We start from the raw sequence: 54,746 nt of genomic DNA, 5'->3' as shown, positions 1-54,746 counted from the left end.
CCCCGGGGGGGCGGGCCTGGTGTTCGCCCTCCCCGCCGCCCCCCCCCACCCCCCCCACCCGGCCGGGGCCGCCCCCCCGGGGGGGGGGGGGGCGGGCGGGGGGGGGGGGGGGCCCCCCCCCCCCCACGTCCGCCTCGATCAGGAGCCGCTGCGCCACGACCTGCAGCCGCAGCACACCGAGGACGAGCACGCGCTGCTCGCCGAGCACATCGTCACCTTCCGGCTCGACGGGCCGCTGTTCTTCGCCGCCGCCCACCGCTTCCTGCGGGAGCTGTCGGACGTGACCGGCGTGTCCGTCGTGGTGCTACGCCTGCGCCGCGTCACCACCATCGACGCCAGCGGCGCCCGCGCCCTGGGCGACGCCATCGCGCGCCTGGAGAAACGCGGGATCCTCGTGTACGTCTCCGGCATCCCCGACGACGGCCACCAGCCGCTGGAAGCGCTCGGGGTGATCGCCCGGCTGGTCCAGGCCGGACAGGTGTTCGCCACCACGGGCGCGGCCATCGAAGCCGCCCGCGAACGGCTGCACACCTCCGGCATCGTCCCCCGCCTGGCCGGCTGACCGGCTCGCGCGGCGCCGCACCGTCCGCGCCGCGCGGGCCACTCCAAAGGGGGCTCAGAAGGGGGCTCAGAAGGGGCCGGTGAGCTCACCCAGCTTGTCGGTCAACTGCAGATTCGCGGAGTAGTCGACCGGCACCGCGACCACCGACACCACGTCATCGTCCAGCGCCTTACGCAACGTCGGCAGCAACTCGTCCGCGCTTGTGACCCGATACCCCCGAGCGCCGAAGCTTTCGGCGTACTTGACGAAGTCGGGGTTGCCGAAGGCCACCTGCGAATTGCGGCCGAGCTCCAGATCCATCTTCCACTCGATCAGCCCGTACGCGCCGTCCACCCACACCAGCACCACGAACGGGATCCGCTCGCGCACCGCCGTCTCCAGCTCCTGCGAGTTCATCAGGAACGCCCCGTCACCCGTCGCCGCCAGCACCTTGCGCCCGGGAAAGGCCAGCTTGGCGGCCAGCGCGCCCGGCACGGAGAACCCCATGGACGACAGCCCGTTGGAGACCAGCATCGTGTTGGGCTCGTAGGTGGGATACATGCGGGCCATCCACATCTTCACCGCGCCCGTGTCGGCCAGCACGATGTCCTCGCGCCCCATGGCCTCGCGGATGTCGGTCACCACCCGGCGCGGCGACAGCGGGAACCCGCCCTCCTCGCGCCCCTGCTCCAGCTCCTCCCGCAGCATGCGGCGGATCCGCTCCCCGGTCCCGTTCAGCTCGAAGCGCCGGTCCACGGCACCGGCCAGCGCGTCCAGCGAACGCGAGATGTCCCCCTGCACACCGACGGCGACCGGGTAATGGTCGTCCACCTCAGCCGGGAACTGATGCATATGAACGATCTTCTTGTCCCGCTTCGGGTTGATCTTGACCGGATCGAACTCCTGCAACTCGTACCCGACGGTGATGAGCACATCCGCCTCGTCGAACCCGAAGTTCACATAGTCGTGCCGCATGAACCCGACCGCGCCCAGCGCGTGCGGATGATCGTCCGGGAAGACGCCCTTGCCGTTGAACGTCGTCGCCACCGGCAGCCCGAGCCGCTCGGAGAAACGCACCAGCGCCTCGGAAGCCCCGGCCCGGCTGGCACCGTGCCCGGCCAGCACGATCGGCCGGCGAGCCCCCGCCAGCACCTCGGCCGCCCGAGCGATCTGCGAGGGAGACGGATCCTGCGGCCGCACCACGTTCACCGGCAGCGGCCGCAGCCCCTCCGGCAGCGGCGCCGACTCCACATCCTCCGGAATGGCCAGATAAACCGCGCCCGGCCGCTCGGTCTGCGCCGTCTTGAACGCCTTACGGATCAGCTCCGGCAACGCCTGCGCCGACGGCGCCAGCTCCGACCACTTCGTGATCGGCCGGAACAACGACACCAGATCCACCACCTGGTGCGACTCCTTGTAGATGCGATCGAGCCCGACCTGCGCCGTGATCGCCACGACCGGGGTGCTGTTGGTGGTGGCGTCGGCCACGCCCAACTGCAGATTGATCGCGCCAGGCCCGAGCGTGGCCGAGGCCACCCCCGCCTTACCGGTCAGCCTGCCGTACATCTCCGCCATGAACGCCGCGCCCTGCTCGTGACGTACGAGGACGTAGCGGATGGGGGAGTCGCTGAGCGCGTCGACGAAATGAATGTTCTCCTCGCCCGGGATGCCGAAGACGTACTCGACGCCTTCCGCCTCCAGAGCCTGCACGATGAGCCGGGCCGCACGGGCCTGCGCTGACATGCGAAACGCCTTCTTCCATGAACGACTGCTTCCCTGCAACCGCCGCGAGGTCGCCGTTCATTCCATAGTGCCACCGAGCTGCGGAAACCCTGTTGGCAGGCGTTGGCACTCATGTGCTGACGTCGGCTCTCAAACGGCCCACAGACGGCCCATGGATGGTCCGCGGACGGGGGCTCTCCCCTCCTGCGAGGGTTGTCGCACCAGCTGCACGAAGACATTGGAGGCACAGCAGAACGCCGCAGTGTGGCCGCTCTGTGGCCATTCCTTGACGAGGAGGTTGGCAACCTGGTCGAGTCGGCCTGGGGCGCGGTGTCGGAATTGCTCCCGGTCCGTTTCCCCAGACCGCTCGCCGAACCCGCCGTACCGATTTCTCGGTAACGGGCTCTCCACGGTGTCTGCCGTCAGGAGTGGCTGGGCAGTGTCCAGGGTGTGGGGATCTTGTTGCCTCGGTAGAGGTAGCGGGTGACCGGCACCGCTGCGAGGTTGAACAGTTCGATCCCGTGCGCTGAGGGCCGATGCCACCGGCCGGAGTGGTGGCGGGTGGTGTGGCTCGCGCGTGATGGCGGCAAGACTCCCATCCAGCTCCTTGGTGTCAGCGAGCAGGACATCACAGCCGCCGGCCTGCGAGTTATCGACTGGGATGTGCCGACACCGCTACCCAGGCTTACCGGACCCCGGCCGCGGCGTCGCCGACGGCCGTCGTAGCCCAAACTGCGCTGTCACTGCTCATCTCGTCCGTACCCGCTGACCGGCTCGGTCTCCCGGGACAGGAATGGCCATTGCTCCGTGCGGGGAGTCCTTGGTCTGCGTCCCAGACTGGTCAAGGCGGTATCCATGCGCTTCTGGCCTACCGCCCCTTTTCGTCTGTGCGGGAGAGGTAGGTCGTCTGCGGATCATGCGGCGGCGGTCCCGACGCAACGTGTGCTGCTCCTGATCACGCTCGGCCCCGACCGTGGGCTGCCCCGTTCCCGGACGGGCCGACTCTGCGCCGTCGTGCCCGGTCCTGGCAAGCCGGGCTTGCGGGAGGCGGTCCGGACCCGGCCCTGTTCCAGACGGCTGTAGTAGTCGGTGCTGATGCCGGCCAGGTGAGCCACTTCCTCGCGCCGCAGGCCGGCGACCCGGCGGAGATAGCCCGGTTCGGGCAGGCCATGGTCGGCGGCGGTGACCACCGCGCGCCGGGCGGTCAGGAAATCGGCCAGCGGCCCGCGCGGGGAGGAGATCGCACCACCGTCCATGTCAGCCCATGATGGCACTCCTGCGGCCACATTTCCTGGGAAAGATGTTCCCTGGAACGCCAGATCCTTCCAGGTCATCGCCTTCTCAGCGAGGGTGGGCGAAGAGGAAAGCCGGCTCCGCGGACACTGGAGGGGGCCGCGGGGCCAGCTTTCTTCTCCATTGACTCCGGTCCCGCTGCGCCATCGCATGGGTTCGAACCCCGCGGCCGTGCTGCAGGAGGCGGCCAGGAGGCGCATGCCCTTCCACGCGATGGGCGAACTGATGACCCTGCCCGACCGACGCGTGCAGGGCTTGTTCGGGAAGTTCAGAAATCAAGGCTCACCGGTTCCGGGATGGGCAGCCGGTCAAACCCGGCGCAGGCCGGTACGGCGTGCTGCTCATCGACCCGAAACAGGGCCGGTCGCCGGACCTATCTCGTCAACGTCCTGGAATACGACCTCGTCAACTCCTTTCACGTGCACGGCAACGTCTTCGACCGGTATCCCACCGGCACGTCGCTGCGGCCGGTCGAGCGCACCGACAGGGTGATGCTCTGCCAGGGCCGGCGCGGCATCCTGGAGCCGCGCTTCGGGCACCGGGGCCGCTTCATGTTCCACGCCCACCAGCCGGAGTTCACCGAGCTCGGCTGGATGGGCTTCTTCGAGGTCGGATGCGCCGGCTCAACGTGGGAGGAGCTGCGTCCCTGAGAGGTTGTCCGCGAGGATGCGATCGTAGGCGTCGCGTCGCTCACGGAACGACGCGGAACGGAAGCGCGCGGCCCAGGTGTCGCGTGCCGCCGCGAGGAACGCGGGGCTCGCTTCGGTGAGTTCTGCCGTCGTCGCGGCGAGCCGCGTCTCCATCTCCCCGTCGCCGACCACCTCGGTCACCAGGCCCAGCTCCTGCGCGTGGCGGGCGTCGAGGCGCTCCTCCGTGAGGCCGAGCCCGTGTGCGCGGCGCGCGGGCACGATCTCCTCAAGATAGGCGAGCACGCGGCTCGGGAAGATACCGATCGATCGCTCGGGCAACCACAGGGACGCCGACTCGCTCGCGATCACAACGGGGCTCAGCGCGATCAGGAGGAGGCCTCCCGCCAGAACCGGCCCCTCGACCGCCGTCACGACGTAGAGGCCGCTTCCGAGGAGCGCCTCCGCGACGACGAGTTCGGGCGAGCCCGCGTCCAGCCGGACCGGCTCGGTGAGATCGACGCCGGCGCAGAAGACCGGCCCCGCCGAACGCAGGATCGTGATACGGGCGCCCGCACCGGCCGCGCGGGCGAACGCGTCCGCGATCCGGGCGGCGAAAGCCGAGCCGATCGCATTTCGCCGCGCGGCACGCGCCAGGGTGATCGTGGCCACCGAGCCGCTCACCTCGAAGAGCACGTCGGCGTCGTCCATCGTGGTGCTCATCCCCGCCCTCCTGCCGTCAGGTCGAATCGCTCGATGAACTCGGCCCGGATCCGGCGGCGATCCACCTTCCCGCTGTCGAGCGTCGGCATCGCATCGACCACGAGCACGTGGCGGGGAACCTTGAACCCGGCGAGTCCGGCACGACAGCGCTCCGCGACCTGCTTCTCGGCGGCCGCGGGATCGAGCCCCGCCCGGTTCCGGAACCGCACCAAGGCGGCCGGCACCTCGCCAAGACGGTGGTCCGGCACTCCGACCACCACGACCTCCGCCACCGCCGGATCGCGCCGGATGAACTCCTCCACCTCGGCCGGGGACACGTTCTCGCCACCGGGCTTGAGCCGGTCGTCGGCGCGCCCCGCGTACCGCAGCACATCTCCATCGAAACTCACCAGGTCGCCGGTCCGGATGCCGTCCTCGCCGACCTGTTCGCCGCCCAGGTATCCGAGCATGATCATGGGCCCGGCGAGAGTGAGCTCTCCGACCTCACCGGGCGCGACCGGCTCGCCCGACAGCGGATCGAGCACGCGCACCCGCGTTCCCGGCGTCGGGTGACCGAGAGTCCCGAGCCGTATCTCGGCGGAATCGCTCGCGAGTGTGCACGCGATCGTCCCGGCCTCGCTGGATCCGAACATGTTGACCAGTCCCGTCACACCCAGCTCGTGCCGCAGTTCGGCGAGGAAGGCGGCGTCGCCGCTGGCCCAGCCGGTCCGCAGACGGGGAAGGGGCCGCGGGTTTTCGCGGTGGGTGTCGAGCAGGATCCGCCACAGAGCCCCGTGGCCCTGGAAGGCCGTGCATCCGCCCGCGAGCGCCGTCAGCGCGTCGGCCGGGTCGAACCGCCGCGGGATCACCATCGTGCATCCGCTCGTCACCGCGGCGAGAGCGGTCGAGACGGTCCCGCCGATATGGAAGAACGGCAGCGGGGAGTACATGCGGTCGCCCGGCCTTATGGACAGGCATTCAGCGCCGTAGTGTGCCGCGGCGACCGATCCCGACTGGGTGATGAGCACGCCCTTGGGTGCCGCGGTGCTCCCGGAGGTGAACTGCACGAGGGCGGGCTCCCTATGGTGCACCGCCCCCTCGTGGGGACCGGACGCCGCATCGGCCGGGCCCGGCACCCGCAGGCCGCCGAGTTCGGAGCCGACCGGGGCCGTGACGATACGGTGGCGCCGGGCGGGGCCCGCCGCCTCCGCGACCAGGCTCGCACTGTCGATGCGGAGAAACCCCGTGGCCACGAGGACGACGGCCGGATCGAGCAGGCCGAGCACCTGGCTCAGCTCCTCGGCACGGTAGCGCGTATTGAGGCCGCACACGCGCACGCCGAGGCTTGCCGCGCCGAACATCGCGACCGGCCACACCGGGGCGGGAGGTGACCAGATCGCGATCGAGTCGCCCCGTCCCAGGCCCCGGGCCCGGAGCCCGGCCGCGAAAAGATCCGACAGCTCCCGCAGCCGGCCGACGGTGAGCGAGGCGTTCTCGTCGGGGAACTCGGCCAGCACATGGTCCTCGCCGAACCGGAGCTCGGCGAGCGCGAGCACCTGCGGGTAGGAGAGCCGTGGCAGCGGTCGCAGACCCAGCGCGGCCGCCTGCTCCGGCTCACCCTCGGCGAACTCGGGCCGGACGCCGAGCTTCGCCAGGGCGGGCTCGATCGCCGTGTCCGGAGGCGGGCTCGCCGCGGTCGCATTCGACGGGCCGCACATCAGCGCCCCCGGAAGCGCGGCTCGCGCTTTTCCTGCCACGCCGCGATTCCCTCTTTCGCGTCCTCGCTGTCCTGCAGTAGCCGCACCATGATGTCCTCCAGGCGCACGCCGTCCGCGATGGAAGTGTCGTATGCCCGAAGCGCGAGCTCCTTCGTGGACTGCGTGGCAAGGGGAGCCCGGGCGGCGATGCGCCTGGCGTACGCCTCGGCCTCCGTTCGGGCATCCCCTTCCACCAGGTGCGAGACGAGGCCGTACCTGTGAGCGGCCTCGGCGTCGAGCACCTCGCCGCCGAGGAGCATGGACATGGCCACCGCGTGCGGGATCTGCCGGATCAGCCGCTGGGTGCCGCCGTAGCAGGCGAGCACGCCCCAGCCGGTCTCCGGGGTCGCGAAGCGCGAGCGGACGGACGCGAAGCGGATGTCGGCGGCGAGCAGCAGGGTGAGGCCGCCGCCGTAGCAGACGCCGTCCACCGCTGCGACGACGGGTTTGCGCAGCTCCAGGCCGCGATCTGGGCGCAGATCCGCGTACGGCGACAGAAGCCGCCCAACGGGCACAGGCGCAGAGAGGTAGTCGTCGATATCCGCGCCGGCGCAGAACGCGCGACCTTCCCCCGTGAAGACCACGACTCGGACGTCCTCGTCTTCCGAGGCGTGGCGCCAGGCCCGTTCGAGACCGTCCAGCAGCTCGAATGTCAGAGCGTTGAGCCGCTCCGGCCTGTTGAGCGTGATCGTTGCGACATGCTCGCGGACGTCCATGCGGACGGTGAGCGTGCCCAGGTCGATCTTGCGTGATGCCGTTTTCACCTCGACATGTGTCATGCCTCTACACTCGGATGCCCCCGGCTGAGGTCGCAACTGGCATTAGTGCCAGCCCGGCGCGTCAGTGCTCGGCGATCGGCAGGCGCACGATCACCATCGTGCCGCCCTCGCCGGTGCCGACCCGGATCTCGCCGCCGACGTCGGTCACTCGTCGCCGCAGCGAACGCAGGCCGTGTCCCCCGGTGGGTGTCCCAGGGTCGGCGCCAGGCAGGCCGACGCCGTCATCGGCGATCACGAGCTCGGCCGCCTCGCCGTCCTCGTCGATCCGCAGGCGGAGTTCGACGCGGGTTGCGCGCGCGTGCTTGGCGGCGTTCGCGACGCATTCGCGGGCGGCGCGCAGCAGCTCGCGGGCCGCCTGCGGCGAGACCGCGTCGTCAAGGCCGGGTCCCAGGTCGAGGAGCACGTCCAGCGACCACTGCCCATGGACGTCCCGCACCAGCCGCGCGAGCTCCATGGAGAGCGGGACGGGCGGGGACTCCAGCACGAAGATCGCGTCCCGCAGCGCGGCCTCCGCCTGGCGGATGAGCCTGCTCACCCGTCCGACGTCGGGCGTCGGCGCGGTGAGCGCGAGCTGGGCGGCGAAAAGGAGCTGCGAGACGTCGTCGTGCAGGTCGTCGGCGATGCGTTGCCGTTCCCGGTGCTGCACGAGCTCCTCCTCCTGGTGCCTCACGCGGCGGAGTGCCTCGGACTCGCGTACCACCCGAGCCAGCTCCGTCAGGAGCTCCGTTTCGGTGTTCCCGAACGGACGCGCGGCCCGGGCCGCCTCCAGCGTCATCGGATGCCCCTTCTCGGTGCCGCAGGGCAGCACGACGGCGCCCGGGGCCGGAGCGCCGGATCCGCTTCCGCGCCGTAGTATCACGTGGTCGGCGGCCGTCAGCTCCCTCGTCCGTTCGAGCACCTCCCTTGCCGCCGCGTCACCGAGACGGCCGCCGATCAGTGCCATCCGCAGCTCGGCCGCCAGCCGCTCCGCCTCGTACGCGAACCGGCGCCGCTGGGCGAGGCGGGTGAGCTCCACCGCGATCGAGATGCGCGGCAGCGCGGGCGTCACCGCGGCGAGATCGGCTGAGGCGAAACCGCCGGGTTTGTTCACGATCATCAGTACACCGATCGACCGGTCGGCGATGACAAGCGGCAGCGCCATCATGGTCCGGATGCCGAACGCCCGCGGGTAGCTCTGGATGATCGCCGGATCGCCGATCACGCGGTTGCTGGTGAACGGCTGGCGCAGTTCGAACACCCGGGCGGCGTTGCTGTGCAGGTCGTCGGGGTCGATCCAGTACCGGCGGGTCACGGAGGGCGGCAACCCGAACGATCCGTCCGCCGTCAGGAGCAGCCTTGTGTCGTCGTCGAAGACGGACAGCCCGGCCCCCACCGGGCCGAACCGTCGTGACACCACGTGGCCGATCGCCGCGATCAGCTCGGCGAAGGAGTCCGTCGACAGCGCCAGCGCGTCAAGCTCGGTGGGCTCGGGAGGCTCTGGTGGCCTGCGTTCATACTCGATGGCCGACTCGCACACCCGGGCGAGCGCGGTCAGGAGCCCGGCGTCGGGCCGGGCGTGACCTTTGCCGAGCACCAGCAGCAGGCCGATCACCCGTCCCTCACGGGTGATCGGCACTCGGGCGGACGAGGCGAAGCTCAGTTCGGCGAGCCGCGCTTTGAAGGAGCTCTCCGCGCCGTCTCGCGGTCGCGCCCGGCTCATCGGCTCGGCATCGATCTCGGGGCTGACGAGGCCGGCCAGCATCCGTCCGTGATCGGCGGACAGTCCCCGGGTTCCGACCCCGCACGCGGGGCCCTCCCATACGGTGAGCAGGACGGCATCGCAGCCTGTCACGACGGAGACCGTGCGGCAGAGCTCGTCGAGCTGGGCCGCCCGCTCCCCGTCCGGTGTCCGTCGCGACGCGGGCGCGTCAGGTGCGCCGGTCACAGCCGCCCTGGGGGGATGAGCTCCAGGCGGATCGCCTCGGCGATGACCTGCGTCTTCGAGCGTACGCCAAGGAGGTCCTTCACCCGTTGCAGGTGGAAGCGGGCCGTCGACTCCGTGATGTGGAGTGCCGCCGCGATCTCCTTGTCGGTCGCCCCGCCCGCGGCGAGCAAGAGCACGCGTTCCTGCTGCGCGCTCAGACGCGGACGGGGCTCGTCGTCCCCACGTAGCCGGCGCACGAGTGCCGCCGGCGTCTCCGACCTCGACTCGCCGGCCAGCACGCGGTCGAGGGCTCCGCGCAGTTCGTCGGTTCCGGCGGACTTCGCGACATAGGCGTCCGCGCCCGCCTCGTATGCGGCGCGCACGCTCTGCTCGCTCAGATAGGTGCTCAGTACCACGATGCGCAGGGCGGGATCGAGTTCGCGCAGCCGGGCGATGAGCTCGTTGCCCGGCACGCCCGGCAGGCGCAGGTCGACGACCGCGACGGCCGGCCGCTCGCTCCGGACGAGCTCGGTGGCCGCTCCGGCCTCGGCGGCGCCCACGACCCGGCGGTCCGGAGCGGAGAGCGTGGCGATCAGGCCGTCCCGCACGACCTCGTGGTCGTCGACGATCAGAATGACGATCGGCTCTGCTGCCTCCATGGACTCCACTCCATCATCGATAGGCGGTCCCCGGTTCCGCGGGGCCGGGGGCGCGGTAGGGCACCACCTCTTCGGCAGCCCCCCAGATCGCCATCGCGCTCGGGTGACGGGCCTCGTCCCAGAGGTGCCCGACGAGCCCGGCTGTCCGCGCCACGAGCGCGATACCGCGCAGGATACGCCACGGTATGCCGATCTCGGAGAGTAGCGCCGCGCTCGCACCGTCGACGTTGATCGGGAGGACGCGCCCGGATGCGGCCTCCGCCGCTCCGCGCAGGGCGTCGAGCCGGTCGCGCATGACAGTGGGCAGAGCGTGGGCGTCGGCGACGGCGTAAAGCGCGGACGTGCGGGGGTCGCCCTGGGTGTGGGTCGGATGCCCGAGCCCCGGCATTCTTCTTCCTGCCGCTCTCTCCCGGGCGGCCACGGCTCTCGCGTGCTCGGCGGTGCTGACATCGGCGGGCCACTCCTGCAGGATGTGGCCGCAGCCGTCCAGCGCGCCCAGGAATCGATCGCCGGCCCCCAGCAGACCGGCCGCGACCGCGCCCTGGAGGGCGCCCGGCGCGCCGAGGTCGGTGAGCCGGGCGACGACCGCCGTCGGCGTGAGGCCGTGTTCGGCGAGCGCGACCAGCACGGCGTCCAGAATGGCACGCTCGCGATCGTTGGGCAGGCGCGCACTCAGCTCCAGGGCGATCATCTCGGTGAACCCGATCCGCCCGATCAGCTCCGTGCTCAAATCGCGTCCGCGCACGGTCACTGAGTCGCGGTCGGGGCGCCCCATGGTCTGGTAGGCGCTCATGTGGTCATCTCCTCTGCGGGTGGTCGCTGTGGGTCGTGGGGCATCGTGCGCGGCGTGCGCCGGGGACGCACCCAGTCCGGTGCGTCGTCGAGGTCGCGGAGCTGGGCTTTGCGGATCCGCGCGGTGTGCGTCTTCGGCAGTGAGGGAAGAAGGGCGATGCATGCCGGTCGCATGTACCGGGGTAGGCGGTCGTCGAGGTCGGTGGCAAGCTCCGCGACGTCGAGACCGGGCTCGCCGACGACGAAGAGCTTGACGTCGCGGTCCCCGTGCGCGTTCGGCACGCCTACGGCGGCGGACTCGCGCACAAGCGGGTGCTCGTTGACGAGCGCCTCCAGCTCCACGGACGAGATGTTCTCGCCGCCGCGCCGGATCGTGTCCTTGAGCCGGTCGAGGAAGTAGAACCAGCCGTCGGCGTCGCGCCGCACAGCGTCGCCGGTGTGGAACCAGAGATCACGCCAGGCCTCGACGGTCGCCTCCGGTGCGCGCCAGTACCCGGTCATGATCTCGTGCGGGACCGTCATCCGCAGCACGAGTTCACCCGCCTCGCCGTCCGCGACGTCATCGCCGTTTTCATCGACTACGCGTGCCTCCACACCCTCTCGGGCCCGGCCGCAGCTTCCGGTGGGGGCGTCCGACCAGCCCGTCACGATCGGGGAGGCGACCTCGGTCATGTTGTAGAGCGTGGACAGCCTGACCCCGAAGCGCTGCTCGAAGGAGTCAGTGTCCTCGGGCAGGGGCGCCGCGCAGACGTTCCGCAACGTGTGATCACGGTCGGACGGATCCGCAGGTCGGTTTGTCAGGTAGGCGACAGTGGAAGCGACGATCATGGTCGAGGTGACCCCGAAGCGGCGGACGTCGTCCCAGAAGCTTGACGCGCTGAAGCCGTCACGCAGGACGAGCTGGCCGTCGAGCAGAGCGCTCGAGTACAGACCGACCTTCCCGGACACGTGGAACATCGCCCACGGGCCGTACCAGACGTCACCGACGCGGCCGTCGAGAGGCATCAGCCAGCGGGCGGTCGCGTACTGCTGAGCCCAAGGGACCACGACGCCCTTCGACCGTCCGCTGGTACCGGACGTGTACACGATCGTCGCGGCTTCATAAGGGCGCGGGTCGTGGTCGATCGCGGGCTCGTCCGCGTTGAAGTCCGGCGCGCGCAGGTCGAACCCCTCGCCGGATGGCGGGGCCTGCACCGGCACGCCCGCGGCGAGCAGGACGGGAGGCACCTGCTTCCCGCGTGAGGCGAGCTCTCGCAGCGGGCCGACAAGCCCGGGCGCCGCGACCACGCAGCGGGGCTCGGCGTCGCCCAGGACGTATGACAGGAGCGACCCGCGCAGGGCCGTGTTCAGCGGCGTCTCCACCGCGGCGAGGCGCGCGGCGGCCATCCACACGGCGACGGCGTCGAAGGAGGGGGGCAGGAGGGTCGCGACGCGATCGCCCGGCCGCACTCCCGCGGCCGCAAGGGCCCGCATCCATCCTCGCACGCGCCGCTCCAGCCCGGCGTAGTCGAGGTCGTCGCCGTCCACCTGCCGCAGGAACACGGCGTGCGGCTTCTCCGCCGCGCGTCGGCGCAGCAGCGCAGGCAGGGCCAGCATCCCTTCCAAGTCCAGGCTGTGCGGCAGCTCCGCGACCGTCATCTAGGTCGTCCTTTCGTCGGCAGGGCGTCGAGGGAACGGCGGTGCGTGACCCGGCCGGGTCCCGCCCCACTGGATCCGATCTCAGCCATTCGTCGCGCCCGGTGCCGGCGGCGTCAGTTGCTCGCGCACGGGCGCGGGTTCGCGCATCACGAGGCCCGTGATCAGGGTGATCAAGCAGGCGCCGATCACGTAGAGCGACACGGGCCAGGACTCGCCACCCGCTGCGCTGACCAGGCTCGCCGCGACGAACGGCGTGGCGCCGGCGAATACGATCGCGCCGATTTCCCGACTGACCGAGAAGCCGGTGAAGCGGTTGCGGGTCGAGAACAGCTCCGTGAGGAGGACACCCTGCACGCCGAGGATGGTGGGCACACCGATCCCGATGCCGCCGATCATGGCGAGGATGATGAGCGTGCTCTCGCCGGTGTTGAGGAGCATGAAAAAGGGGAAAGCGAACAGCGCGGAGATCGCCGATCCGGCGATGAGCACGGGACGCCGGCCGATCCGATCCGAGAGCGCACCCATCAGCGGCACCATGAGCATCGCGACGAAGGCCGCGATCGCGATGGCGAGCGTGCCGATCGACGAGGTGATGCCGAGGTTGTTCTTCATGTACGACAGCGAGTAGGTCTGATAGGCGTAGGTCGCGGTGAACGCGCCCGCGACGATCCCGATCACCAGGAGAAAGCTCCGCCACTCGTGACGGAAGACTGAGACGAGCGGCACCCTGGCCACGTCGTCGCGCCTCTCGACCTGCTTGAACTCGGGGGTTTCTTCGAGTTGCAGACGGATGTAGATGCCCACGCCGACCACGATGATGCTCACCAGGAAGGGGACCCGCCAGCCCCAGGCGAGAAAGGCATCCGCTGGCATGAGCGCGAACAGCGCGAAGATCACCGAGGAGAGCACGGTGCCGGAATAGGTGCCGATTGTCGCGATCGAACCGAAGAGTCCGCGCCGGTGCGGGGGAGAGAACTCCGCAGCGAAGATCGTCGCACCGGCGAGCTCGGCGCCGGCGCCGAGCCCCTGTGCGAGACGCAGGAGCACGAGTAGCAGGGGCGCGACAACGCCGATCGTGTCATACCCGGGGACCAGGCCGATGAGCGTGGTGCTGACGCCCATCAGGAGCAGCGTCGCGACCAGGGCGGGCTTGCGGCCGGCCCGGTCACCGATGGCACCGAAGATGATCGACCCGATCGGGCGGGCGGCGAAGCCGACGCCGAACGTCGCAAACGAGAGCAGTGTGCTCACGACGGGGTCAGCCGTGGGGAAGAAAACCTGCCCGAGCACAAGTGCAGAGGCGGTGGCGTAGAGGAAGAAGTCGTACCACTCGAGAGTGGACCCGATCACGGACGCGCCCGCGACACGGCGAAGCGTGGCCCTGGTGCCGGCCGGAGCGGAATCGGCCGACGGTACATCGCCAGGGTGACTGGGTTTCACCACAGAAGCCTCCTTGGGCGGTGCTCGCAAGCACGCAGGCGGTTGGACGAAACCACTGTGACCGACAAAAGACGCTGCGCGAACTGGCGAAACTTACAGTTCTGGCGGCCGTGGCCTCGGGAGAACCAAGGCGGCACGGCGCGCGACGGCGAGGAACATCACCCCGGCCGTCATGATCAGCATCGCGGCCTGGCCGGTCGCCCCTGCCGCCGCGGGCCATCTCCAGGACTATGCGTCCGCGGCGGAAGCGGCGCTGACCCAGCTCAGCTCGTCCCGGATCGTGCGATGTCGTCGATGAGGGAGGCCAGGCGGCGCGGCTGGGACAAGAACGGAGAGTGGCCGCCGGCAAGCCGGCGAGTCTCGTTGGCCTGGACTGCCATCCGCTCCTGCAAGGTGGGGGGATGGCCTGGTCCTGCTCGGTGATGATGTAGACGGAGGGGATGTCGTGCCAGGCGGCCGTCTCGACCTTCTCGGTCGCTGTCGTCGCGCTGCCGTGAGTCCGGGTGCCGCCTGGTGGGTGACAGCGCTTCACCAGGCGGAGCGGCTGAGCCAGGAGCTGACGCGGCCGGCCACATCACGCCATCGCGGCTCGAGGACCAGGCTGTGGGCACGGTCGGCGAAGAAGAGGTAATCGGCGCCGAAGTGTGCGGCGTGCTTCCGCACCAGGTGCGCGGGAGACACGACATCCTCACCGCCGGCGATCATCAGCAGGGGACCACTCACTCTGGTGCGGTCGAGCTCGATGGCCGCTCCGCGCTGCGCGGCTTCCCACACGGCCTTCGGAGACTCGTCGGGCATCAGCCCGTGGTAGCGGCGGGCGTCGTGCTCTGCGCACCCGGCGAAGAACCACTCCACCGCCATCTCGTACGGCATGGGCGGGAACGGCACCGACAAGTCCACCGGCAGCGCTATCGCCTCTCCGCTGCTCCTTGTGCAGGGCACAGGCGCGAGGAGCACCTGGGCCAGGACCGGGTGGTCCTCGGAGTACTTCTGTGCCACCGCCGTGCCCATGCTGTGCGCCACGAGCACCGGAGCGTCGCCGATGTGGGAGATGACGATGTCCAGTTCCTGCGTCGCGTCCAGCATGCTCCGCTGGACGAACTCCTCGGTCGGGAGCTGCCGCGAACCGGTGTGGTTGAACCAGCTGAAGGCGTAACAGTGCCGGCCCAGGCCGGCGAAGTAGGGCAGCCAGTCTTCCCACAGCCAGCTGCCGTGACTGCCGCCGTGCACGAACACGATGGGCGGTTGCGTGGTCGTGCCATCGGGCGCGGCGTGTTCCACGAATACCCCGTTGACCACATATCGTTCTATCTTCACATCACACCTCTGGTTGGATTCTGTGTCGCCCCAGGTCATGGAGTCGTAGGGCGACACGGGGGGCGGTCGTCCACGTCGAGCAAGGCCTTGCCGTAGACCTCCACGCCGACGGCGGGGACCAGGCCGGCATGGCGGGGCGCGGTGTCGGCGTCCCGCCGGATGTGCTGCAAGGGGCCGGCCTCGGCGATCTGCGTCTGGAAGCCGACGGAGTCCGAGTGTCGGCCATGGATGGTGAACGACAGCGGTGTGGAAGCAGCGTGCCAGGTGTCCTGCACGGTGAGGCCGGCGGCTGGGATCAGCGCCAGGGACTGGTCAGCGACCTCACCGCGTTCGTCTTTGAGCAGAGCGCCGACTGCCGCCCCAGGTCGCGTACGGCGCACCGGAGTTGGACGACCAACGGCCGCTCACCTGCCGTCCGCCGGGGACCCGCTCTCCGTTGCCAGGGACACGCCTCAAGCCGGAGCCGCATCGTGGGCGAAGAGGCGCGGGAGCGCCTGTTCGCCCACGTGTCGCGACGATGGGATCTCTCGTCAGGCGGCGGTCAGGCCACCGTCGATCGCGAGGGCGGCTCCGGTGATGAACCTGGCCTCGTCGCTCAGCAGGAACGCCACGAACGCCGCGATCTCGTCCGGCTGGGCGATCCGCCCGAGCGGGTGCATGGCCGCGGCCGTGCGCAGGGCCTCCTCCGGCTGCGGGCCCAGGTTGGCCCGCAGCAGCGGGGTGTCCACGCCACCGGTGATCAGGGCGTTGATTCGTACGCCGGCCGCGGCCGTGTCGAGCGCCGCCGATCGGGTGAGCCCGACCACGCCGTGCTTGGCGGCGCTGTAGGAGGCCATGCCCGCCGCCCCGGTGACACCGAGATTGGAGGCGTTGTTCACGATCGCGCCGCCGCCGGCCGCGTGCAGCGCGGGGATCTGGTGCTTCAGGGCGAAGAAGACGCTGCCGAGGTTGAGCGCCAGGTCGGCATGCCAGGCGTCGCTGTCGATGCCGGTCACCGGGCCCATCGCGGTGGCGGCGCCGACGTTGTTGAACGCACCGTCGAGCCGGCCGTAACGCTCGACCGCCTGCCGGACGAGCTCCGCCGCCTCAGCCTCCACCGTCACGTCGGCCGGGACGAAGGTGGCCTCGCCCCCGGCCGCGCGCAGGCCGGCCACCAGCGCGTCGCCGGCTTCCTTGCCGCGCGCGGCCAGGACGAGTTTCGCGCCCTCGGCCGCGAGCCGCTCGGCGGCGGCTCTGCCCATGCCGGAGGTGGAGCCGGTGATCAGAATGACCTTGTCTGCGAAACGTGCGGACATGATTGCCCCCTATGTCGGTTCTTGCCGGTGCTTGTCGGTATGTCAGAAGCTCAGTACGAGCCGGCCGCGCACGCCGCCGGCCTCCAGCCGCCGGTGCGCCCCGGCCGCCTCGGCGGCGGGCAGGGTCGTCGCGACGCGCGGGATGAGCACGCCCGCCTCGGCGAGCCGGCGGATCTGGCGCAGCTTGTCCGTCCGGCCCGCGTAGTCGGGGACGAACGTGGTCCGCACGACGATCCGGCCCTGGCCGTCGATCTCGTGGCCGCCGGGCTCGTCGCTGCCACGGAAGCGGACGTACGCGCCACCGTCACGGACAGCGTCGAGAAGTCGCGGCCCCACCAGCGCCGCGTCGGCGACCGCGTCGACGCCGTCCGGATACCGGGCCCGGATGCGTTCGGCGACGCCGGCTCCCCTGGCCACGACGTCGGCCGCGCCGGACGCCCGGACCAGGGCCTCGTCGGCGGGCGCGGCATCGGCGACCACGGTCAGCCCCGCGTGCCCGCCCAGCTGGACCAGGTAGCCGCCGAGCGCCCCGGCCGCGCCGGTGACGGCGAGGACCGAGCCGGGGGCGAGCGCCAGCTGGTCGAGGGCCCGCAGCGCGGTGAGCCCGTTCATCGGCAACGTCGCCGCGGCCGCGTGCTCGATGCCCGCAGGCGCCCGGACGACCCAGCCGGCCGGCAACACCACGTACTCGGCGTAGCCGCCCGCGGCCGGGCCGATCGGCATCACCATCGCCATCACCGGCTCCCCCGGGGCCAGCTCGGTGTCCGTTCCCGGCCCGATCTCGTCGATCACGCCGGCGATGTCCATGCCGGGGACGTACGGGGCCGGCACGCCGGCGAACGCCGCCGCGTGCACGCCGGCACGGATGAGGGTGTCCGCCGGGTTCACCGCGGCCGCGTGCACTCGCACCCGGACCTCACCGGGTCCGGCATGGGGTTCCGGCAGGTCGACGATCCGCAGCACGTCGGGTCCCCCGAAGTCGTAAAAACCGACCGCGCGCATATGCGCAGCTCCTTAATGGTTCTCTTTAGTCACCTGGTACGCGATTCGTACCATCGCATCGATGCGGGGGAGAGACAAGAGAGCACTTCAAGGTGCCCAGGTATCACCGCGAGAACCGCTCCAGGGGAACCTGGCACCCCCCATACGCTGGAGCAATGGGGCGTCCGATCGCAGAACCGGACGACACCACCCGGCGGTTCAACGAGCTGGGCCGGATGAGCGAACCCATCGCCCAGCGCATGCTCAGCGCCACACTCCGGGCACCGGAGCGGGACGGCCTGGCGACGCGGACCGTCCACGACACCGACCCCCGCGAGTCGACTACGCGCTGACCCCGCGCGGGCTCGGCCTGCTTCAGGTCGTCCGCTCAAGGCGACCAGGCTCCCACCGAGCCTCTGGTGGCAGGCACGGCTGGCGTTCCCCGGGAGCCGGCCCGGCGGGCACTCCAGCGGATAGGCCGTCACGTGCGTGGCGCAGCCGCCCGGATCGCCGGCGGGCAGCGGAATCTCTTCAGATGCCGACGGAGACGTCGCTGGTCCGTTGGCGGTAATCGCGCGGGGACACACCGGTGATCCGCTTGAACGCGTTGCTCATCGCGCTCACCGATCCGTAGCCGACCTGGCAGGCGATCGACGCCACCGTCTCGTCACCGCGGCGCAGGCGGTCGGCGGCCAGTTCGATCCGCCAGCCGGTCAGGTACTCCAGCGGGCCCTGTCCGACGACCCGCTTGAACCGGGAGGCCAGCGTCGACCGCGAGACCGCCGCGATGCCGGCCAGCTGGGACACCGTCCAGGCCTGGGCCGGCCGGGCGTGCATGGCCCGCAGCGCCGGGGCCACGATCGGGTCGGCGAGCCCGGCCAGCCAGCCGGACGTCTCGCCCGGCCTGGCGAGGGCCAGGTGCAGGCGCAGGAGGTGGATCAGCATGACCAGGGCGAGATGCTCGGTGACCAGCGTCGAAGCGAGAGGCCGCTCGCGCAGCTCGGCGTCGATCTGCTCGAGCGCCCAGTGTACGGTTGCGGCCTCGGCGGTGCGGCCGGGCACGTGGATCACCGGCGGCAGCACGCCGATCAGCAGTTCCTGGGCGCGCCGGCCAAAGTCGAACCGGCCGCCGATGAAGACCACGTCCTCGCCGGTCCCCACGCGTGCCACGCCGTCGGCGGCCGCCGAGAACACCGGGCCCGCCGGAACCGGCCGCACCCCCGCCTCGCAGGCCAGGGTGAAGGCGCGCGGCTGGGTGAGCAGGAAGCAGTCGCCTTCCGCCAGCTCGATCGGCTCAGGCACGCCGTCGACGGTGAGCACGCAGCGGCCGCGGCGTACGGCGTTGAACTTGACGCCCGCCGGGGGATCGAACGATAGCGCCCATCGCCCGCCCGCCACCAGCCTGACGGACAAGCGGCCGGTCGTGCCGATGAGGGTGAGGACGTCTTCAAGGGGATCGGAGTGGTGGACGTTCACTCAACTATGGTGGACTCAGACGCATTCCAAGTCCAACCGCGTCGCCTTAGCGTTGTGGCCATGAAACGCATGAGCACCCCGTACAACGTGCGGACCACGGCCGCCGAGATCCTGACCGGCGTCGATCTCACCGGGCGGCGGATCATCGTCACCGGCGGAGCCTCCGGAATCGGTGCGGAGACTGTGCTGGCTCTGCGAGGTGCTGGGGCAGAGGTCACCGTCGCAACCCGCAACCCCGTCGGTGACCAGCAGGCTCTGGACTTGAGCGATCTAGGCTCGGTGCGCGCATTCGTGGCCGGTTGGACCGGTCCGGTGCACGCGATCGTCGCGAACGCCGGGATCATGGCCTTGCCCACACGCCTGCTCGCCGCCAACGGCTGGGAACTACAACTGGCGACGAACTTCCTCGGGCATTTCGCACTGATCGCCGGCCTGCACGAGAACCTGCGGCAGGCCGGCGACGCGCGGGTGGTCATGGTGAGTTCCGGCGCGCAACTGGGGGCGCCGTTCGACTTCGACGATCCGCACTTCGAGCGCCGTCCGTACGACCCGTGGGTCGCATACGCGCAATCGAAAGCGGCCGACGTGCTGCTCGCGGTCGGCATCGCCCGGCGCTGGGCCACCGACGGTGTCACCGCGAACGCGCTCGAGCCCGGCTACATCCACACCAGACTGCAGCGACACCTCGACGAGGCCACCATGCGCGCAGCGGGCGCGATGGACGACGAGGGCAACCTGGTGACCCCGGACTACTACAAGACCCCGGAGCAGGGCGCCGCCACTTCGGTGCTGCTCGCCGCGTCCCCTCTGCTGGACGGCGTGACCGGCCGCTACTTCTCCTCAGATAACCAGGAGGCCGAGGTGGTGCCGGGCGGCCCGGGCGTGACCGACGGCGTCGCCGCCTGGTCGGTCGACCCGGTCGCCGCGGACCGCCTCTGGAACTACGCGCATGAGGCGCTGGCGGCCGGCTGATGTCCGGCTCGACCGGCGACTTCGGAGATCGACAGCCGGGCATGGCGTTCAACGGACGGTTCCACACCGCGCACCCGCCTCGGCCGGGTGCGCGGTCTGCCCGGCCCCAGCCGGGGCACCCTCTACGGCCCAGGACAATCTCGAACTACGGGGAGTCCCCGCGCTGCCCAGCGGTGATCACGATGGACATGCGCTTTTGCCTCTGTCCGCGACACCGGCACAGAATCGCGTAAGCCGGGATCCCGGCCGTGGTGCTCGCCGGCGAAGGAGGTGGCGCAGGCTCCTCCCGCGACGGGGCCGCGGCACCCATGAGCGGCCCGGAGGGTGGGTGAAGCCGCCACCGGTGTCCGCGGGAAAGCTCCGGTTGCCGCCTGCCGGCCGACAGGGCACGGTGGGATGGCGGCACGCCGCGCCCGGCGGCTGCCAGGTCCATGACGCACGATGGCGCCTTGTCGGCACCCCGCCGGCCGGCGTGCTGGAACCTGCCGCGAAAGGCTGTGAAGCCGGTGGCACCGGCGTCGTCCTGCGCCGCCGCCGCGCCGGCGGAAGATCTGCTGCGCACGGCTGACGGTCCTGCCGGGCGCACATCCTCGCCGGCTACGACGACACCGAGCCGGGCCGCCGCTACCGTTGCGGCTTGCCCCGCCCGCCCCCCGACGCGCGTGCCTGGTGGGGCGGAGCCCTTGGCGGTACCCGACTGTCCACCCCTATGGGCGTATTCTGCCGATATGGGGTGGTTGGAACGCTCGTGGGGTCGGTGCGGAAGCTGTACAGGCCATGGCGCGGCCACGGCGTAGCGCCGCGTTCCCGGGGGCGGCGGCGACGTCGTCTCGTCTGGACGACCTGCTCATCGAAGCCGTGTCCAGCGCCGGAGCGCACATCGGCATCGTGTACGTCCTGGCCGCGGGCGGCCATCTGCTGCAGATGCAGACGACGATCGGTCTTCCCGCCACCATCGCCCGGACCTGGGCCAGGGTCAGAGTGCACGACCGCACGCCGGTCGCGGTGTCGGTGCGTGAGCAGAGGCTGATCTGGCTCAGCGACCGGGTGGCCCTGGCGCGCGAGTTCCCGGCGGCGGCCTTGTCACTGCCGTACCACTTCGCGCTGGCGGCCTCGCCGCTCTGCGCCGGGGGTGTCGCCTGGGGCGGAATCGTCATGGGATGGCCTCCGGCGGGCGAGTCCAGGCTCAGCCGGCACCGGCTCGACATCATCGACGACATCTGCGACAAGATGGGGCGCCTGCTCCGCCAGGCGAGCGAGAGCGGCCGGCCGCTCGTCGCCGGCTCTCCGCCTCGTATCCTGGACCCGGTTCCCGCTCAGCGGCCGGACCCGGCCACCGGCCTGACAGCCTTGGCATGTCTCGAGTCCCTGCCCGAAGGCCACTGTCACCTGGACGCGCACGCGCGAGTCACCCTCGTCACCGCCACGGCCGCCGAACTGCTCGCCGCGCAACCGTCCGAGATGATCGGCAAGCGCTTGTGCAAGGCGTTGCCCTGGCTGGACGATCCTCTCTGTGAGGACCGCTACCGGACCGCGGTCGTCAGCCACCAGGCCGCGCAGTTCACCGCCCGCCATCCCGACGGCCGGTGGCTGTCGTTCCAGTGCTATCCGCGCCTGCATGGCGTCACCGTACGGATCACGCCCGCCGGCACGCCCGAGACCGCTTCCGAAGACGCCGACCGGTGTCCTCGGCTGATCGGGCTGCACGACGTTCTCCACCTGGCGACGTGCCTCGCCCGGGCGACGAGCGCTCAGGACATGGTGAACCTGGTGGCCGACCACGTCATGCCGGCCTGTGAGGCCCAGGCCATGGCCGTCTTGACCTGGGACGGCGGGCGGATGCACGTGGTCGGGTCGCGCGGCTACAGCAGCCGCGGCCTGGAGGGGTTCCACGGGCAGCGGATGGTCGAAGCGGTCGGCTGGGCGCGCGGCTACGACGAGGGCAGAGCGGCGTTCTACCCGACCTGGGAGGAGTTCCAGCAGACCTACCCCGACGCCATGCGCATCGACGACATGGGCGCCTGGGCGCTCCTGCCGCTGGTCGCCATGGGCCGGTCCATCGGCACGTGTGTGCTCGCCTATGATCGTCCCCGTCAGTTCAGCGACAGCGAGCGATCCCTTGTCACCGCCCTCGGCGGGCTGATCACCCAGGCGTTCGAACGCGCCTGGCTCTACGACAACAAGCACAAGCTCGCCGAGTCCCTGCAGGCGGGTCAGCTACCGCAACACCTCCCCGACTTCCCCGGCCTGGACGTGGCCGCCCGCTACCTGCCCGCCACCCCCGGCATGGGCATCGGCGGCGACTTCTACGACTTGATCCGCCTCGGCGACACCCTGGCCGGAGCGGTGATCGGCGACGTCCAGGGCCACGACATGACGGCCTCCGCGCTCATGGGCCAGGTACGCACCGCCATCCGCGCCCACGCCACCGCCGGTGCCGACCCAGGTCAGGTGCTGACGCACACCAACCGGCTGCTCACCGAACTGGCGCCGGACCGCTTCACGAGTTGCCTGTACGTCAGCTTCGACCTGCGCCGGCGCACCGCCTGCCTGGCCAGCGCGGGCCACCTGCCGCCGGTGCTCGGCCTGCCCGCGGGCCCGGCCGAGATCATCGACACCCCTGACGGCCTGCTGCTCGGCATCGACCCCGACGCCGAGTACGGCACCACGGACGTGAACATCCCGCCCGGCGCGGTCATGGTCCTCTACACCGACGGCCTCGTCGAGAAGCCCGGCCTGGACCTGGGCGACTCCATCGCCGCCCTGGCCGCCCGCTTCACCCCCGTGCCCGGACAGTCCCTGCCCGCCCTGGCCAATGCGCTCATCGAGCACACCACGAACCAGCAGCGTACCGACGACATCGCCCTTCTCCTCCTGCGAACCACTGCGCCGCCATGATGATCACGCCCGCCTGACCGCCGAACGCACCACGGCGCGCTCTGCCGCCGCTCGCCGAGCTGTTCGCCCGGCAGCCCTCTACCGCCCCCGGCCGGCCACCGGCGACCCCAGTGGCGCGGCAGCACGATCCGGGGTGGCGGTCACCGGCATGCCACCGATCGGCCGGCTCGCAGTTCGGAAAGGTGAGAACCTGGACAAGACGGGGCTGATTACATCAAAGACCCTTCAGAACACGGTCAAGTGCCGCCCGGCCCGCAGGTCCAGCAGCGGTGAGATCTCGGCGTACTGGGGTGGTGGCGCTGTCGAAGACGGCGCCGATGCCGGCGGAGGTCATGCGAGTTCCTTCCGGGGTCTGCGGAGTTGCCAGCCGCGGGCACGGACGCGTTCGTCCCAGAAGCGGGCGTACGTGCCACCGGTGGCGAGGAGGGCGTCGTGGTCGCCGTGCTCGGTGATGCGGCCGCGGTCGAGGACGAGGATGCGGTCGGCGGCGACCACGGTGGACAGGCGGTGGGCGACGACGATGACGGTGCGGTCGCGGGCCAGTTCGGTGACGGCGTCGGCGACGGCCGCCTCGTGCTCTTGCCCGCGCCCGACGGGCCGACGACGGCGGTGAAGCTTCCGGCGGGGATCATCGTGTCGATGCCGTTCGTCCTCGGGCGTAACCCCGGCTGTTGAGCGTCAGGAGACCGACAGCGTCGGCGACCCGCGATGGCCACCACCTTCGCCTCCACCGCGCTGCTGATCTCCTGGAGCATGCTCATCCAGCGCTGGTTGTACGGCGTCAAGGGCGGCTGGCTGCACTCCGTCGCCGGGGCGTTCCGGCCGGCGGTCCTCGGCCGGGCGATCCTCTTCCTCGCACCGGTCTGGGCGATTTACCTGACGGTTCTCGCCGCCCTGGAGCCATCCCCGGCAGGGAGATGGGCGGTCTCCGCCGTCCTGTTCGCCACGATCCACCTGTCCACCGACGTCTGGCTGAACCTCCAGTTCCTGGCTGTCGGCGTGGCGTTCGCGCTCATCACGTGGCGCACCGGCGGCATCGAGACCGCAGTCGTCCTGCACGCCGCCAACAACGTCTTCGGGCTGCTGCTGGCGCTGGCGCTGCACGCCGACCTCGCCGCCTCGACGGACCGCTCGTCCGGTGCCGGCTCTGCCCTCCACCTGATCCCGGTCGTGCTGCTGGCGGTCATCACCGCGGTCGTCTGGTACCGCACCCGCCGCGAGGGGCCGGCGGTCACCCCCATGCGCGCGCCGAGCCAGGACACCATCCCCGCCGGGAGCTGACGGAGGCGATGCGCGTGCTACGGCTCGAGGTCGAGATGCCGGCGTAGGGCCCCGGTGAACTCGTCGACCTGTGCCAGCTGTTCCGGGGTGAGCGCGTCGACGAAAAGCTCGCGCACGTCACGCAGGTGCGGCCGTGAGCCGCGCTGGAACGACTCCGCTCCGAGGTCGGTCAGCCGCACATCGATGCCGTGGACGTCGTCGGGGCACGGGGCCCGGCGTACGAGCCCCCGCTTCTCCATCCGCCCCAGGTGGTGTGACAGGCGGCTGCGTTGCCAGCCGATCAGCTGGGCCAGCTCGGAGGAGCGCAACGTCTTTCGATCCGCCTCGCTCAGTGCGAGCAGCACTCGATAGTCAGCGGAGGACAAGGACGACTCGCTCTGGAGCCGTCCCTCCAGGAGGGTGCGCAAGGTCTCGGCGGTCTCGATGTAGTCGCGCCAGATGCGCAGTTCCTCGCGCGTGGGCATCGTGCGGCGCTTCTTCTGAGCCATGGCACCTCCTGGGAATTGACACGTCAGCTACATACGTTAGGGGATTGACACGTCAATCCCCTCGCACGCGGATCTCCCAAGGAGCGAACCCATGACCGACAGCGCCGCCGTCCAGTTCGGTATAGACAGCTTCGGCGACCTGCCTCGCGACGATCAGGGGAAGGTCGTCTCCCATGCTCAGGCGATCCGCGCTGTCGTGGAAGAGGCGGTGCTCGCCGACCAGGTCGGCGTGGACGCCGTCAGCCTCGGTGAGCACCACCGTCCCGAGTACTCGATCTCCACTCCCGAGACGGTGCTGGCCGGCATCGCCACCAGGACCGAGCGCATCCACCTCGCCTCGGGGGTGACGGTCCTGTCCTCCGACGACCCGGTGCGCGTCTTCCAGCGTTTCGCCACGGTGGACGCGCTCTCGAACGGGCGCGCCGAGGTGATCCTGGGCCGCGGGTCGTTCACCGAGTCGTTCCCGCTGTTCGGGTACGACCTGGCTGACTACGAGATCCTCTTCGAGGAGAAGATCGACCTGTTCCACAAGTTGCTGGACGAGGGACCGGTCACCTGGGAGGGCACCACGCGCGCTGCGCTCAAGGACGCCGACGTGTTCCCCAAGACGGAGTCCGGGCGGCTGACGACCTGGGTCGGTGTGGGCGGGTCGCCCCAGTCCGTCATCCGTACCGCGCGGTACGGGTTCCGGCTCATGCTCGCGATCATCGGCGGCGCGCCCGACCGCTTCGCCCCGTACATCGACCTGTACCGGCGCGCCACGGAACAGCTGGGGACCACCGCCTACCCGGTCGGGATGCACTCGCCCGGCTTCGTCGCCGAGACCGACGAGGAGGCCAAGCGACTCTTCTGGCCCGGCTACAAGGAGATACGCGACCGCATCGGCGCCCTGCGCGGCTGGCCCCCTCTCCGGCGTGCGGAATTCGAGGCCGACGTCGAGCACGGTTCCCTCTACGTCGGTTCACCCGAGACGGTCGCGCGCAGGATGGCCCGTGCCATCCGCACCCTCGACGTCGGGCGTTTCGACCTGATCTACTCCGCCGCCGGCACCGTCGCGGCCGGCGACCGGCTACGCGCCGTCGAGCTGTACGGCACCAAGGTGATCCCGATGGTGCGCGAACTGCTGGCCGAGCAGCCCAGCACGGTGTCCGGCACGGTGGAGGCGGCCCGATGATGGGGCGCACGGCCGTACGCACGATCGGCGTCCTCGGGGCCGGCAAGGTGGGCACGGTCCTGGCCCGCCTCGCTCTCGCCGCCGGATATCGAGTACTCGTCGCGGGGTCGGGGGATCCCGCCAGGATCGCCCTCACCATCGAGGTCCTGACGCCCGGCGCCACCGCCGTCCGAGCCGTCGAGGCCGTACGGGACGCCGACGTCGTGATCCTCGCGCTCCCGCTCAGCAAGTACCGCGCGCTCCCAACCGGCGAGCTGCGCGGCAAGCTCGTCATCGACGCCATGAACCACTGGTGGGAGGTCGACGGGCCCCGCGAGCGGTTGCTCGTGCCCGGCGTCTCCTCCAGCGAGGAGGTGCGGCGCTTCCTCGACAGCGCACGCGTCGTCAAGGCCTTCAACCACATGGGGTACCACGACCTGGAGGACGAGAGCCGGCCCGCCGGCACACCGGGCCGCAAGGCGATCGCGGTCGCCGGTGACGGCGACGCCGACGTCACCGAGGTCGCGGCGCTCGTCGACGACCTGGGCTTCGACCCCTTGCCCATCGGACCCCTCGCCGAGGGCGTCCGGCTCGAGCCGGGCACCGCCGCCTTCGGCGCCAACGTCCAGGCCGCCGAGCTCCGGCTGCTGATCCAGACAACCGCGCACCGCACGATCGGGGAGTGGTCCAAGTGAGCGATCCGCGAGTGGCACAGGCGGGAAGCGCCACCGGGGTCGAGGTGCTCCCGGCCCGCGACGTGCCCCTGGGCGGACCACGGGCACTGCGGGTGCGGCGCACGATTCCCCAGCGGGCCCGGACGCTGATCGGCGCCTGGTGCTTCGCCGATCACTACGGACCGGTCGAGGTGCCGGCGGGCGGCATGGATTTGCCGCCGCATCCGCACACGGGGCTGCAGACGGTGAGCTGGCTCTTCAGCGGCACCATCGAGCACCGCGACAGCCTCGGCACCCACTCGCTCATCCGGCCAGGAGAGCTCAATCTCATGACCGGCGGCCACGGCATCGCCCACTCCGAGGTCTCCACCGCGGACACCACAGTCCTCCACGGTGTCCAGTTGTGGGTGGCCCTGCCCGACGCGGACCGGGAGGCCGGGCGTGACTTCCAGCACTACGTACCGGAGCCCGTGCGGCTGGACGGGGCCGAGCTGCGGGTCTTCCTCGGCTCACTGGAAGGCGAGACCTCTCCGGTGCGAACGTTCACACCCCTGCTGGGCGCGCAGCTCGACTTCGAGCCGTACGCCACGGTCACGCTCTCCATCGACCCCGGATTCGAGCACGGCCTGCTCGTCGATGCCGGTGACGTACGCCTGGACGGCACCGCGGTCCCCGCGGCGGAGCTCGGCTACGTGGCGCCGGGTGCCGGCACCCTGACGGTGACGAACCGCTCGGACGGCCCGGCCCGCGCCGTCCTGCTCGGTGGCCCGCCGTTCGAGGAGGAGATCGTCATGTGGTGGAACTTCGTCGTCCGCGACCACGAGGAGATCCTGCGGGCCCGCCGGGATTGGGAGGCCGCTTCCGGCCGCTTCGGAAGCGTCGAGGGCTACCACGGGCACCGCCTTCCCGCGCCGCCGGTGCCGGACGTGATCATCAAGCCACGCCGCAACCCGCCGCGCCGCACCGCCGCCGGTCCCGGCGTGGTCTGATCGCCGCGAGTCCCGGCCGGGTCTGATCGCCGCGAGTCCCGGCCGGGTCTGATCGCCGCGAGTCCCGGCCGGGTCTGATCGCCGCGAGTCCCGGCGGGGCCGACAGGACCTTCGCTTGAGCGTGCCCCCAGGGCACGGTGTTCTCTTGTGCGTGAAAACAGACCGTCTCGACCCAGGAGGATCTCCCGATGCCCGGACCAGCCCCCGGCCACGACGGCGCGCTTGAGCTCGCCGCACCAGGCCGACAACCTGGCCCCCCTACTGGCAGATGCCCAACATCACCACCAGCCGCGCCCCGTCATCCGCCATGCAGCAAAAGCTGATCAACCTGGCTGACGAACGCATCAACCAACGCATGATCGAGCGGCCCTTATCGATACCCGCGGCCGAAAGGGGCCTCGTCCATGCCGGGCGCTCAGGAGAAGTCGTGCTGCCCCGCATGCCCGTCGAAGAGCATGCACATCAGCGGATCATCGATGCCGGCGGGATCTTCGCTTGGGTGCTCGGCCGTGCAGTAGAGCAGCGGGACCATCTCCCGGATGTGGCTGTTCCAACGGATCCATATGTTCTGGTCGGGCTGATGGGGTGTGCTCACCAGCTGAACGTGCGCCACGTGCGGGCCGACGTGGCGGGGCCGAAGCGCGCACTCGTAGAAGGTGTTGCGCTCATTGGCGCCCCCAGCCAGGAGTGCCCACTCAGGGTCGGTGAGCAGGGTGTAGTGCGCCCACTGGTCTTACGGGGTGTGGCGTTGGAGGCCGATGGTCAGCCCGGCAGGCAGTCCGGCCGCGTCGAAGACCTGGTGGACGGCGGCGGTGACGTGCTCGGCGTCGTCGGCGCTCAGTCGCACCGCGCCGAGTCGGTCGGCCAGCGGGCCGATGTGGGTGGCGAAGTGCCGGCTGCTGACGCACAGGCAGGGGACCTGGTGGTGCATCACCAGATCCCCCGCCCGATGCGTCGCCTTGACTCTCTGAATCCAAGTCACGCGTAGGTGAAGGTCACTTGGCGATCGGGGTTACCGCGATCTTGTCCACGATGGGGGCATACGCCGAGCGCAGCAGGATGTCGGGGAAGGCGTCGGAGATGTAGGAGTCGCCGTCGAAGCTCGGCAGTTCGTGCGAGGCGAAGGCGATGGTGTTGGCTCCCCTCTTGAGCTGGACCGGGATGGTCAGCTCCCAGAAGTTGCCGGCGTGGAAGGAGTGCGGGAACCAGGCACGCTGAGGCTGGGCGCCGTTGATGGAGATCTCGGCGTGGCGGGCCAGCGGGTCGGGGTTGTAGTGGGAGGCCGGGGATTGCTCGGGGTTGGAGTAGCGGACGGTCAGCGCGTAGGTGCCGTGTTGGGGGGCGGTGACGTCGAAGGTGAGGGTGTTGGCGTTGCCGGGGTCGCCGCCGATGTCGGTGACCGCCTTGCCGCCGCCGGCCAGCGGGTAGCCGGTGATTTTCGCGTTGCCGGTGACGCGGGCCGATTCGGCTTCGTACCAGGTGGGCTTGAGAGCGCCGTCGGTGTCGGTGACGGACAGGCGGTCCAGGCGAAGCTTGCCGGATTGGCCGGTGACGGTGATCTGGTTGACGCCGCCGGACAGGACGGTCTTGATCTTGGTGTGGGCGGTGACGTCGGTGAGGCGGTGGCCGTTGATGTCGAGCCAGGCGCGGCCGCCCCCGAGGGTGTCGAGGGTGAGGGTGGATTCGCCGTCGTCGGGGGAGTAGACCCAGAAGGTGGCGCTCTGGTTCTTGCCGATCTCCGTGTGGCCGGGGCCGGAGACCTTCTTACGGGTGTAGTCGGTGCTCGCGCCCTTGAGGGTGGCGTATTCGGCCTCGTAGATCGTCTCGGCCGCGGCGGGGTTGGCGAGGGAGAGGTCGATCTTGTCAACGAGGGCGTCGCCCTTGGTGGCGCGGGCGCCGTCGAGGCTCTTGGCGGCCAGGGTGAGGGTGTGCTCGCCCTTGGTCAGCCGGACCTGGGCATCGGTGTGGTCCCACGCCAGCCAGCGGTAGCTGAGGGGAAGGCGGAGCTCCTGCTCGGCCTTGCCGTCCACGCGGAGGAAGACGTTGGTGGGGCCTTGCTCCTTGACGGCGTCGGCGGTGTTGAGGGAGTTGGCGAAGACCGACAGGTCGTAAGTGCCGTTCTCCGGGACCGAGACCTTGAAGTCGAGGGCCAGGTCGGAGCCAGTGTGGAAGCCGCCGACATTGTGGCCGCCGGAGGTGTAGTACTGACCGACGTTGGACGGCGAGCCCTGCGGCCCTTCACGCCGCCAGGGGCCTCCGGTGTGCGCCGCGTCCTCGGCTTCATATGCCGCCTGCCAGAGCTTGGACGGCGCGGCCGACGAGGTCGCGTTCCGGCCCGGCGTGAGGATGATCTGATAGGCGGAGGACTCCTTGAGCCGGGGCAGCGCCTGGCCGAAGCCGAAGGTGAGCGAGCCGTTCTTCACCCGCAGGTCGAGTTCGGCGACGACGTCGGGCTGGGGGGAGTCGCCGATCTGGCCGGTCCACGGAATCTCCTGGATCAGCGCGTGCACGGTGGGTCCGAACAGCTTGGCGTCCACGTTGTCGAAGCGGATGCCGGCCTTGCCGGATGTGCCGCCGAACAGGGCTCGCGCCTGCGCCTTGGGCTTGTCCAGCGTGGCGACGCCTTGCAGAGTGTAGCTCACGCCGGGCCGCGGAGGAGTGACCTTGACGGTGTCGCCGGTCATCTGGCCGTAGGCGTTGAGCAGCCACCACTGACCGTTGCCCCGGTTGGCCTGGACGGCGGAGTCGGACAGGTTGCCGTCGATGTTCCAGTACGCGATGTCGGCGTCGACCTTCGACTCCTCGATGGCCGAGGCCCACTGGATCATCTGGCCGGGCACCGAGGTGTGGTAGTTGTGCGCGTACTCGTTGAGGTTGATCGGCAACTGTTTGCCGCCGAGGATGGCGCGCTCCCATTCGCGGTACCTGGCGACGTTGGTGCGGATGCTGGCGGGATCGCTCAACTCGTGCCAGGTGACGACCTCTGGCAGGGTGCCCGCGTCGTGGGTGTGCCGCAGGAAGTCCTGCACCTTGCCGTACAGGGCGCTGGAGTTGGGGCCGGCGATCCTGGCCTTCGGCATCTTGCCCTTGATCAGGGCGTTGACCTCGTCCCAGGCCTTGAAGTAGTGCTGCGCGTCGCTGAGCCAGTTGACGCCGTTGTAGCTCCACTGCCCGTCGCCGAACATGTTGCCCTCGGGCTCGTTGAACGGCACGAAGACGATGTTGTCCTGGTATTTCGGGTCGAGCTTGAGGACCTGGTCGACCTGTTTGGCGATCTTGGCCTTGAAGTCGTTCAGCCGTTCCTCGGGCGTGCTGCCCGGCCACTGGTAGGGGAAACCGCGGTAGATGTCGGTCATGTAGATGTACACGTCGCCGTTGGTGCTGTCTGCCAGCGGCTTGACCACCTCCAGGGCGTCGGCGCCCGGGTGCTGCGGCCCGTCTTGCGCCTTGGTCGAGACCGTGCGCAGGTTCATGCCTTCGAGCAGGTTGCTGGTGGGGACGCCCTCGCCGTAGACGCCGTACAGAGTGCCGGACGCGCCGCCGTGGAAGGCGCCGGTGGTGGTGGTGAGGTCGATGGTGAGGTTGTTGTCGATCACCTTTACGGTGGCCTCGACGGCGGTGCCGTGCGCGGTGCCCTGGATGGTGAACTGGCCGGGGTTGGCGTATTGAGCGGGGTCGACGGCCTGCCAGGTGATGGGGACGCCGCGGCGGATGCCGTCGGTGAACTCCGCGTTGGCGCTCTTTGGCAGTTCCGGCGCGACCTCGGTGTAGGTGGTGACGTCGAAGGAGGTCTGGTCGATCTTCGTGATCGTGGCCAGGTGGTCGCCGGCCAGGCCGGCGACCTGCTCGGCGTTCATGGCGGCGTCGTAGACGCGGAAGTCGTCCAGTTCGCCGTCCAGGAACGGGTGCCCGCCCCAGAACGGCTTGCCGAGGAAGCCGGAGGTGGTGTTGCCGTCGGCGTGCATGACCGCGGCCAGGTCGATCTCGGCCGTGGTGCTGCCGATGGCGGCGCCGTTGACGTAGTAGGTGAGGGTCTTGCCGTCGATCGTGGTGACCAGGTTGGCCCACTGGCCGGTCGGCAGTTTCTGCGCGCCGGGCACGCCCACCTCGACGTTGCCGTTGACCGGCTTGATGGACGAGCGGGTGGTGGCGTCGCCGGCGAAGGACGGGGTGACGAAGGTGGCGGTGCCGGCGTCCTTGCCGAGGTTGTAGACCCACTGGAAGTCGGGGCCGCCCGACCACTTCAGCCAGGTCGAGATCGTCATGGCCTGACGGCCGCGGAACAGCCCGTTCGGGATCGTCACGTACGGAGCGGTGCTGGAGCCGGTCGCGCCGCCGGGCAGGGACAACGCCTGGGTGCCGTCGGCGCCCTCAGCGGTGGTCGCCGCCGCCGGATTGGCCAGCGTGCCGTCCAAGCCGGAGGGGGAGCGGTCGGTGACGGTGCCGCCCGACAGGTCTCCTTCGAAGTCGTAGTGCAGGACCAGGTTCGGCGCGGCCGCCTGCGCCGCTGCGGCCGCCGGTAAGGCGGCTGCTGGGATGGCGGCTGCCGGGATGGTGGTCAAGGCGATCGCGGAAGCGAGGATGGCGCGCGGCATGCGCGGCCGTGCCCGCCGGGACAAGGGTTTGACCATGCGCTTTTCCCATTCGGGGAGTGCGGGAGGGAGTCGAATCGATTCGACTGGACCATAAGCGGCTCCGGGCGCAGTGGTCAAGAGCCGGAAACGCCGCCGACATGTCGCGGCCATGCGCTCGTCACTCGGGGCAAAGCGCCGTGAAGGCTCTTCGAACGTGCCGGCGTGGCGCGCCACAGTCTCGAGCCCGGCCTGCGCCCTGGGCCCGTATCCAGCCGCTGTCGGGGTTCCGGCGGTCAGCCGCCTGCTCGTGCTGGGCCGGTCGTGGCCCGCAGCGAGATCGGCGGGGTGAGCAACAGGTGGCGGTGAGCGGTCGCGGGGTCGGCGATCCGCTGGATGAGCAGCTCGACGGCACGGGCGCCCATCTCGTCGGCGGGCACGTCGGCGGCGGTGAGCGGCGGGTGCAGGTTCTCGGCCCAGTGTTGTGCGGCAACGCCGGTGATGGAGAAGTCGCGAGGCACGTTCAGGCCGGCTTCGGCCAGGGCGCGGTACATGCCGGACACCGCCGCCTCGTTGATCGTGGCCACGGAGGTGAGCTCCGGATGCTCGGCGAGGAGGTGCCGCAGGCAGGACTGCCCGGCCTGGGCGTCGTCCGCGCAGCATGCCTGAACTCCGTGCAGGCCACGTTCGGCGACGGCGCGCTCGAAACCCGCCTGCGCGCGATGACCCGGCCCATAGCCGGCGGCGACCAGTTCGGCGCTGCGATTGACCAGCGCCACGTGCCGATGACCAAGGTCGGCCAGGTGATGGACACACCTGGCGATGAGGGTCTCGTAGTCGATGTCCACCCAGGACATGTCCTCGGGCCGGCTGGTGCGGCCGATGCCGACGAACGGCAGCCCGCTGTGCTGCAGCCGGGTGACGCGCTCGTCCTCCAGCCGGATCTCCATGAGGACGACGCCGTCGACGCGCCGGCCCGTGACGACGCGCTCGAAGGAGCGGTCGTGTTCGCCGCCCGAGGGGGAGAGCAGGACGTCGAGATCGGCGCGCGCGGCGGCGTCGACCACGCTGGCCACGAAGCCGAGCTGCATGTCGGTCAGCCGCTGGCCGGCGGGTGGAATGACCAGGCCGATGGTGCGGGTGCGGCCCTCTTTCAGCGCCCGGGCGGAGGCGTTGGGACGGTAGCCCAGTTCGTCGATGACCGTCTGGATGCGGCGCTTGGTCTCCTCCGATACCGGGCGTTTGCCGGTCAGCGCGTAGGAGACGGTGCTGCGTGACACGCCCGCCCGCTTGGCGATCTCTCCGATGTTCACCCGAGCCCTTTCGTTCCGCCGTGGCGACCATCGTAGGTCGAACCGGTTCATCGAGCATCCGCAGGCCCATGTGAAGGAGAGGTGTCGCCTGCCGCACATCTCCCACAACATCTCGGCAAACCATGGCCGCATCCCATTGACTCTCCCGCTGAGACGGGCCTATGTTCGGTCGAACCGATTCGGCGAATCGGTTCGACTCGGCTCGGGAACAGCCGTGCCACGTGTGTTACCGGAGGTCAGCTCAATGAGATCAGTGGCAAGGAGCCGGCGTGCGGCCGGCGCGAGTCTGACGGTCCTGGCCGTCGTCAGCGGGCTGGCCGCCTGCTCGTCATCGTCCGGTGGTGACAACGGCGGCTCGGCGACCGCGAGCCAGGCCGCCGGTGGCGGGACCTATGCGATCTGGGACCCGTATCCCCAGTACGACAAAACCTCCGACTGGGTGAAGCTGCTGGACGCATGCGGCACCGACGCGGGCGTGACAGTGCAGCGCACCGGCTACGACACCAGCGATCTGACCAACAAGGCGCTGCTCGCCGCCCAGCAGGGCAACTCGCCCGACGTGCTGATCGTGGACAACCCGGTCGTCTCGACGCTGGCCGAGGCCGGGGTGCTGACCACGACCGAGGAGAACAAGCTCGACGTGTCGGCGATCGCACCGAACCTGCTGGCCGCCGGACAGAGCGGCGGCAAGACCTACGGTGTCCCGATCGGCGCCAACACCCTGGCCCTGTACTACAACAAGGACGTGCTGAAGAGCGCGGGCGTGGACATCGCCTCGGTCAAGGACTGGGCCTCGCTGACCGCCGCGCTGGAGAAGGTGAAGGCGAAGGGCAAGAAGGGCATCACGTTCTCGGCGATCGGCACCGAGGAGGGCAGCTTCCAGTTCCTGCCCTGGTTCTGGGGCTCGGGCGCGAACCTGACCAAGCTCGACTCGCCCGAGGGCGTCTCAGCGGTGCAGCTGTGGACGGAGTGGCTGAAGAAGGGCTACGCCCCCAACTCGGTCATCAACAACACCCAGACCACCAGCTGGCAGGAGTTCGCCGGCGGCGACTACGCCTTCGCCGAGAACGGCACCTGGCAGCTCGCCAACGCCGAGAAGGCCGGCTTCGGCTACGGCATCATCCCCATCCCCGGCAAGGGCGGCGGCACCGCGCCCGCGCCGACCGGCGGCGAGTTCGTCAGTGTGCCGGTGCAGTCCGACACCGCCCGCTACACCACCTCGCAGAAGCTGGTGACCTGCCTGACCAGCGCCCGCAACTCGCTCACCACCACGACCACCCTGTCCTACGTCGCCCCCACAGAGGAGGTGCAGGCCAAGCAGGTGGCGGCCAGCGCGGACCTGCAGGTGTGGGTGGACGCGGTCAAGGCGGCCAAGGGCCGCACCAGCGACGACCTGGGCACCAAGTACCCGAAGATCTCCGAGCCGATGTGGGGCGCGGTGCAGGCGGCACTCAGCGGATCCAAGTCTCCGCAGGAGGCGATGGCGGCGGCGCAGTCGTCGGCGGCGAGCGCGATCCAGTAGCGGCATGAACCGAGTCACACAGACGCAGGCGCGTCCTGCCGCCGGCGGCTCCGTACCGGCGACGGCACGGGGTCGGCGGGCGGCACGCGCGCGATCCGGGCAGTGGGCGGCCTGGGCCTTCCTCGCCCCGGTCGTGCTGTACCTGCTGATCTTCTACGCCTACCCGCTCTATCGCAACGTCGAGCTGAGCCTGCGCAACTACACGGTCCGCTCGTTCGTCCAAGGGGACGCGCCGTTCGCCGGCTTCGACAACTACGCCAAGGTGTTCGCCGACGCCACCTTCTGGCCGGCGCTATGGCACACCGTGGTGTTCACGCTGGTGTCGCTGGCCTTCCAGTTCGCCATCGGGCTGGCGCTGGCGCTGTTCTTCACCAAGAACTTCCGCCTGTCGGCCACGCTCAGGGGCCTGTTCCTGGTGCCGTGGCTGCTGCCGCTGATCGTGTCGGCCTCAACCTGGTCATGGATGCTCAACAGCGACTCCGGCGTGGTCAACGCCGTTCTGGCCTGGCTCGGGATCGGGCCGGTCAACTGGCTGACCTCGCCGGACTGGTCGCTGTGGTCGGTCATCATCGCCAACATCTGGATCGGCATCCCGTTCAACCTGGTCGTCCTGTACAGCGGCCTGCAGGCGATCCCGGCGGCCATCTACGAGGCGGCCGCGCTGGACGGCGCCAACGGCCGGCAGCGGTTCTGGAAGGTGACGTTCCCGCTGCTGCGGCCGGTGTCGGCGATCACGCTGCTGCTCGGCCTGGTCTACACGCTCAAGGTGTTCGACATCATCTGGATCATGACTAGGGGCGGCCCGAGCGGAGCCTCCACCACGTTCGCCACCTGGTCCTACCGGCTCGGCTTCGGCAACCTCGTGCCCGCTTTCGGGCCCGGTGCCGCGGTCGGCAACCTGCTCATCGTGACGGCGCTCGCCTTCGGGTTGATCTACATCCGCACCCAGCGAAGGCAGGCCCTGGCATGAGGCAACTCAAGACCGCGATCGGGCTCGTGCTGACCGCCGTCATGCTCTTCCCGGTCTACTGGATGATCAACGTGTCGTTCACCCGCGACACCGACATGCGCAAGAGCCCGCCCCACTGGTTCCCGATCGACGGCACCCTCGACGGCTACCGGGCGGTCCTGGACCAGCAGCTGCCCTACCTGGGAGTCAGCCTCGTCGTCGGACTGGGCACCGTGGCGCTGACGCTGCTGCTCGCCGCGCCGGCCGCGTACTCGCTGGCCAAGCTGCGCCCACGTGGCGGCGGGACTCTGAGCTTCGTGCTACTGATCGCGCAGATGATCCCCGGGATCATCATGGCGATGGGCTTCTACGCCATCTTCTTGTCGACCGGCGCGCTCAACACGGTCCCGGGCCTGATCGTGGCCGACTCCACCCTGGCCGTGCCGTTCGCCGTGCTGATCCTGACCACGTTCATGTCCGGCATCCCCGAAGAGCTGCTGCAGGCCGCCCGCACCGACGGCGCCGGCGTGGTGCGCACGTTCTGGTCCATCGTGCTGCCCGTCTCCCGCAACTCGCTCATCACCGTGTCGCTGTTCGCGTTCCTGTGGGCGTGGTCGGACTTCATCTTCGCCTCCACCCTCGACCAGGGCGGCGAGCACCAGCCGATCACCCTCGGCATCTACCACTACATCGGCAACAACAACCAGGAGTGGAACGCCATCATGGCCACCGCCGTGGTCGCCTCCATCCCGGCCACCATCCTGCTCATCATCGCCCAGCGCTACGTCGCCGCCGGTGTGACCGCCGGCGCCGTCAAAGACTGAGAAGGGACCTTCACTTCATGACCGACGCCGCTTCGGGCCCGGTTTTCTCTCTGCGGGAGATCCCGTTCAGCTACCGCGGATCCTGGTTCGGCTTCTCGCCCGTAGTGGCGGAGAAGACCTACGCCCGCGACGTGCACCTGGTCTCCCACCAGAGCGGCATGCACCCGATCCTGCGGCTGATCCCCAGCGCCGAGGCCGCCATCACCGCCACCCCGCATCAGCTCACCTGGAGCCACAACGGCGGCCGCATCGACCTCGTCTACCAAGGCCCCGACACGGTACGCCTCAGAGGTCACGGTCTCGGGCTCCGCCTGGTCGCGGCCGACCCCGTGCTGACGCCGTTCAGCGGCCCGTACTTCTACCAGGATCCCGTGAACGGATCGTACGTCTTCACCGTCTACCAGACCGGACGGCGCTACCGGATCACCCTGATCACCGGACGGGCCGAGCACGTCGGCGGGCAGGCGCTCGGCACCGCCGAGCGCGGCGTCGCCCTGCCTGCCGATGAGAGGTGGGAGATCGCCGTCGAGGAGTACGAGACCGCCCGCGCCCCCTACACGAGCACGGACGGCTTCGAGCAACTGGCCAAGACGGCGCGGGCCGAGTTCGACGCCTTCACCGCGGCGATCGCACCCTGGCGCAGTGACCGCACCCCCGCCGCCGAACTGGCCTGTTACGTGCTGTGGTCCGCGACCGTCCGCCCCGCCGGATTCATCACCCGCCCGGCCGTACTCATGTCCAAGCACTGGATGGACAAAGTGTGGAGCTGGGACCACTGCTTCAACGCCATCGCCCTGGGCCAGGGCCTGCCCGGCCTGGCCTGGGACCAGTTCCGGTTGCCGTTCGACCACCAGGACGACGCCGGCGCGCTGCCCGACTCCGTCACCCACTCCGAGATCCTCTACAACTTCGTCAAGCCTCCCATTCACGGCTGGGCCCTGCGTCAGCTGCCGCCCCCCTCCGATCCGGCCGAGATCTACCGGTCGCTGGAACGCTGGACCACCTTCTGGCTCGACGCCCGCCGCACCCCCGGCCACGAGTTGCCGCACTACCAGCACGGCAACGACAGCGGCTGGGACAACGCCACCACCTTCGACCCCGAACGCGTCGTCGAGACCGCGGACCTGGCCTCCTTCCTCGTCCTGCAACTGCGCGAGCTGGCCCGCCTGGCGCCGGATCCGAACGACAGCGCCCGATGGACCGAGCGGGCCGACCGGATACGCGACGCCCTTCTCGCCGAGCTATGGGACGGCGAGCGCTTCCTCACCCGCAGCGCTCACTCGCAACGCACCTGGTCCAGCTCCAGCCTGCTCGACCTCATGCCGATCGTGCTGGGACAGGAGTTGCCGGCCCCGGTCCGCGCGGCCCTGGCCGCCCGGATCGAGCAGCACCTGACCGCCTTCGGGCCCGCCACCGAACTGCCCGCCTCCGAGCACTACCAGGACGACGGCTACTGGCGCGGCCCCATCTGGGCCCCGTCCACGATTCTCATCGAGGACGGGCTGCGCCGCGCCGGGCACACCGCCCTGGCCGACGAGGTCAGCGCCCGCTTCCGGACCTTGTGCGAGAAGTCCGGGTTCGCCGAGAACTTCGACGCCCGCACCGGCGAGGGCCTGCGGGACCGCGCCTACACCTGGACGGCCAGCGCCTACCTCATTCTCGCCGCCGCCCACGAGCGGCGGAGCAGCACATGACCACCACGTTGACAGGTTCGTCCGCCCCCGCCTAACCTGGCATCGAATCGGTTCGATGCTGGTAGCGGGGAACGGGATTGAACATCGGGGAAATCGCCAGACGAGCCGGCGTCTCACGCAGCACCGTCTCCTACGCCCTCAGCGGCAAACGAGCCGTGTCCGACCTGACGCGCCGGCGCATCCTGCGCGTCATCGAGGAGGCCGGCTACCGGCCCAACGCCAGCGCCCGAGCACTGGCCGAAGGACGCACCCGCACCATCGCCCTGGTGATCCCGCCCGCCGGCAGCCAGTTGACACCCATTCAGCTCGGCTTCGTCGCGAGCGTCGTGACGGCCGCCGGCCGTCACGAACTGGACGTGCTCCTGTCGCCCAGCGGTGGCGAGCACGACCGCTCGTTCGAGCGGATCGTCACCGGCCGCCGCGTGGACGGCGTGATCCTGATGGAGGTCCGGCTGCACGATGCCCGGGCGGCCAGGTTGCGCGAGTCCGCGATGCCGTTCGTGGCGATCGGGCACACCGCCGACGCAGGGATCTCTTCCTGGGTGGACCTGGACTACGAAGGGTTGGTCGCGAACTGCGTGCATCACCTGGCCGACCTCGGCCACCGGACGATCGCGCTGGTCAACCGGCCCGAGGAATTCCTGAACCTCGGCTACGGCCCCGCCCGGCGGGCCCTGGACGGCTTCACCGCTGCGGCGGCGGCTCGCGGATTGGCCGCGACCGCGGTGTGCTGTGCGGACGAGGCGATGGCCGGCGAGACCTGCATGCAGGACCTCCTCACCGCCCGCCCGGACCTCACCGGCCTCGTCACTGTGAACGAGGCGGCCCTTCCCGGAGTGGAACGCGCACTGCGCCGTCTCGGCCGGGCGGTACCCAGCCGATTCTCCGTCACGGGCGTGGTCGGACGGCACTGGGCGGAGGAGTTTCACCCGCCGCTCACCGCCGCCGACGTGCCGGTCGCCGAAATGGCGGACCGGGCCGTCGACCTGCTCGCCGAGCACATCTCCGCTCCGGCCGAGGCCGCACGCCACGTGCTGCTGTCGCCACCGATATCGTTGCGCGCCACCACCGCCCCTGCCGGCTGATGCGCTGGCAGTTGACCCGGTCAGTTTGCCGAACTCTCGGAGTTGCCGGAAGATCGCCCGGATGACGAGGGAGCGCCCGCTGTTCACCCGTTTGCTGACCACCGTCCCGCTTGCCGTCCTGCTTGCGGTCCTGCTTGTGGTCCTGCTTGTGGTCACTGCCTGCAGCACCCCTCCACCATCATCACCGCAGGCCCAACCCGCCGCAGACGACTGCAGCCGGGCAAGCGCGCGTGACTTCGACGGCGACGGCCGCGACGACGTCGCGGTCAGCCACCGGGAAGGCAGGGGCACCGTCCACTTCCTGACGGCGGGCAAGCTCGTTCCGCTGCCCGTGCCCGTTCCCCACCGGGAGAACGGCATCTTCGGTTGGGCGCTGACCCTTGCCCACGTCAACGGCGATCGCTGCATCGATGTAGTGGTGGGCGCGCCGGGCACGGATGTCGATGGCAAGAAGAGCGCGGGTGCCGTCTTCGTCTATTACGGCGGAGCCTTCGCACCCCCGCAGCGACTCATCGCCACCAAGCCGCATGAGGGTGACCGATTCGGCTGGTCGCTGGCCGCCCACGGCGATCTGCTCGCCATCGGCAGCCCGGGCGCGGCGAAGGGCGGAGGGGTGTATCTGGCCAGGAACGGCACGCTGATCCGATCGATCAGCCAGGACAGTGAGGGCATCCCGGGCAACGGCGAAGGCCATGACTCTTTCGGCGAACGAGTGGCACTGGGACCGCTGGCATCGGGCAAGGTGGGGCTCATCGTCGCCGCACCGGGGGAGATCGATGACGGTCCCGGGCGGCAGGAGAGGGATCTGAACGACGAAGCGGGCGCGGTAACCGTGATCCACGACGTCATGGCGGCGAAGCCGGCAGCGACCCGGCTGAAGCACCCCACAGCGGTGAGCGGTGGTTTGCTGTGCGTCGGCTTCGGATCAAGCCTCGCGTACGTCCGGGGAGCCGGACTGGCCGTCGCGGGCAGAGACTGTGACCGCATCCAGTTTTACGGCCTCGATCTCCAGCCGACGCGCACGGTGCTGCGACCGCGGGGAGCCAACGTGGGCTCGGGTGCCACGCTGGCCGCATCCGAGCGCGGGCAGGTCGCCGCCCTGTGGACCAACCCCGGCGGGCTCCCCACGCTGCAGGTCCTCTCCACCGATGACAGGCTGCTGCCCAGCGACCAGTGGGAAGGGAGCTTCGGAGTGACTTTCAGCGGTGATCGGATCGTGCTCGGCTCGATCGGTGGGCCATTCGGCAACGTGGCCGTCGTCGATCCATCCACCGGCAGAACCGAGTTGATCAAAGCGCCGACCGCCTATAACTGGGGTGATCCGATTGCGGGCTGAAGCCACCGCCGCAATGCTGATCTGCGCCTTGACGGCCTGCTCGGCGCCGTCGTCCATGCCCGCACCCAGCGCGGCCCCGGCCACCCAGACCGCGGCGACCGCCTCCCAACCGGCGGTCGCCGTCACCCAGCCCGCGAAAACCGACTGTGCCAAAGCGAGCGCGCGCGACTTCGATGGCGACGGGCATGACGACATCGCCATCGGCTATACAGGCCGCGTCGGCCGGGTACACGTCCTGTCCGCGGACAAGGTCATCACCATCCCCGAACCTCCCGGGAACAGGGCCGTTGACTTCGGCCGGTCGGTGACCATGGCCAAAGTCAACGACGACGACTGCATCGACGTCATCGTTGGCGCCCCGGGCGGCACGGTCGCGGGGAAGACCGGATCCGGCGCTGTCTACATCCTGTACGGCGGAGCCGCCGCCCCACCCAGAAGGCTCGTCTCCCTCAGACCGGAAGAAGACGCGAACTTCGGCGAGTCCGTCGCCGCCCACGGCGACCTGATCGCGATCGGCGCACCGAACGAGCGACCCGGCGGAGCCGTCTACCTCGCCGAGAAGGGCTCGATCAGCCGGCGAATCACGCAGGAGACCCGCGGCGTGCCCGGTACCTCGGAACCCGACGATCACTTCGGCGAGCACCTGGCCCTCGGCCCCCTGGCACGAGGCGGCGTGGGCCTCATGGCCGGCGCCCCCAACGAACATCAGGACGGACCCGGCCGCCAGGACAGCGACGGCCTGGACGAGCCTCCCGGCGCGGTCACCGTCCTCCACGACGTGACAGCCGCAAACCTCACCGGAGTACGGCTTCCGCCGCCCACGGACAAGAACGGCAAGCCCTGCGGCAGCTTCGGCGAGAACCTGGCATACGTCCCTCATGCCGGACCGGCCGCCCTCTCGGCAGATTGCGGCCTGCTCCAGTTCTACGACCTCGACCTCAACCTCACCCGCACAGTCGCGGCCCCGGGCCCGTCATGGGCGGGCGCCCTGAGCGCCTCAGGCGACGGACAGGTCGCCGCCCTGTGGAACGACGACAACGACCCGGCCCTGCTCTTGCTGTCCCCCAAGGACCCGGCCAAGGACCGTCGTATCTCCGGCGACCACCTCAGGTATGCGATCGAGGGGGGGATCACGTTCAGCGGAACCCGGCTCGTGGTCGGCCTCGACTGGACCGCGGACCTGGCCATCATCGACCTCGCCACCGAAAGAGCCGAACTCGTCAAGGCCGCCACCGGCCAGCTCTCGGTCGGGTCCATCGCAGGCTGAGATGAGTGAGCTCGACGACGCTCCGATCACTGGCCGCCGACGGGAACCGGTGGCGACGCTGACCAGGTCGACCGGGACGAGTTGTTCGATGCCGTCGAGGACCTGGGCCACATCGGCGCCCAGCGGCGTCAGATCGCCAGCGTCAGCGTCAGCGTCAGCGCCGGCGCCGGCGCCGCGCAGCGCACCCGCTCCAGCCGGAGCCGGGCGATGTCGTCCACCTGCTGCAGCGCCCGCGTCGGCCCCTCGGCATGCGTCCACGCCCGGCCGTGCAGGAGCGTTCGGAAACAGCTTGCCGGCGTAAGTTCGCCGCCTTGCTGACCCGCCATCCCGACCGGCTCACTCAGGATGACAAGCTCCGCGGACTGCGGCGAATCCTGGCCTGGTCGCGCTGTCGTCACTGAGCGGTCTCCCAGGCCCTCCACAGCCCGGCGTACACACCACCGGCATCAACCAGTTCTTCGTGGGTGCCGGTCTCGATGATCCGGCCGTGCTCCATCACCATGATCCGGTCGCAGGTTGCCGCTTGAGAGAGACGGTGCGCGACTACGACTGCGGTGCGCCCGGCGAGGACGGCATCGGCAGCGCGGTCGAGCTGTCCGGCATTGGTGGAGCCGGCCTCGGCGGTCGCTTCGTCGAGGATCACCAGATCAGCGTCGGTGAGCAGCAGGCGGGCGAGGGCGAGCTGCTGCGCCTGTGCGTCGGTGAGCGGGTGTCCGCCGGCACCTAGCACGGTGTCCAACCGGTCGGGGAGAACATCGAGGATCGATGCGGCGCCGGTGGCTTCCAGCGCTGCGTGGAGGTCGCGGTCGGTGGCCCCGGGGGCGGCGAGGGTGAGGTTGTCGCGCAGGGTGCCCGCGAAGACGTGGACCTCCTGGGTGATCATCGCGGTACGGCTGGGGCGAGTCACCCTACCGGCCTCAGGCAGATGGGTGCCGGCGATCACGCCGGCGAGCGTGGTCTTGCCCGCCCCGGACACGCCGACGACGGCCACGCGCTGACCGGACGAGATGTCGAGGGTGATGTCGTCGAGCACCCGTGGCCCCTCGCCGTAACGGAACGAGACCTCACCGAGCTGTACGACGGTGTTCGCGGCCTGTACTGGGACATCCGACGAGCTGAACGGAATCGTGACGACCCCGATCATGCGGCTCAGCGATGCGAGGGCGGACTGGAGGGTGTCGATGACCAGCAGCAGCTGGTTGACCGGTCCGAGCAGGCGTAGCACGAGCAGCATGGCAGTGGTGGCGCCGCCGACGGTCGATGCGTTGTGGTCGATGAGGACGAAGCCGACGACGAGTACGGCGGCCAGGCTCAGGCACTCCCCGAGGTTGAGCCGGGCATTGAGCATGCTCAGCACGGTGCGCGCGCGTAGCGACTGCCCCGCGACGCGCCAGGAGTCCGTCATCACAGCCCGGTGTCGCTGCTCGGCGAGCCCGAAACCGAGCACGGTGGCGTAGCCGCGCTGGGACTCGAGGATCCGCTGGGCACGCGCGCTCATCGCCGTGCGCTCGGCGCGGTAGACCCCTGGTCCGGTGCGCAGGTACCACCGCACGGCCAGCACGTAGACCGGCAGCACGACGGCGAAGGCGGCCGCGTAGGGCCATTCCAGTGCCGCGAGTCCGCCCATCGACACGACGATGGTGAAGGCGGTGACGGTGAGCACCGGGATCACGGCGGGGGCGGCGTCAGCGACCGCGGTGACGTCGTCGCTGGACCGCGAGATCAGGTCTCCGGTGCCGGCGCGTTCGACGAGGTACTGTGGGAGCGCCATCGCCTGGCCCACGAGCTGCTCGCGCAGCGTGGCGAGGATGGAGTGGTAGACGCGGGTGGCGAGCACGATCGTCAGCGCGGTGCCCGCGGCACCGAGGATTGCCGAGAGCGCCATGACGACCGTGACCGTCAGCACTGTGGCGAGATCCGCGGTGCCGGCCTGCACGCGGTCGACGAGGAATCCGATCGCCACGGGAACGATCAGGTCGACGCCGGTGCTGACGATCCCCAGCGCCCCGGTCGCGGCGAGCTGGAGCCGGTACCCGTGGCTGAGCCGCCACACCTCCCTGACCGTCTCGCGGCCGCTCGCGACCGGCAGCCCGGGCAGCCCGGCATCGGATGCCGAGGTCTCGGGCACGGTGGAGGTGCCGCTCACCGCGCCGTCCTTGAGGGCGCGGGTAGGTCGTCAGGCAGCTCGACGACGCGGTCGCAGGCGGCGAGTAGCACCGGGGTCGAAGCGATCAGCAGCGTTGAGCGGCCTGCCCGGACACCGCGCAGCCGGCCTGCGATCGTGTGCTCGGTGACCGAGTCGACTGCGGCGGTCGGGTCGTGCAGCACGAGCACCGGCGCGTCGCTCGCCAGGGCGCGGGCGAGCGCGACCCGCTGGCGCTGGCCGCCGGAGAGCCGGTTGCCGCCCTCGCCGACCGGGACGTCGAGGTCTGCCGCGAAGTCGTCGCAAGCGGCGGCTCGCACTGCGGCGTCCACCCGCTCGGGCGTGCCCGCGATCACGGCGACGTTGTCGTGGAGGGTGCCGCTGAACAGCGTGGCGCGGTGCGGCGCCACGGTGACCCGGGAGCGGTACTCGACCGGGGACAGCTCCCGCGCCGCGATCCCGTCGAGCCGCGCCTCGACCCCTCCCTCGGCCCGCGGGTCCAGCAGCGCCTCGACGACACGGGCGGCGGTCCGGTCGTCGGCGCGCACGCCCACGAGCTCGCCGGGCTCGACCCGGATCGTCACTCCGGGCCCGGAGATGCTCGGCACGACCACGTCCAGCTTCGGCAGCGCGGTGACCTCCCGCCGGGTCGCGTCATCGGGCCCGGCCATCGACGTGGCGTCGTCCCGCAGCACGTCGAGGAGGCGCGCTGACGAGGCACGGGCGCCGGCGAGGTTGGGGATGGACGTTCTCGCGATCGCCTGGATCTGCGGCAGCAGTGCCTGGGTGAGGCCGACGGCGGTGATCAGCCCGCCGATGCTGAGCTGCCGGTCCACGGCGAACCAGCCCGCCAGCCCCATCACCGCGGCGACGAACGTGCCGCTGACCACGCCCGAGCCCACAAGGAACCTCCCCAGCAGCCCCGCGTTGCGCCTGGCGCCGCCAAGGGTTTCCTGGCTTGCCTGCCGGTACCGGCTGCTCGCCTCGGCCTCGGCACGCACCCCCTTGATCACCCGGTAGCCGGCGACCAGGTCCGTGGCCTGTCCGACCGTGGAGGCCAGCAGCTCCTGGTACTCGCGGGTGTCCCGGGAGAGCCGCTCGCTGAGCACGCCCATCGACCAGACCGCGACCGGCGCCCCCAACAGCACCGCGAGTCCGAGCAGCCAGTGCGTCGCCAGCAGTGATGCCGCGATGAATCCGATGGCCGTGATCCTCGAGACCGGGATGATCGTCAGGATCACCGCGTTGGACAGGCGCGCGACGTCGTTCGTCATCAACGAGACCACGCTGCCGTCCGGCGCACGGGCGGTGCCGCCGATCGGGTGCAGCACGCCCGTGGAGAGGGTGGCGCGGAGCCGGTGCTGCAGGACCTGCACCGCATAGGCGGTCAGCCGCAGCGAGAGCCTCGCCGCCGACGTCAGCGCGGCGTAGAGGGCCACCAGCACGCCGAGCCACAGGGCCAGCTGTCCCTCATCCCCGGTCGCCAGGGCCCGGTCGATCGCGAGTCCCATCACCACCGGGACCGCGGACTCGCCCACCTGCCACACGATCGCCAGCAGCATCGCGGGAACGCTGACCCGCCTCACCGAGAAGATCACGCGCAGCAGGAACCGGCCCGGGGTGATCCCCGGCCCGGACTCGAACGGCCGGGCATCGAGCGGCTCGGCGGGAGCGAGCAGGAGCACGGGCAGCCGGCGGGTCAGCGGTCCTCGCCCCAGTCCTGCGGTGTCGGCGCCCGAGAAACGCAAGGAGTACCTCACGCCCGGCTCCGGTCCCTGCTCCTGAGCGGAAACAACCAGAGCAGGGCATCGGCGAACATTCCTCGCCACCAGGCGTAGTCGTGTCCGCCGGCGAACTCTCTGTAGAGAGTGTCGTAGCCCTTCCCGGTGAGCACGTGGTCCAGCCAGCGACTGTGGGTGTTCGAGCTCTCCAGCTCACCGACGTCGTGGAAGATGCGGATCGGTGCCGTCTCCGCGGCCAGGTAGTCGGCGATCAGTGTCGGGACGGGGGTGCGGCGCAGCAGCTCACCTGCCCCGGTGCCCCAGGTGAGGTCGGGGTGGTACCCGCACGACGGGGACTGGAGGATGGCGTTGCCGAACGTCGTCGGGTGGTGGAGCGCTGTCCAGCCGGCGCACAGACCGCCGAAGCTCTCGCCGGCCAGCGCAACGTCACCGGGGTCTCGCGAGAGCGGATACCGGTGGTGGAGCCACGGCAGCAGTTCCTGAACCAGCATCTGGGAGAACGCCGGGTTGCAGAGCAGCTCCTTGTCGCGCTGCGGCGCGGGCTGATCGACGAGGATCACCACGCAGGGTCGGACCAGTCCCTCCCGGACCAGGGCGTCACGAACGCTCGGCGCGCTGTGGTCCGGCGTCCCGTCCAGGTGGATCACGAAGGGCAGTGCGCTTTCGTCCGAGAACTCTCCCGGGGGCATCGAGACCCAGATGCGGCGTTCGTCTCCCAGAAGCTCACTCGCCAGCGCGGCAGTTTCCACTGCCGGGGCCGGTCGCGCTTCGGCCTGATCGAGCCAGGGCAACGGCACTGCGTCGGGCAGCACTGCCACCGAGGCCCCGGAGAAGCGCTCCACCGAGCACTCCGAGAACCTCGGTGGCGGGTTGAACGGGTCCGGAACCTGTTCGCCCTCACCCGTCGGCCCACGTCGTGCGAACACGTACGAGAAGCGCAGGTCGGAACGCATCCGCAGGGTGAGAAGGCGGAACGGCGTCCGCGCCGCCGAGGCGAACTCCGTGCCGATCGGGTTGAAGCCGATTCTGGGGCCGATCACCACCGAGAGGGTGACCGTCGTGTCGTCTCCGGGCTCGTCGACGAACGTTACCTCCACCTCGTCCGCGGAGATCCGCTCGACAAGCGGTGCACTCGTCTCCTGGAGATGTCGTCTGAACCTTTCCGGGCTCCACTCACCGGTCGACAGCTTCTCGACAAACGGATCAGCCATGTCTCGCGCTCTCCATGTCGGTGTTGTCAGCGGACCTCTGTCGGGTTCGTTCGCGGCCGAGCGGCACCACCTGGGGGCTGCCGGCCACCGGATCGGGCACCACTAGGCAGCGCAGACCGAACACCTCCTCGACCAGTTCGGCCGTGACGACCTCGGCCGGAGTGCCCTCGGCGACCACGGTGCCGTCCTTCATGGCGATCAGGTGGGTGCCGTAGCGGGCGGCGTGGTTCAGGTCGTGCAGTACGGCGACCAGGGTGTGGCCGACATGGTGCAGGTCGGTGAACAGCTCCATCAGCTCGATCTGGTGGGTGATGTCGAGGAAGGTGGTCGGTTCGTCGAGCAGCATGATGCCGGTGTGCTGCGCGAGCGCCATCGCCACCCACACGCGCTGGCGCTGCCCGCCCGACAGCTCGTCCACCAGGCGCCCGGACAGGTCGGTGACCGAGGTCTGGTGCATCGCCCTGAGCACGGCCTGCTCGTCGCTCTCGGTCCACTGCCGGATGAACCCCTGGTGGGGGTACCGTCCCCGGGCCACCAGATCGGCGACGGTGATCCCGTCCGGGGCGATCGAGGTCTGCGGCAGCAGTCCGACCCTCCGCGCCACCTCTTTGGTCTTGTAGGAGTTGATGTCGGCGCCGTCGAGGACGACCTGCCCGGCCGACGGCTTCAGCAGCCGGGACAGGCCGCGCAGCAGGGTGGACTTGCCGCACGCGTTCGGGCCGACGATGACCGTGAACGACTCGTCGGGGATCGCCACCGAGAGGCGCTCGGAGATGACCCGCTTGTCGTAGCCGATCGTCGCCGACTCCACACGCAGGCGCGCGGTGTCGGGCGGGGTCACGCTCACAGGCGCCTCCTGGCTTCGGTGAACAGCAGGTATCCGAGGTAGCCGCCGCCGAGCACGACGGTGATGATGCCGACCGGCAGCGGGGTGGGGGCGACGTGCTGGGCGAGGTAGTCCGACGCCAGGCACAGCAGCGCGCCGACGAAGGCGGCGGGGGCGAGGGTGATCCCGGCGGTGCGGGCGAGTCGGCGTCCGATCTGCGGGGCGACCAGGGAGATGAACGCGATCGGCCCCGACGCGGCCGTGACCGTCGCCGTCAGCGCCACTCCGACCAGGATCAAGGCGAGGCGTGCGGGCGAGACCCGTACCCCTTGCGAGGTGGCCGCGTCGTCCCCCAGCTCCATCTGCCGCATCGGCCGGCTCAACATCCCGGCCAGCAGCAGGAGTACGGCGATGCAGGCGCCGCCGATGACGGCCTGGTCCCAGGACACGCCGTTGAGCGACCCGGCACCCCACGCGGCCGCGGACATCGCCTGGTCCAGGTCGGCCTTGAGGATCAGCCAGGTGTTGAGCGACCCGAGCATGGCCGAGACGCCGATGCCGACGATGATCAGCCGGAACCCCTGCACCCTTCGCCGGTGGGCGAGCACGTACACGGCCACGGCGGTGGCTATCCCGCCCAGCAACGCCCCGCCGACCAACTGCGCGTAGGTGCCGTTGACGACCAGGATCACGATCAGCGCGCCGGTGTAGGAGCCTTGGGAGAACCCGATGACGCCGGGGTCGGCGAGAGGGTTGCGCAACAGTGACTGGAAGACCGCCCCGCTCACCCCCAGAGCCGCGCCGAACACCAGTGCCGCGGCCACCCGGGGCAGCCGCCACTCGACCACGATGTCGTGGACGATGGCGGTCTCCCGGCCGGTCAGCGCGGAGAGCACCTGCCCGGGGCTCAACTGGTACGAGCCGGTCATCAGCGCGAGCACCGCCGTACCGGCGACCGCGACCGCGAGCACCGCGCAGACGACGACCGAGCGCCACTGGAGCCGTACCGCGATCCGCCGGCGCCGCAGCACCAGCACCCGCCGCCCGAAGTCCACCCGCGGAATGTGCGTGCTCACAGTCCGCTCGCCTTCTTCCGCCGCACCAGCGCGACGAGAACGGGAGCGCCGACGAAGGCGGTGACGACACCCACGGGGATCTCGCTGGGTCTCATCACGATGCGGCCGAGGATGTCGGAGACCAGCAGCAGGCTCGGGGCGAGCAGGATGCTGTAGGCGAAGATCCAGCGTTGGTGCGGGCCGACGATCCAGCGGGCCACGTGCGGCACCATGAGTCCGACGAATGCGATGGGTCCGGCGATCGCGGTGGCGCCACCGGCGAGCAGGGTGAGGGCGATCACCGCGAGCACACGGGTGCGTACCAACCGGACCCCTTGGGCGACCGCCAGCTCGTCACCCAGAGCCAGGGCGTTGAGCGGGCCCGACACCGCGAAGGCCAGGATGAGTGCCACCGCGAAGAACGGCAGGATCGGCCATACGACCTCGGGCGGGCGACCCACGATCGACCCGGCGTTCCAGAACCGCATCGCGTCGAAGGCGTCCGGGTTGGTCAATTGGAGCGCCTCCCTGGCGCCGCCGAGCACGGCGCCGACGCAGACCCCGGCGAGCACCATGAACACCGGCGAGGAACCCTGCCGGTGCCGGGTCGACCCGAGAGCGAGCACCAGGAGCGTGACGATCAGTGCCCCCGCGAACGCGAACCACAGGTAGCCCTGGGCGTCGCGGACGCCGAGCACGCCCACGGCGACCGTCACCGCGAAGGACGCGCCGGCGTGGACGCCGAGGACACCCGGATCGGCCAGGGGATTGCGGGTGAGGGCCTGAATCAACGCGCCCGACAAACCGAGTGCGACGCCGACGACCAGACCCACGATCGTGCGCGGCAGCCGGAAGTCGCGGATCGCGAACTGGTCGATGTCGGCCGAGGAGTGGAACAGCGCGTCCCACACCACTGACGGCGCGATCGCCGTCGACCCGATCATGACACTCAGCACCAGCAGGACCACCAGCACCACCAGCGCGACGACCAGGCCGAACAGACGACGACGCGGTCCGGGTACCGTCTCGGAGCCCGGACTGTCCTGCCGCAGGGCGAGGGCTGTCACTTCTCGGCTGGGAGGGTCGCCAGTGCGCTGTCGAGCGAGTCCAGGTACCGGATGACGGGCCCGTAGGAGTTGTTGCCGGGGCAGAAGACCCCCAGCGCACGACCGGAGCTCACGGCAGGCAGCGCCTTCCAGGTGTTGGTCTCGATCACCGGCACGAAGGGCTCTGTCGGCCGGCCCTCGGCGTCGACGGGGTAGGTGATCACGTCGTACGTGGACAGCTTTGCGATCTGCTCGAACGGCAAGGACTCGTAGGCCAAGGGGTCCCTGCCCTCGGCCGCCTCGGGGAGGTCCAGGCCGACGTCGTCGCGGGCGATCTCGGAGCAACCGATGTCCGCGATGTAGAACGTTCCGGGATCGCTCCAGTCGCCGCGGGAGACGTCGACGAACGAGGTGTCGTCGATGATCTTGCCGTAGGTCGCCTGAATCTTGGCGACCTTGTCCTTGAACTCCGCCTTCTGCCGGCTGAGCGCATCCGCGACGTTGCCGGCCTCCGCGATGGCGTCGGCGAAGGCTTTCCACTCGGTGTCGAGCCCCCAGAGCACGGTCGGGGCGATCGCCTCGAGCCGCTTGCCGACCTTGTCCCAGTCGCTCGAGTGGAACTGGACCAGGATGAGGTCCGGCTTGAGGCCGGCGAGCTTCTCGAGGTCCACCTCACCGCCGTTGCTGCCGATGATCTCGGCTGCCTCGTAAACGGTCCTCTGTTCTTCCGGCAGCACGCCCAGCTCGGAGTCGGATGCCTCGGTGACGCCCACTGGCTTGCCGCCCAGATCGATGAAGGGGAGGTTCGTGTTGCCGATCGTGACGACCCGCTGGGGGTTGACGGGAACCTCGATGGTGCCGTTCTCGGCCTTGACGCTGCGGGTCTCGGCGGCCTTGACGCTGGAGGTCTCCGCGGCCTTGACGCCGGTGTCGTCGCCGTCACCGCCGCAGGCGGTGAGGACGAGCGACGCGCTCATCAGCGCGGCGGCAAGGGCGGCGCCGCGCCTCCTCAGGGGGATGTTGCTCATGGGTGGTCTCTTCTTTCACTTCTTCTCGGGAGGGAGGGGTTCAGCCGGCGCTGGAGCGGAGGAGTTCGTGGACGGTGATGCCCCGGCCGACGGTGTGCGCCGACCTGTGTGTGAGGCCGGCCCGGGCGATGACAGCGTCCAGCTCCGCTGCGGTGCGAAGGCCGGAGCCGTGGCAGACCAGGCCGATCAGGTCTTCCTCGCCGTCGTGCTCGTCGAGGTCGCCGGTGTCGAAGACCTCCTCGATCAGCAGCACCCGCCCCCCGGGGGCGAGGTTCTCGGCTGCCCGGCGTAGTGCGTGAGCGGCGTCGGCATCGGGCAGGTTCTTGAAGGCGCGGCTGACGAGCACGGCGTCGGCTGCCGGGCTGGGCTCGAAGACGGACTGCTCCAGCACGCTGACCCGCGCGCGTTGCCGTTCGTCGGGAATCGTGGCGGGCAGGTCACGGCGCAGCCAGTCGGCCTGGGCGGGCAGGGCGCAGATCGTCACGCGCAGGCTCTCGTGGGCTGCGACGTACTCACGGGCGTGAGCGCCGGCACCACCGGAGTGGATCACCAGGTGCTGGACCCCGGCGAGCAGGCCGGACGTGGCGATCGGTTCGGCCAGTGCGGGCTGGAACTTCGCCAGGCGCTCCAGGTGACGGTCCTCGTAGTCCTGCTCGGCTCGCACGTCGGCGAAAGTCTGGCCGGTGATCGAGGCGTAGGCGGGCCGGCCGGTGCGGACCGACTCCGTGAGGCCGTGAATCCCGAGCATCTCGCGGCCGACCACGCCGGCGGAGTGGAGCCGGTCCGCGATGAACTCGAGAGTGAGGACATCGCCGACAGGCGTCAGAGCGTAGTGACCCGGTTCTGTCTCGGTCACCACGTCCAGGGTGTGCAGGTAACGCAGCAGCTTGCCCAGAGCACGCTCGTCGGCGCCGGCCTTGGAGGCCAGTTCGGTCACACTGGTCACGCCGCGGGAGACCAGATCGGGGACGCCCAGCTCAACGGCGGTGCGGATCGCGATCGGCGCGACCAGCTCGGTCAGATCGTGGAGCTTCTGGAACGGGGCGACCGTCTTTTCCGGGTCGGGTAGCGCTCCATCGCTCGCCAGGGCGACGACCTGGGAGCGACGCCAGTAGCCGGCGAAGTCGATGTCCTCCTTGGGCACGCCACGGTCCTCGACCAGGTGCCGGCGGATGTCCCGGACGGCCGTGTGCTCGCCGGCCAGCCACGCGAACGCCTGGCCCGACCACCACTCCGCACCGCGGACGGCCTCGGTCAGCAGCGACACGGTCCCGGCCGTCACGCCGGGGCGGACCAGCCACGTCACGTCCACCCCGGGCAGCTCGCGCAGCTTCTGGCGGTGGGCGTCCTCGGCGATCTCGATGAACACCTGCGCCCGGGCGTCGGGCGGGAGCTCGTCGAGCAGGCGGCCGATCGCGGGGAGTGCGGTGTCGTCGCCTGCCACGAGCAACCAGTCGACGCCGACCGGGAACGCCTTGGACGTGCTCGGGCCGCTGAGGTGGATGCGGTCACCCGGCTGGGTGCGATAGGCCCACGTCGTTCCGGCGCCCACCCCGTGCTTGACGAAGTCCACGTCCAGCTCGCCGGCCTCGGGGTCCCACCGGCGAACCGTATAGGCCCTCGACAGCGGTCGAGGATTCTTGGGCACGATCAACTTGGCCTCGCCCTGGACCGGGAGCGCCGGATCTCGCTGACCTGGGTACGGGAAGTAGAACGCGAGGTCGTCGTCGAAGCCCGAGGACTCGAAGGCCGGCCGCACGAAGCCGTCCGCGGTGGTGAACGCACGCAGCTGTTCGCCGCCCAGCGTGACCCGCCGCATCCCCGGGGTGATGTCGACGGTCCGGACCACCTCGACCTCACGCAGGGTCAGCGGGTGCACGGTGAGCCGGCGCGAGGTCTTGGGCATGTGGGGAACCGAACTTTTCGATCGTTTCGAGGGCAGAAGCCGCGCGTCGGCATCGGGACGGCACGCACTGGTAAGGTTAGGCAAACCTCACTAGCAATAGTGTGCGCAGACTGCCGAACAGTTAGGACGTGGTGGTGCCCTCGTCGTTCGCCGCAGGCGCCGGCGACCCGCCGCCGATTCCGAGCGCGCGGTTGGGTACGGCAGATGCGCCCGTTCGGCCACTGCTGGTCTGGGTTCGCACCGGCGCGGCACACGTGCGTCTCGACGGCGGGCCGGCGCTCCACCTCAAGACCGGCGAGGGCGTCTGGATTCCCGCAGATGGCTGGGCAGAGCGGGCGATCACCACTGCGCCAGGCACTGTCGCCTTCCCGCTGTGGCCCCACGTCGGCGTCGGCGCCTGGGGGGCGTCGGAACCGACGCGGTTCGACGTTCCCAGTGGCTGGCAGGACTGGTTGATCCAGCTCTTCAACCTGCAGGTCACTCCATTCAGCGGCCACGGGTACTCACCCGAGGCGATCGAGGAGCTCCTGCGGCGTCCTGGCTCGCGCTCGTCGGCGCCCGTCGAGGGCGGGCGACATCCGAGCTCGGAGGGATCCGCATCGCCGGCGATGCCGCGAGCCCGCGGCGCCAGAGCAGTCGCCGAGGAACTGATTCGCGACCCCGCGCTTGACCTCACGGTCGAGCAATGGGCGTCGCGGGTGCTCTCCAGCGCGCGCACCCTTCGCCGCGACTTTCTCGCCGACACCGGGCTCACGTTCGAGCGGTGGCGGCTGCTCTGCCGGCTCGGCGCTGCCGTGGAGTTCCTCGCCGCCGGTTACGACGTGGACCAGGTGGCCGCTCGAGTGGGTTTCGCCAGCCGCAACGGCCTCACCCGAGCCTTCAAGGGGCGGTTCGGACTGACCCCTCACGAGTTCGGACGGGAGCTTTCCGCCCGACCTGGCGCCGGTGGGCTTACGCAACGGGCAGCGGCGGCACGGCAGACCGACGACCTGATCCGGATGATGCGCAAGACGGACACTCCCGCCGCGCCCGAGATGCTGCCCGCGGCCAGCACACCGTCGCACACCAACGACGTCCACGTCCTCAGCTGGATGTATCGGGGCAGCGGGTACCTGGACATCGGCGACCGACGCTACGAGCGGGAGCGAGGGGTGGCGACCTGGATCCCCGCAGAACTGGACCATGTCACCGGCCTCCGTGAGAACTCCGTCTCCCTGCCGCTGGGCAACGCGAGCACCGGCGACCTCCAGCTGACAGCGCCGCTGCAGGTGCGGTTCTCGCCCGCGTGGGACGACTACTTGATGTTCTGCTCGATCAGCGCCCGGTCCGTACTGCGTCCCGACGACCACAACCCCCGCCACATCCTCGACCTGTTCGCGGAACAGGTCGCCGCGCAGCGAGCGCTGTCGGTGCCGATGCCCAGCGATCCGCGCGCGCGTGCTGTCGCGATGGAGTGCTTGCGTCGTATCGGCGAGCCTGGCGGGACGCAGGATGTCGATGTCCGCGCTGAGATCCACCGTGCCTTCCGCGACGAGACGGGTATGACACTGGGTCGCTGGCGCTATGCCGCCCGCATGCGCATCGCTCGCGACCTGCTCGCCGGGGGCGCCCCGCCCAGCGCCGTCGCGCGCCGGATCGGGTACGCCCACCTATCCACGTTCAGCGCCGCCTTCTCTCGCTTCCACGGACTGTCTCCGCGCGACTACCAGCAGCGCGAGTCTGAGCGGAACCAGTAGCGCCGTTGCTCCGCCAGTACTTCCGCTCAGCTCTTCCGCTCACCCAGGACGCAGAACTCGTTGCCCTCCGGGTCGAGGAGGGTCACCCAGTGCTGCTCGTCCTGCACGGTGTCGAC

Annotated in this window: 46 protein-coding genes and 1 pseudogene; 19 read left to right on the top strand and 28 right to left on the bottom strand. The window is 70.2% G+C overall.

Features of this window, described 5'->3' with window-relative positions:
• Nucleotides 1–562 (top strand): sodium-independent anion transporter (locus AB0C28_RS53840; RefSeq protein ID WP_358084952.1); only part of this gene is annotated, 562 nt, incomplete at its 5' end.
• Nucleotides 563–628: 66 nt separating this feature from the next.
• On the opposite strand, the gene AB0C28_RS53835 is transcribed toward AB0C28_RS53840, so the two are convergent.
• From AB0C28_RS53835 to AB0C28_RS53825, 3 genes and pseudogenes are all read right to left on the bottom strand, one after another.
• Nucleotides 629–2,284 carry an acetolactate synthase large subunit gene (locus AB0C28_RS53835; protein WP_357849573.1) on the bottom strand — a complete coding sequence of 552 codons (1,656 nt, stop codon included), beginning with the start codon at nucleotides 2,282–2,284 and terminating at the stop codon, nucleotides 629–631.
• 401 nt (nucleotides 2,285–2,685) lie between these two features.
• Nucleotides 2,686–2,862 (bottom strand): hypothetical protein, encoded by a 177-nt coding sequence (locus tag AB0C28_RS53830; RefSeq protein WP_357849570.1) that lies wholly within the window; start codon nucleotides 2,860–2,862, stop codon nucleotides 2,686–2,688.
• Between the two features lie 459 nt (nucleotides 2,863–3,321).
• A pseudogene (locus AB0C28_RS53825) lies at nucleotides 3,322–3,519 on the bottom strand (helix-turn-helix transcriptional regulator); the annotation flags it as partial.
• A gap of 333 nt (nucleotides 3,520–3,852) precedes the next feature.
• On the opposite strand from AB0C28_RS53825, the gene AB0C28_RS53820 reads away from it, so the two are divergent.
• Nucleotides 3,853–4,206 carry a multicopper oxidase domain-containing protein gene (locus tag AB0C28_RS53820; RefSeq protein WP_357849567.1) on the top strand — a complete coding sequence of 118 codons (354 nt, stop codon included), beginning with the start codon at nucleotides 3,853–3,855 and terminating at the stop codon, nucleotides 4,204–4,206.
• On the opposite strand, the gene AB0C28_RS53815 is transcribed toward AB0C28_RS53820, so the two are convergent.
• The 12 genes from AB0C28_RS53815 to AB0C28_RS53760 form a co-directional block, all read right to left on the bottom strand.
• Nucleotides 4,180–4,893, bottom strand: a complete 714-nt coding sequence (locus AB0C28_RS53815) for an enoyl-CoA hydratase/isomerase family protein (RefSeq protein ID WP_357849564.1) — start codon at nucleotides 4,891–4,893, stop codon at nucleotides 4,180–4,182. The genes AB0C28_RS53820 and AB0C28_RS53815 overlap by 27 nt on opposite strands.
• Before the next feature lie 8 nt (nucleotides 4,894–4,901).
• On the bottom strand, nucleotides 4,902–6,641 hold the full coding sequence (locus AB0C28_RS53810) for a class I adenylate-forming enzyme family protein (RefSeq protein WP_358084949.1): 1,740 nt from the start codon (nucleotides 6,639–6,641) through the stop codon (nucleotides 4,902–4,904).
• On the bottom strand, nucleotides 6,602–7,420 hold the full coding sequence (locus tag AB0C28_RS53805) for an enoyl-CoA hydratase/isomerase family protein (protein ID WP_357849558.1): 819 nt from the start codon (nucleotides 7,418–7,420) through the stop codon (nucleotides 6,602–6,604). The genes AB0C28_RS53810 and AB0C28_RS53805 overlap by 40 nt, the downstream gene beginning before the upstream one ends.
• A 61-nt stretch (nucleotides 7,421–7,481) precedes the next feature.
• On the bottom strand, nucleotides 7,482–9,251 hold the full coding sequence (locus AB0C28_RS53800) for a GAF domain-containing protein (protein WP_358084946.1): 1,770 nt from the start codon (nucleotides 9,249–9,251) through the stop codon (nucleotides 7,482–7,484).
• 89 nt (nucleotides 9,252–9,340) lie between these two features.
• A complete protein-coding gene (locus tag AB0C28_RS53795; RefSeq protein ID WP_357849553.1) occupies nucleotides 9,341–9,982 on the bottom strand; it encodes a response regulator transcription factor in 642 nt (213 codons plus the stop codon).
• 13 nt (nucleotides 9,983–9,995) lie between these two features.
• On the bottom strand, nucleotides 9,996–10,775 hold the full coding sequence (locus AB0C28_RS53790; protein WP_357849550.1) for a citryl-CoA lyase: 780 nt from the start codon (nucleotides 10,773–10,775) through the stop codon (nucleotides 9,996–9,998).
• Nucleotides 10,772–12,412 carry an AMP-binding protein gene (locus AB0C28_RS53785; RefSeq protein WP_358084943.1) on the bottom strand — a complete coding sequence of 547 codons (1,641 nt, stop codon included), beginning with the start codon at nucleotides 12,410–12,412 and terminating at the stop codon, nucleotides 10,772–10,774. The genes AB0C28_RS53790 and AB0C28_RS53785 overlap by 4 nt, the downstream gene beginning before the upstream one ends.
• A gap of 81 nt (nucleotides 12,413–12,493) precedes the next feature.
• Nucleotides 12,494–13,855 (bottom strand): MFS transporter, encoded by a 1,362-nt coding sequence (locus tag AB0C28_RS53780; protein WP_358084940.1) that lies wholly within the window; start codon nucleotides 13,853–13,855, stop codon nucleotides 12,494–12,496.
• A gap of 525 nt (nucleotides 13,856–14,380) precedes the next feature.
• On the bottom strand, nucleotides 14,381–15,169 hold the full coding sequence (locus AB0C28_RS53775; protein ID WP_357849541.1) for an alpha/beta fold hydrolase: 789 nt from the start codon (nucleotides 15,167–15,169) through the stop codon (nucleotides 14,381–14,383).
• 35 nt (nucleotides 15,170–15,204) lie between these two features.
• Entirely contained in the window at nucleotides 15,205–15,549 is a 345-nt protein-coding gene (locus tag AB0C28_RS53770) for a hypothetical protein (RefSeq protein WP_357849539.1), read from the bottom strand.
• Nucleotides 15,550–15,699: 150 nt separating this feature from the next.
• Complete coding sequence (locus AB0C28_RS53765) at nucleotides 15,700–16,464, bottom strand: SDR family oxidoreductase (protein ID WP_357849536.1); 765 nt, start codon at nucleotides 16,462–16,464, stop codon at nucleotides 15,700–15,702.
• Nucleotides 16,465–16,506: 42 nt separating this feature from the next.
• Nucleotides 16,507–17,466: an NADP-dependent oxidoreductase gene (locus AB0C28_RS53760; protein ID WP_358084938.1), complete on the bottom strand. Its 960-nt coding sequence runs from the start codon at nucleotides 17,464–17,466 to the stop codon at nucleotides 16,507–16,509.
• A gap of 155 nt (nucleotides 17,467–17,621) precedes the next feature.
• Between AB0C28_RS53760 and AB0C28_RS53755 the strand changes: the two genes are divergently transcribed.
• Complete coding sequence (locus tag AB0C28_RS53755) at nucleotides 17,622–17,798, top strand: winged helix-turn-helix transcriptional regulator (RefSeq protein WP_357849530.1); 177 nt, start codon at nucleotides 17,622–17,624, stop codon at nucleotides 17,796–17,798.
• Between the two features lie 178 nt (nucleotides 17,799–17,976).
• Here AB0C28_RS53755 and AB0C28_RS53750 read toward each other — a convergent pair whose 3' ends face one another.
• Nucleotides 17,977–18,921, bottom strand: a complete 945-nt coding sequence (locus tag AB0C28_RS53750) for an AraC family transcriptional regulator (protein ID WP_357849527.1) — start codon at nucleotides 18,919–18,921, stop codon at nucleotides 17,977–17,979.
• Nucleotides 18,922–18,981: 60 nt separating this feature from the next.
• Here AB0C28_RS53750 and AB0C28_RS53745 point away from each other — a divergent pair, with 60 nt between their 5' ends.
• The 4 genes from AB0C28_RS53745 (at nucleotide 18,982) to AB0C28_RS53730 (ending at nucleotide 24,072) form a co-directional block, all read left to right on the top strand.
• Nucleotides 18,982–19,893, top strand: coding sequence for an SDR family NAD(P)-dependent oxidoreductase (locus AB0C28_RS53745; protein WP_357849524.1), 912 nt, complete (start codon nucleotides 18,982–18,984; stop codon nucleotides 19,891–19,893).
• Between the two features lie 777 nt (nucleotides 19,894–20,670).
• On the top strand, nucleotides 20,671–22,791 hold the full coding sequence (locus tag AB0C28_RS53740) for a GAF domain-containing SpoIIE family protein phosphatase (RefSeq protein WP_358084935.1): 2,121 nt from the start codon (nucleotides 20,671–20,673) through the stop codon (nucleotides 22,789–22,791).
• A 432-nt stretch (nucleotides 22,792–23,223) separates the two neighbouring features.
• Complete coding sequence (locus tag AB0C28_RS53735) at nucleotides 23,224–23,466, top strand: hypothetical protein (protein WP_357849518.1); 243 nt, start codon at nucleotides 23,224–23,226, stop codon at nucleotides 23,464–23,466.
• Nucleotides 23,467–23,499: 33 nt separating this feature from the next.
• The gene (locus AB0C28_RS53730) at nucleotides 23,500–24,072 is read left to right on the top strand and encodes a CPBP family intramembrane glutamic endopeptidase (RefSeq protein ID WP_358084933.1); all 573 of its coding nucleotides are present in this window, start codon (nucleotides 23,500–23,502) and stop codon (nucleotides 24,070–24,072) included.
• Nucleotides 24,073–24,089: 17 nt separating this feature from the next.
• On the opposite strand, the gene AB0C28_RS53725 is transcribed toward AB0C28_RS53730, so the two are convergent.
• Nucleotides 24,090–24,560 carry a MarR family transcriptional regulator gene (locus AB0C28_RS53725; RefSeq protein WP_357849501.1) on the bottom strand — a complete coding sequence of 157 codons (471 nt, stop codon included), beginning with the start codon at nucleotides 24,558–24,560 and terminating at the stop codon, nucleotides 24,090–24,092.
• Between the two features lie 91 nt (nucleotides 24,561–24,651).
• On the opposite strand from AB0C28_RS53725, the gene AB0C28_RS53720 reads away from it, so the two are divergent.
• The 4 genes from AB0C28_RS53720 to AB0C28_RS53705 all read left to right on the top strand — a co-directional run bounded on the left by AB0C28_RS53720 (nucleotide 24,652) and on the right by AB0C28_RS53705 (nucleotide 28,364).
• Nucleotides 24,652–25,734 carry an LLM class flavin-dependent oxidoreductase gene (locus tag AB0C28_RS53720; RefSeq protein ID WP_357849498.1) on the top strand — a complete coding sequence of 361 codons (1,083 nt, stop codon included), beginning with the start codon at nucleotides 24,652–24,654 and terminating at the stop codon, nucleotides 25,732–25,734.
• On the top strand, nucleotides 25,731–26,408 hold the full coding sequence (locus AB0C28_RS53715) for an NAD(P)-binding domain-containing protein (RefSeq protein ID WP_358084930.1): 678 nt from the start codon (nucleotides 25,731–25,733) through the stop codon (nucleotides 26,406–26,408). The genes AB0C28_RS53720 and AB0C28_RS53715 overlap by 4 nt, the downstream gene beginning before the upstream one ends.
• Nucleotides 26,405–27,376, top strand: coding sequence for a pirin family protein (locus AB0C28_RS53710; protein ID WP_358084927.1), 972 nt, complete (start codon nucleotides 26,405–26,407; stop codon nucleotides 27,374–27,376). Before AB0C28_RS53715 ends, AB0C28_RS53710 begins: the two co-directional genes overlap by 4 nt.
• Before the next feature lie 268 nt (nucleotides 27,377–27,644).
• Nucleotides 27,645–28,364: a hypothetical protein gene (locus AB0C28_RS53705; RefSeq protein ID WP_358084924.1), complete on the top strand. Its 720-nt coding sequence runs from the start codon at nucleotides 27,645–27,647 to the stop codon at nucleotides 28,362–28,364.
• Between the two features lie 7 nt (nucleotides 28,365–28,371).
• Here AB0C28_RS53705 and AB0C28_RS53700 read toward each other — a convergent pair whose 3' ends face one another.
• Both AB0C28_RS53700 and AB0C28_RS53695 read right to left on the bottom strand, forming a co-directional pair.
• Complete coding sequence (locus AB0C28_RS53700; protein ID WP_358084921.1) at nucleotides 28,372–32,007, bottom strand: LamG-like jellyroll fold domain-containing protein; 3,636 nt, start codon at nucleotides 32,005–32,007, stop codon at nucleotides 28,372–28,374.
• 236 nt (nucleotides 32,008–32,243) lie between these two features.
• Nucleotides 32,244–33,260, bottom strand: coding sequence for a LacI family DNA-binding transcriptional regulator (locus AB0C28_RS53695; RefSeq protein WP_357849486.1), 1,017 nt, complete (start codon nucleotides 33,258–33,260; stop codon nucleotides 32,244–32,246).
• 244 nt (nucleotides 33,261–33,504) lie between these two features.
• Here AB0C28_RS53695 and AB0C28_RS53690 point away from each other — a divergent pair, with 244 nt between their 5' ends.
• From AB0C28_RS53690 to AB0C28_RS53660, 7 genes are all read left to right on the top strand, one after another.
• Nucleotides 33,505–34,782 carry an extracellular solute-binding protein gene (locus AB0C28_RS53690; protein WP_357849483.1) on the top strand — a complete coding sequence of 426 codons (1,278 nt, stop codon included), beginning with the start codon at nucleotides 33,505–33,507 and terminating at the stop codon, nucleotides 34,780–34,782.
• A gap of 4 nt (nucleotides 34,783–34,786) precedes the next feature.
• Nucleotides 34,787–35,752, top strand: coding sequence for a sugar ABC transporter permease (locus tag AB0C28_RS53685; RefSeq protein ID WP_358084918.1), 966 nt, complete (start codon nucleotides 34,787–34,789; stop codon nucleotides 35,750–35,752).
• On the top strand, nucleotides 35,749–36,555 hold the full coding sequence (locus AB0C28_RS53680; protein WP_357849478.1) for a carbohydrate ABC transporter permease: 807 nt from the start codon (nucleotides 35,749–35,751) through the stop codon (nucleotides 36,553–36,555). Before AB0C28_RS53685 ends, AB0C28_RS53680 begins: the two co-directional genes overlap by 4 nt.
• Before the next feature lie 17 nt (nucleotides 36,556–36,572).
• Complete coding sequence (locus AB0C28_RS53675) at nucleotides 36,573–38,249, top strand: trehalase family glycosidase (RefSeq protein WP_357849475.1); 1,677 nt, start codon at nucleotides 36,573–36,575, stop codon at nucleotides 38,247–38,249.
• Between the two features lie 77 nt (nucleotides 38,250–38,326).
• Nucleotides 38,327–39,334 (top strand): LacI family DNA-binding transcriptional regulator, encoded by a 1,008-nt coding sequence (locus AB0C28_RS53670; protein ID WP_358084915.1) that lies wholly within the window; start codon nucleotides 38,327–38,329, stop codon nucleotides 39,332–39,334.
• A 61-nt stretch (nucleotides 39,335–39,395) separates the two neighbouring features.
• Nucleotides 39,396–40,670: a hypothetical protein gene (locus AB0C28_RS53665; protein ID WP_358084913.1), complete on the top strand. Its 1,275-nt coding sequence runs from the start codon at nucleotides 39,396–39,398 to the stop codon at nucleotides 40,668–40,670.
• Nucleotides 40,660–41,937, top strand: a complete 1,278-nt coding sequence (locus tag AB0C28_RS53660) for a VCBS repeat-containing protein (RefSeq protein WP_358084911.1) — start codon at nucleotides 40,660–40,662, stop codon at nucleotides 41,935–41,937. Before AB0C28_RS53665 ends, AB0C28_RS53660 begins: the two co-directional genes overlap by 11 nt.
• Nucleotides 41,938–42,065: 128 nt before the next feature.
• Here AB0C28_RS53660 and AB0C28_RS53655 read toward each other — a convergent pair whose 3' ends face one another.
• Genes AB0C28_RS53655 through AB0C28_RS53615 form a run of 9 tightly spaced genes read right to left on the bottom strand, consistent with a single transcriptional unit; the run spans nucleotide 42,066 to nucleotide 52,894 of the window.
• Nucleotides 42,066–42,335: a hypothetical protein gene (locus tag AB0C28_RS53655; protein ID WP_358084908.1), complete on the bottom strand. Its 270-nt coding sequence runs from the start codon at nucleotides 42,333–42,335 to the stop codon at nucleotides 42,066–42,068.
• On the bottom strand, nucleotides 42,332–44,083 hold the full coding sequence (locus AB0C28_RS53650; RefSeq protein ID WP_358084906.1) for an ABC transporter ATP-binding protein: 1,752 nt from the start codon (nucleotides 44,081–44,083) through the stop codon (nucleotides 42,332–42,334). The genes AB0C28_RS53655 and AB0C28_RS53650 overlap by 4 nt, the downstream gene beginning before the upstream one ends.
• Nucleotides 44,080–45,840, bottom strand: a complete 1,761-nt coding sequence (locus AB0C28_RS53645; RefSeq protein WP_358084904.1) for an ABC transporter ATP-binding protein — start codon at nucleotides 45,838–45,840, stop codon at nucleotides 44,080–44,082. The genes AB0C28_RS53650 and AB0C28_RS53645 overlap by 4 nt, the downstream gene beginning before the upstream one ends.
• Complete coding sequence (locus tag AB0C28_RS53640) at nucleotides 45,837–47,033, bottom strand: alpha/beta hydrolase-fold protein (RefSeq protein ID WP_358084901.1); 1,197 nt, start codon at nucleotides 47,031–47,033, stop codon at nucleotides 45,837–45,839. Before AB0C28_RS53640 ends, AB0C28_RS53645 begins: the two co-directional genes overlap by 4 nt.
• The gene (locus tag AB0C28_RS53635) at nucleotides 47,026–47,874 is read right to left on the bottom strand and encodes an ABC transporter ATP-binding protein (protein WP_357850248.1); all 849 of its coding nucleotides are present in this window, start codon (nucleotides 47,872–47,874) and stop codon (nucleotides 47,026–47,028) included. Before AB0C28_RS53635 ends, AB0C28_RS53640 begins: the two co-directional genes overlap by 8 nt.
• Nucleotides 47,875–47,876: 2 nt before the next feature.
• A complete protein-coding gene (locus AB0C28_RS53630) occupies nucleotides 47,877–48,935 on the bottom strand; it encodes an iron chelate uptake ABC transporter family permease subunit (protein WP_358084899.1) in 1,059 nt (352 codons plus the stop codon).
• Entirely contained in the window at nucleotides 48,932–49,981 is a 1,050-nt protein-coding gene (locus AB0C28_RS53625; protein WP_358084896.1) for an iron chelate uptake ABC transporter family permease subunit, read from the bottom strand. Before AB0C28_RS53625 ends, AB0C28_RS53630 begins: the two co-directional genes overlap by 4 nt.
• A complete protein-coding gene (locus AB0C28_RS53620) occupies nucleotides 49,978–50,988 on the bottom strand; it encodes an ABC transporter substrate-binding protein (protein ID WP_358084893.1) in 1,011 nt (336 codons plus the stop codon). The genes AB0C28_RS53625 and AB0C28_RS53620 overlap by 4 nt, the downstream gene beginning before the upstream one ends.
• A gap of 40 nt (nucleotides 50,989–51,028) precedes the next feature.
• Nucleotides 51,029–52,894, bottom strand: coding sequence for a siderophore-interacting protein (locus AB0C28_RS53615; protein ID WP_358084890.1), 1,866 nt, complete (start codon nucleotides 52,892–52,894; stop codon nucleotides 51,029–51,031).
• Between the two features lie 128 nt (nucleotides 52,895–53,022).
• On the opposite strand from AB0C28_RS53615, the gene AB0C28_RS53610 reads away from it, so the two are divergent.
• Nucleotides 53,023–54,630 carry an AraC family transcriptional regulator gene (locus tag AB0C28_RS53610; RefSeq protein ID WP_357849440.1) on the top strand — a complete coding sequence of 536 codons (1,608 nt, stop codon included), beginning with the start codon at nucleotides 53,023–53,025 and terminating at the stop codon, nucleotides 54,628–54,630.
• Nucleotides 54,631–54,746 lie beyond the last annotated feature (116 nt).

Origin of the sequence: Nonomuraea sp. NPDC048892 (assembly GCF_040649735.1) — a bacterium.
Classification (GTDB): Bacteria; Actinomycetota; Actinomycetes; order Streptosporangiales; family Streptosporangiaceae; genus Nonomuraea; species Nonomuraea maheshkhaliensis.
This window is presented reverse-complemented; position numbering and strand designations above follow the sequence as displayed.

Excerpts from the sequence above, each read along its gene's own strand:
- AB0C28_RS53835 (WP_357849573.1), bottom strand. The coding sequence starts at position 2,284 with ATGTCAGCGCAGGCCCGTGCGGCCCGGCTCATCGTGCAGGCTCTGGAG.
- AB0C28_RS53830 (WP_357849570.1), bottom strand. The coding sequence starts at position 2,862 with ATGGGAGTCTTGCCGCCATCACGCGCGAGCCACACCACCCGCCACCAC.
- AB0C28_RS53820 (WP_357849567.1), top strand. The coding sequence starts at position 3,853 with ATGGGCAGCCGGTCAAACCCGGCGCAGGCCGGTACGGCGTGCTGCTCA.
- AB0C28_RS53815 (WP_357849564.1), bottom strand. The coding sequence starts at position 4,893 with ATGGACGACGCCGACGTGCTCTTCGAGGTGAGCGGCTCGGTGGCCACG.
- AB0C28_RS53805 (WP_357849558.1), bottom strand. The coding sequence starts at position 7,420 with ATGACACATGTCGAGGTGAAAACGGCATCACGCAAGATCGACCTGGGC.
- AB0C28_RS53795 (WP_357849553.1), bottom strand. The coding sequence starts at position 9,982 with ATGGAGGCAGCAGAGCCGATCGTCATTCTGATCGTCGACGACCACGAG.
- AB0C28_RS53790 (WP_357849550.1), bottom strand. The coding sequence starts at position 10,775 with ATGAGCGCCTACCAGACCATGGGGCGCCCCGACCGCGACTCAGTGACC.
- AB0C28_RS53785 (WP_358084943.1), bottom strand. The coding sequence starts at position 12,412 with ATGACGGTCGCGGAGCTGCCGCACAGCCTGGACTTGGAAGGGATGCTG.
- AB0C28_RS53765 (WP_357849536.1), bottom strand. The coding sequence starts at position 16,464 with ATGTCCGCACGTTTCGCAGACAAGGTCATTCTGATCACCGGCTCCACC.
- AB0C28_RS53760 (WP_358084938.1), bottom strand. The coding sequence starts at position 17,466 with ATGCGCGCGGTCGGTTTTTACGACTTCGGGGGACCCGACGTGCTGCGG.
- AB0C28_RS53755 (WP_357849530.1), top strand. The coding sequence starts at position 17,622 with ATGGGGCGTCCGATCGCAGAACCGGACGACACCACCCGGCGGTTCAAC.
- AB0C28_RS53745 (WP_357849524.1), top strand. The coding sequence starts at position 18,982 with ATGAAACGCATGAGCACCCCGTACAACGTGCGGACCACGGCCGCCGAG.
- AB0C28_RS53740 (WP_358084935.1), top strand. The coding sequence starts at position 20,671 with ATGGCGCGGCCACGGCGTAGCGCCGCGTTCCCGGGGGCGGCGGCGACG.
- AB0C28_RS53730 (WP_358084933.1), top strand. The coding sequence starts at position 23,500 with ATGGCCACCACCTTCGCCTCCACCGCGCTGCTGATCTCCTGGAGCATG.
- AB0C28_RS53725 (WP_357849501.1), bottom strand. The coding sequence starts at position 24,560 with ATGGCTCAGAAGAAGCGCCGCACGATGCCCACGCGCGAGGAACTGCGC.
- AB0C28_RS53720 (WP_357849498.1), top strand. The coding sequence starts at position 24,652 with ATGACCGACAGCGCCGCCGTCCAGTTCGGTATAGACAGCTTCGGCGAC.
- AB0C28_RS53715 (WP_358084930.1), top strand. The coding sequence starts at position 25,731 with ATGATGGGGCGCACGGCCGTACGCACGATCGGCGTCCTCGGGGCCGGC.
- AB0C28_RS53705 (WP_358084924.1), top strand. The coding sequence starts at position 27,645 with ATGCCCAACATCACCACCAGCCGCGCCCCGTCATCCGCCATGCAGCAA.
- AB0C28_RS53700 (WP_358084921.1), bottom strand. The coding sequence starts at position 32,007 with ATGGTCAAACCCTTGTCCCGGCGGGCACGGCCGCGCATGCCGCGCGCC.
- AB0C28_RS53690 (WP_357849483.1), top strand. The coding sequence starts at position 33,505 with ATGAGATCAGTGGCAAGGAGCCGGCGTGCGGCCGGCGCGAGTCTGACG.
- AB0C28_RS53685 (WP_358084918.1), top strand. The coding sequence starts at position 34,787 with ATGAACCGAGTCACACAGACGCAGGCGCGTCCTGCCGCCGGCGGCTCC.
- AB0C28_RS53680 (WP_357849478.1), top strand. The coding sequence starts at position 35,749 with ATGAGGCAACTCAAGACCGCGATCGGGCTCGTGCTGACCGCCGTCATG.
- AB0C28_RS53675 (WP_357849475.1), top strand. The coding sequence starts at position 36,573 with ATGACCGACGCCGCTTCGGGCCCGGTTTTCTCTCTGCGGGAGATCCCG.
- AB0C28_RS53665 (WP_358084913.1), top strand. The coding sequence starts at position 39,396 with ATGACGAGGGAGCGCCCGCTGTTCACCCGTTTGCTGACCACCGTCCCG.
- AB0C28_RS53640 (WP_358084901.1), bottom strand. The coding sequence starts at position 47,033 with ATGGCTGATCCGTTTGTCGAGAAGCTGTCGACCGGTGAGTGGAGCCCG.
- AB0C28_RS53620 (WP_358084893.1), bottom strand. The coding sequence starts at position 50,988 with ATGAGCAACATCCCCCTGAGGAGGCGCGGCGCCGCCCTTGCCGCCGCG.
- AB0C28_RS53615 (WP_358084890.1), bottom strand. The coding sequence starts at position 52,894 with ATGCCCAAGACCTCGCGCCGGCTCACCGTGCACCCGCTGACCCTGCGT.